The organism is Vibrio sp. 10N.222.51.C5 (genome assembly GCF_041474575.1).
In the GTDB taxonomy this organism is placed as follows: Bacteria; Pseudomonadota; Gammaproteobacteria; order Enterobacterales; family Vibrionaceae; genus Vibrio; species Vibrio crassostreae_C.
The window spans coordinates 1-57671 of the sequence record NZ_JBFRUJ010000036.1; the positions used below are offsets into that span (position 1 = coordinate 1).

Sequence of the window (57671 nt, forward strand, 5' to 3'; positions counted from 1 at the left end):
TGTTCATGACACGCTTACGATCAGCCTCTATCGATTTATTCCATTAAAGGTAACGACTTCTCAAATGATCTTTGAAGTATTGCGCATTCAAGGTTTCACCTGTTGCACCTTTCACCAAATCATCAGTAGTAAGCAGGCTGCCTTTGCTCCAAATGTTCGATTCTAACCAATTGAAGATAGGGGATAGGTCACCGCTTTCAATCACTGAGTTCACATCCACTGTTTTCTTCATTGAAGCCATGAACTGAGCCGCGTACATCGCACCTAATTTGTAAGGTGGGAAGTAACCGAATGCGCCGTCCGTCCAGTGGAGAATGTGACCTGCATTTTAAGGTAGTTGCGGCTGTCCAAATTCTTGCTAACGGGGCGACTTAACTCACAAAGTACGAAAAGTGGGGGCAGAGTACAGTTCTTGACTCAAACGAATTCGCTAGTTTTTGCTCTGTAAATCGCACTGAAAGAGTCACACACATACAAGGTAGTATGAGCATAGCCTTGAACAAGCCCAAAATCCTCGCTGAGAGCGTTTGAGGAGGTCTGAGGGTTGTTTTTGGTAGCTAATTTACCCATTTACCATAATAAGAATGATGAACTCCGACTTTAATTGCATGAAACGAGAGCTATCTATTTAGTTTCACTGCTGCGACAATCTTAATTTCTTACTAAACTGGAATTAGTATTGAACTAATAAAAAAGGAATAGTTATGCGAATTGTTTTTTTTGTTTTTGCTCTTTTTTTTTCTTCCCTTTCATTTGGAGGTTTTAAACCAATTCACGATAAAGCCTTAGAAGAAAAAGCACTCGATGCATTAGAAGTTCACTTAGTAGCTGAAGGTTTGATAAGAGATGATGCTGAGCTAGCTCTCGCGTATGAGGAGGGAGGGAAGAGTATTTTTTTCTTTCGAGTAAGAGTGCATGAAGGTGGGGATGAGTTATATAGGGTTTTTTGCTCAAAGGCTAGGTGCCGTTTTAGTTATAACTGACAATTGAAGTTGTAGTGGTCTAATGATCCCTGACAATCACGTAAGCGACTTTTTCTATCCTTTTAATTCATGCTTTGCTTAATTGGCAATCTTGCTAAAACGGAAATGTCCAGAGGCTTCATAAGCCTGAAGCTTTACTCGTGGCGCTTTTCTTGCAAAGTGCCTGCTAGCTCAGATCTGCCCCAAAATCACAACAAACTGTATGATATCTTTTATATTATTTAAAGGTACAGGGAAAGTGACATGACTGAAGAGATAGTCAGCTTGATACCTCACACTCCTATATAAAGGGTGTAATCCATCAAAACTCGAACTTAAAGTTAACTGAAACGAAAACAAGGCTCTAATTGAACCTTGTTAAAAAATTGGATGAGTCTATGAGTTAACGACGGAGACCGTCTTCAAATCGCTTGCGATAATTGTTTATCACGGTGATTAACGACTTTTTAATATCAACAATTTGTTTGGAATGTGGACACCAAAGCGCGAAGCCAAACTTGAAGCCCTCTAGCATCTCATCGGCTTCAACTGGCTCAATGGCATGATTGGCAAACTCAGTATTAGCGAAGGTTTTAGGCAGTAACGCCCAACCCAACCCCGCTTCGACCATCTTTATCACTAGGGCAAGTTGATCGATTGCTTCATTGTCTGAGCTGTAAATAATCTTCTCTGACATACCTTCTTCAATAAAAGATCGTAAGACAAATTGTTTGCTGTTTTTCAGAGCTACCAAGACTGCACTTTTCTCCAACCTAGATAGATCTCCACCTTTTTGAACAAAAGGGAGAAATTCGAAATGCCCAAGGAAAGTCGCATCAAAGCTATACATCGCCTGACGGTCATGCACATTGACGATACCAAAATGGTATTCGCCACTATCTATGCCTCTTTTGATGTCCTGTTTATTCCTAACAAAAAAGTTCACGCGCATTAGCGGAAAATCGCGAAGAAATTGCTGGCGGATTTCAACCAAAGCGCGATGAGGAATCACACTAGAATAAGCGATGTTGACGCTTTCTAATCCACCATAAGAGAGGCTTAGCGCCAATTTATCGAAAGTACGCGCTTGCTCGATGGTTAATTTAGCATTGTGATAAAGAAGGTGACCATCTTCAGTTGGCTCTACCGAACGCCCCACTCGTTCAAACAAACTGACCGCTAGTTGGTCTTCAAGGTTGGTAATCACCTGCCCTATCGTAGTTCGGTGCTTATTGAGTTTGACCGCGGCTTTGCTAAACGAGAGTTGTTCATAAACGGTCACGAACGCGAGAAGTTGTTCAAAACTAAAATTCATAGGTTTCGCTTCCTTTCTAGAGTGATTTACTTAAAATATGATAACTGATCTGCACCAGTGATACTGGACATTCGACTAAGCGACTTGCCCTACTTCTGTTAATTCATGACTTACTAAATTAGATAAAACGCAACTCGGAAATGTCCAGAACCTTCACAGATGGCACTTCGTAACTCAGAAGTGCCCCTTTTCTAGTTAGAACCAAAGCTACCCTTCAGCCATAATTGTGACTTTTGACTTACAATACTTGTACTATGCTTTTTTCAGCTTGGTTCTACTTACACAGCAAGCTCTGCAAGTAGAAACCTTCAATGTAGTTGGGCGTTTTATCTACAGATAACGACTTCTCAAATGGTCTTTGAAGTATTGCGCATTCAAGGTTTCGCCCGTTGCACCTTTCACCAAGTCATCAGTGGTCAGCAGGCTGCCTTTGCTCCAAATGTTTGATTCTAACCAAGTGAAGATAGGGGATAGGTCACCGCTTTCAATCACAGAGTTTATATCTACCGTTTTCTTCATTGAAGCCATGAACTGCGCCGCGTACATCGCACCTAATGTGTACGATGGGAAGTAACCAAATGCGCCGTCTGTCCAGTGGATGTCTTGCATACAGCCGTTAGTGAAGTTGCCTTGAGTGCTTAAACCAAGGTAAGACTGCATCTTGGTATTCCATAACTCTGGCACGTCAGTGTGTTTGATCTTGCCGTTGATCAAGTCACGCTCAATCTCGTAACGCAGGATAACGTGTGCAGGGTAGGTGAGTTCATCAGCATCGACACGGATGAAGTCTTTCTTCACGCGCGTGTAGATCTTCTGGAAGTTTTCTTTCTCAAATTCTGAGCCTGAGAATTGCTGACCAGCCAAGTTCGCTAAGTGTCCAATGAACGGGTCGCTGCGGCCGACTTGCATCTCGAAGAATAAAGATTGAGATTCATGAATGCCCATAGAACGAGCTTCCCCCGCTGGTTGTCCTGCTAGGTGTTTTGGTAAGCCTTGTTCGTAACGTGCGTGGCCTGTTTCATGCACAATACCCATTAAGCTTTGAACGAATTCCGCTTCGTCATAGCGTGTTGTGATACGCACGTCTGAAGGCACGCCGCCACAGAATGGGTGAACACTTTCATCCAATCGGCCGTGTTCAAAATCGAACTGAAGCAGCTTCATGACTTCTAAACCCAGTGCTTTCTGTTTCTCGGTCGAATAGATACCTGATGGTGCGTTAAATTGCTCGCTCGATTGTTTTTCGATCACTTCATCAATTAAACCTGGAAGCCAAGTTTTAACGTCTGCAAATAGGGTATCAAGTGAAGTAGAGCTGGTGCCCGGTTCATAAATATCCAGCATCGCATCATAAGGCGTTAGATTGGCTGCGTCTGCGCGAATCTGCGCTTCTTCACGAGAAAGCTCAACCACTTCACGCCAGTTCTTTTCGAATCCAACCCAGTCGTTGTTACCGCGTTGGCTACGCCACGCATGTTCACATTTTGAACCCGATAGAGATTTCGCTTCAACCAGTTTTTCTGGAAGTAGGTTTGCTTGTTGCCACTGGCGTTTTATTTCACGAAGTGACGATTGTTGCTCAGTGTTCAGCGCTTCATTTTCAGCGTCTGCAATCCAATCGCCAAGCTGTGGTTGAGTCATTAAGCCGTGAATATGAACAGAAAGCTCGGCCATCGCTTCACTACGAGCTTGGTTACCACCTGCTGGCATCATTGAAGCTTGGTCCCAACCACAAATAGAAGCTAGGTGTTGAAAGCGTGAACATTTTTGAGAGTGTTCGACTAGTTTTTTGAATGCGCTCATTTGACTACTCTTAATTTGGTTTCTTTAAATGATCCTTAGGGCTGCGTCAGCGTTAAGGTTCATCTCGTGTACTTTGATTATGGCTTTGCTTTTTAATGACGCCGACCTTCGCAGTCGAAGATATAGCGAGAAAAGCATGAGGCGGTACGATGCCTTGAATTTACTATTTCTTAACAAATCAAACTGTTCTATTGTGCACAAAATCAGTGAGTTGTATAGCTGGTGGCAATTGTTGCTTGCGAATTGTTCAGATACACGGTATTGATGATAGATCGCTGAACAAAAATGACAATGATATGGATATTTTGAACTTTGAGGCATTTCTAATTGCCATCACTATTTTAACGCTAACGCCGGGCTTAGATACGGCTTTGGTGATTCGCAATACTAGCCGCTCTGGCTTAGCTGACGGTTGTATGACGAGCTTTGGTATTTGTAGCGGCTTGTATGTACACGCGTTTTTCTCTGCTGTGGGTATATCTGCAATCCTCGCCCAATCCGCTGAACTCTTTCAAGCCGTTAAGATGGTAGGTGCGGTTTACCTCATCTGGCTTGGCTTAAGCAGTTTGCGAGCGTTGATGAAAAACGGTGGCGGTTTGAAGGTCGGAGAACAAGCTCAGCAGGCTTACAGTGCAAAGCGTTCTTTGCGTGAAGGCTTTCTGTCTAACGTTCTTAACCCAAAAACAGCAGTTTTCTATCTGGCCTTTTTACCTCAATTTGTAAACCCTGAAGGTTCGCCTTTATTGCAATCTATGTTGATGGCTTCGGTACACTTTATGATTGCGATGGTATGGCAATGTGGTTTGGCTGGCGCTCTTAATTCCGCTAAAAACTTGCTCAAAAACGCGAGTTTTATGAAGTGGATGGAAGGCGTGACGGGCATGGTGTTGGTTGGGCTGGGTGTTAAGCTTCTGATGGAAGAGCCTGTGTAGTTCACCGTTTCCAGTTGAACATGAATATATGAAAGCCCACGACGTGGGCTTTGTGCTTTATTACTGGTAGATCTTTGTACCGATCTTATTCAACAGCGCAGTTATTCAACGACGCTAATGTTCATCTCTGCACCTTCGAAACCTAAGTCACTCAACTCATCAGCATTGAAGTTGGTGGTAACTTCGATGTCGCCAATGCGTTCACTGGTTTCATTAGCCGAATCAACGCTTCTTTTGCTGCGTAGATTGTTAGTAATTGGTGTTGCTTGTCCAATTTCGATAGTACCTGCAAATTGAGATTCAGCGTAGAAATCTCCAGACACGTAAGAGTGGAAGGGGCGTAAGCTTCCGCCAGTCGCGTATTGCATGCTTGATAAGCCAGCTTCTTTAATCGCCCAGCCCCAATCCCACCATTTAGTTTCACCAGGGATGTAACGGTGATCCCATTGGTAGCGAATGTCGGCAGATTCACTGCTGCCACGGCCCATAGTGAAGGTATGAGCCTTGTATGGACGGTTATCTGGATGGGTATGCCATGCGTTGCCACCCCAACGAAGGAAGCCGTTGAATTCAACATCGTAGCTAATATCGGCGTTGAATCGGTACGGGTAAGAGATGCTTGAACGATACAGCTCAACTCGAATCGGTAGCTCCGAATTCGCAGGAACCATAGGACGAGCTTGAAGTGTTACTTGTTCGCTAGTGGAGTTGCCATTTGTTTCAGCGAAGCTTTGGTTAGCCTCGAACTTAACGGTGAGCTTAGTTTCGCCAACCAAAGGCCACTTGAAGGTGTTCTCTGTTTGAACGCTCTGTGAGAATCCGTAGCTGTTCGTTTTCGACCAGTTTGTTGATTCGTCTACTTTTAGGTCTACCACCACTTGTTGCGCGATGTTGCTGTTGTTTCTTGCCGTCGCGTAAACCGTTTTCACTAGTTCACGATCCGACTCGACAACATCACCATGCCAAAAGTTGTCGTCGTTAACGGTGTAGGCAAAATTGTCGACGGTGATTTTGGTTTTTTCATCACAGCGATAGCCGCTACAAGAGCCATTGTTATTTCCTTGTATTACCCAACTGTTGCCAGAGCGCTTTATCGTCATGTCTTCGCCCACGTACTGACTGTTATTACCGCCAACCCAAGCGTAACCTAGGTTGTGGGCTAAGTAGCTTAATGGGCGTACAAAGTCGTTACGGTTGTTCACTAATTCATACTGAACATCGATTTCGCTGCCTTCCTGAACCGATTTGGCGGAATAGTTAGGGATTTCAGATTGGTCGTTGTTTGGGTAACAGAACGTTGACCCACTGCTTGATTGCTTAATTTCGCCATGATAACCCGGCCCCATGATTACCCAGTTTCCTTTTAACCCGGTGATCTGCCAAGTGCCCATGCGAGCGACCAAAGTACTCTTCTGCTCTTCTGCTTCATAACGGTCTATAGGACGATAACCAGAGCGACAGACATCTTCACCAAGTTGGTCAAACACTATTTGGTCTGGGTAAATCTTCGCATTTACACCGGTTGATAGAACAGACAACACTGCGGTTGCTAAGAGACTTCTGTTTACTGTGATCATTAACAATTCCCTCATTTGTAATTTTTCTATTTTGATAATGTTTTGTGTGCCGTGCAGTTAACAAGACAAGTTCACTTTTTCATGTTGATAAATAGATAGATACTGAAAAGGGTTGAATTAAATTACCCAGTTAATTCAATAGCTTGTATTGTCATTAGTGTTTTTACGGTGAAAGAGTATGCAACTGAACGTAAATTGTTTGATGGGGCTCAAACCGTTTTTAGAAAAATGAAGGCCCATTATTCGGGCTTAGACGTCAAAATTATTTGACGTTATTTTTGGCGTTTGTATGAATGGTTAATTAGAAGAACAGGTATAACCATTCACAATACTCGTAGTTTTAAGGTGGGCAGGTAGTGAGTGACAAAGAGTAAAAATCTAACTTGAATATTTTGCTTTGCTATCGGTTTTAAAATGCAAACACTTAAAGTAAGGAAGACTGTAATAATTGTATTACTGATAAAATTATAAAAATAACCATCCGTTTTTTATGTGTAATATCGGAAAAGCTTGCTACTTGATAATAGGGCACTTGTTGCTAGTGGTTAAACTATCTCTAATTATCGTTTGGCCAGAAGTTGCGTTCGGCCTGTATTACACGTTTTAATGATGGCAAATAAATCATTCGAACTTAAGATATCAATCTTTACCGTTAATGGGTCATTGTTGATTAACAGGTAAGGCGCCAATCGGCTGTCATTCATTGTTTTATTTATTTTTTGCACAGAGACTAAGTCAATGGTGCCAGAAATAGAAAAGAAAAGTGATTGAGAAGGACGGGCTGTTCCTCTGAATCGCAGAACAAGTGGGTCGGGCATGTTGTCGTCTTGAACGGACATCAGGTGCAGCACCTTGTTGTTACTTATTTTCGTTAATCCGTCGGTACGTAATACATTGTCATTCACTATCAGGTCCACCACGCTATGTTGGTAGCGATGCTCTTCTTTTGGTTGGGGCGAAGGGATACTCCATATGCCAACCAATAAAACGAATGCAGAAATGAGCGCAACGATTGGCATCATAATTGACCTCTTTCTAGGAATAGGGCCAGTTCGGTACTGGCTTGATCTAGTTGGGTTGGCGTGTAAAAGATGTTGACGGACTGGCGTGTGGTTTTGTTCAGAATAGAGAGCTCAGAATATTCCGCTTCTTCGCTAATGTACGCCACGCAATCACATTGATACTGATAGAGAATGCTTTCTAGCTCTGGCGTCATCGCCATTTCAGGGGCTTGGAAAACTTGTATTTGACCTATCCATTGCTCGCTGAGCCGGTTAACGGGGTTGATATCGCTGAGGTTTCTCTCATTAACCTTAGCAAAAGCCAATAACGCTGATGCCAACAGTAAGCAGCCAGTGGTGAAGTAGCACAACTTGTTTCGGTTTTCAGCAGTGGGAAAGTAAGCCGACGAACTTTGTTTAGGGTTAGGCTTAGGTTCGACTGCAACAGCTGCACCGATAGCAATACCGTTATTGCCGACGGGTATCAGGTTGCTCGCATCAGCAAGGGGAGTTGTGGCTGCATTATTGATGGGGGAGTCGATTACCACGCACTCATCGATAAGGCGATAGCCCACCTTAGGAACGGTGACGATTGGGGTTTCTTTGATGCCTAATCTAACGAACCCTTGGCGCAGTAAACTTATACTTTTCGCTAGTGACGTATCCCCTATGAACTCGTTTCCCCAAGCGAAGCTAATAATATCTTGTTTGTTAACAATATCGGGTGAGTTTTTATGTAATAACTCCAGGACCCGAGTTTCACGGTATCCTACTTTAATAGAACGTTCATCGTTATAAATACGGTTTTTAATCGGGTCGAATCTGATCATATAGCCAACGTTTTATTTTTATTATAATTCTCTCTACAATGTAGATGACTATAAACTGACTAATATGTGAATTAAAGTCACATGTTTTATTCTTCTGGTTTTTTGTGTCGTTGAAACGAAAAGAAATTTAATATGTTTGTTACAAAACGCCTGACACCTACGCACAATCTGTTAAATATAAGTAATATCTAATTAAGTGTTGGTTTTATTAGTGTTCTTTTTAGTAGTATTCTATTTTCTTTATTAAATCGCATAGTGGTCGATTTAATATTCTTGTTATTTATAAGGGCATATGTGCTGCATAATAATTTAAGACGTTTCGCTATGTGATGAAAATAAAAAAGCCCGCAGTTGAATGCGGGCTTGGTATTCAATCACTTCAGTTTACGCTTTAACTGCTTCACAATCTTTTGAAGAAGTTAACGGTTTGAAGAATAGCTTGGTTTCTTCGATAACAACGTGGCGCAGCAAGATAAGCCCGATTAGGTTCGGAATTGCCATTAGGCCGTTCACGATATCGGCTATTATCCAGATCATGTCGAGCTTCAAGAATGCACCAGAAGCCACCAAGGCGATGAAGATGATCTTGTAAGGCAAGACTGCTTTGGTGCCTAGCAAGAACACAACACAGCGCTCACCGTAGTAGTTCCAACCTAAAATTGTTGTAAACGCAAAGAAGATTAAGCCAACAGAAACCAACATAGGGCCAAGGGTGTCTGCATTCAAACCAACAGCGAACGCATGAGTGGTCATCGCAGCGCCTGAAAGGTCCGTCTGCCACGCACCCGTTAAGATAAGCGCCAAGCCTGTCATCGTACAGATGATGATGGTATCGAAGAAGGTACCTGTCATAGAGACAAGTCCTTGTTTCACACATGAGTCTGTTTTAGCCGCTGCTGCAGCCATTGGTGCGCTACCTAGGCCAGATTCGTTCGAGAACACACCACGAGCGATACCTGATTGGATAGCAAGCATGATGCTCGCGCCAAAGAAACCACCGGTTGCTGCTGTGTTGGTAAACGCAGAAGTAACAACAAGGGTAATAGCATTCAGTAGTTGGTCTGCATTTGAAATTAGAACGCTTAAACACGCGACGACGTACATAACCGCCATAGTAGGAACAACTTTCCCTGCCACTTTGGCTATAGATTGGATACCACCAAGGGTTACCACCGCCACCAATATCGTAAGAACGACAGCAGAGATCTCACGAGAAGCGCCAAATGAGATTTGAGTTGCGTCTAAGATAGCGTTGACTTGTGGGAAGGTACCGATACCGAAGCAAGCAACACCGAGCGCGAAGACAGCGAACATGACCGCCAAGATTCGTGAGCCGACACCGTATTGCAGGTAGTACATTGGGCCGCCAACCATTTCGCCATTGCTATCGGTTCTGCGGTATTTAACGGCAAGTAGACATTCTGCGTATTTGGTCGCCATACCAAATACTGCGGCAAGCCACATCCAGAATAGCGCACCAGGGCCACCAATCTTGATTGCGGTCGCTACACCAACGATGTTACCTGTACCAATGGTTGCTGAAAGTGCAGTACACAAAGCTGCGAAACTCGATACGTCACCCGTACCAGATTTGTCTTTGCTGAATACCATTTTCAGTGCAGTTGGGAGGTGTCTAAACTGGAGTAAGCCTAAGCGAAAAGTAAAGTAGATACCTGTACCCACTAGCAGAATAAGCAGTGGTGGTCCCCAAACGAATTGGTTGATGGTTTGTAGTGTAGCTTGTAGGTGGTTCATAGATTCCCCTTAATAAATTAAAAATTTAAGGAGAAGAGGGAAGGCAGTGCAGATCTCAGGGATCGGGAGCACTACTTAATACATACGGATTTCTAGATAGAATTCTTTTGTTAATTAAGGCTGTTGCTTTCCACTCCTCTGTCCTTTTGCCTGAGAGTTTCACTTAGCGAATCACTTATAGATAAGTAACGGGCACTAAGCTTGCTCCTTCGGCGACCGATCTAACGGTTCTCTCCAGAGGTTCCTCCAACGACAGTCCTCACTTTTCTGGATTTCTCCAGCATAAAGCACCTGAAAGATTTACTTCTTCGGCGGGTCAATCTAACTAAATGTTAATGTTTAGTTAAAAAACCACTCTCCTGCAGTCTTCATCGGAACAATTACCTAAGTAATTAGGTAATCTGTAGGCGTATCCTAGATCATATAAAATGTGATGTCAGCTACAAAATATCTGTTTGCACAAATGTTGTTCAACTAAATGATCAAACAACGAGTCTCTGACGTAACTTGCTTATTTAAATGGTATAAAATAGAGAAACAAGGAGGAGTTATGACTCGACTAATAGCGATTGTTTTTTTATTGGCTTTGGCATTTGTACTATTTCGTTACCGGACAAACGAAAAACTGCAAAAATGGGTAGTGATAGTTATCGTTAGCAGTTTCCTTTTGTATACTGCCAGCTTGATGATTTCGGAGTTAACTCGTTAAGCCTGCCTGTAAACAGGTGGGATGAATGTGTTAGTAAAGCTTAAGTGCTTCTGGCTTGAGCGATAGGTTTAACTGAGCCTTCACAATCAGTATTGGCATTCGTGTCAGTGACCGCGTAACGTTAAATAAATTTTTGGGAGTACCCGCTAGTGAACCAGCAATCTGGACAAAGCGAACAAGATGAAGTGGTTGTTATAGAAGAACGCGATAAGCGCAGTCAGCTCTATATCGGCATTGCTGCGGTTATAGGTTTAGCACTGGGTGGCTTAATTGGTTCTACAGTTACGGCTTCTAAGTGGGAGTCCACTTACCAGGTACTCGAAACTCGTTATCAAGAACTGCATGACAGCAGAGCACAGTTGATGACATCCGTTGAAACTAAAGTGGCAAAAGTTGATACCGAAATCGATGCGAAAGTAGAAGCCGCTCTAGTGAAACAAACGGAAGAGCATCACAAAGAGCTCCAGGAATTAGCGAAGCAGTCTTCGGTTTTAGAGAAGGCGAACTACTCGTTAGAGCAACAGCTAAATGAACAGAAGCAAACGTTAGAGCAAACTCAGCAAGACAACCAGAAACTTAATCGTCAGGCTGACATGCAATCGACTTTGTTTGAGCGTGCGCGTGAAGTTTTCCGAAAAGAATTACAGATTTCTCAAGAACTTGAAAAACTTGAGAAAGAAAGAGATCAACTCGAGCAGAATCTTGGTTCTCTTAAGAAAGCGTGTGATGTTTACTTAGATGGCACATCATGGGATGCGAAATCTGACGCGTGTGAGAAGCAAGATAACGCTAACTCTCGACTGAGTGATATAAGACAAATGATTGAAGTCCACACCATGGACCTCAAACAGATCAAAACTCTCACTGAAGAGATGGGTCTATAAGCCGAAGGCTTTACCAACCTAACGTTAGTTTTTCACTAAATATTGAAACGCCCACATCACACACGTGATGTGGGCGTTTTGCGTTTGTCGAGAGCATAGATCCGGTGCTTTCTCATTATTGATTATTTGCGTGTTTTCATTGTTTGCTTAGATATTTGTGAATAGTTACGTATATCCACAATGATATGTTACTTGTTGTCTATTAAATGACTTTGCATACATATTTTCAGCTCAGAGTCGCTGCATAATAGTGTTGTTCAGGATGAACACGCAGTCGATTGCTAGCTCGCATTTGGCTGCTTTGACGACAAGGGATGGAGTGATGCCAGAGTATCTTTGTGAGAACTGCACCATAGCTTATTGTTTCGATGATTGTCGCTCGCCATTAGCGCAAAAAGAGATGATCAAAGTAGAAGAGTTGGTTCGTCGTGTCGATGTTGAACACGATGATGAACAGAGTGAAAAGGGTGAAAAGAGTGAGCAGGGCATTGAAGGTAGTTATTCGCCTAATCGTTCAGACATAAAAAATCCCCACAAGCCAAGCTGGTAGGGATTTTGGATAAGTTGCAGTCCTGTTCTCGCTTTCTCAAGCAAAGGGTCTTACAAAAATTTTTAGAACAGTTTCGTTTTTAGAGCTGTGTCGTTTCTTAGAATGCAGTTAGCTACTAGAGCAAAACCTCATTCCACTAAACGTTATTTCTCATACGTTTTGATTTCGCCTGATTTCACACGAGCAACAAACGATTGCAGTTCTTTCTTCACAACTGGCATCAAGAAGTACAGACCAAGAATGTTGAAGATAGACATCGCAAAGATAGCCGCATCAGAGAAGTCGATTACCGCACCAAATTGAATCGTGGCACCAATAACAACAAACACACAGAACATCACTTTGAAAATCAGCTCCGTTGTTTTGCCTTCACCAAATAGGTAAGTCCAAGCTTTAAGACCGTAGTACGACCAAGAGATCATGGTAGAAAACGCAAACATGATTACTGCGAGAGCGAGTGTGTATTTGAATACTTCTGCCGTTTCAGTAAACGATGCAGCAGTCAGCGTTACACCCGTTAAACCAGAGCCATCGAATGGACCTACGTTTAAACCAGCGATAGTGATAACCAATGCGGTCATTGTACAAATGATTACCGTATCAACGAACGGTTCTAATAGTGATACTAGACCTTCGGTGATTGGTTCTTTTGTTTTAACCGCTGAGTGAGCGATAGCTGCTGAACCTACACCTGCTTCGTTCGAGAATGTTGCACGTTTCAAGCCTTGAATTAGCGCACCAATAAATCCACCAACAACACCTTCACCAGTAAATGCACCTGTAAAGATTGCGCTGAACGCAGGGCCAACTTGATCAAGGTTAGAACCGATAACAATCAGAGCCATACCGATATACAGAGCAGCCATCCAAGGAACAACTTTTTCTGTTACCGATGCGATAGAAGGCATACCACCAACAATCACAGAGAAAACTAAAGAGGCAAGTACAAGGCCAGTGATCACACCGTATTCACTTGGTACATCAAATGCGTAAGTTAACATGGCGTGTGCTTGGTTAGCTTGGAACATGTTACCGCCGCCTAATGCGCCCAAAATACACATTAATGCGAAACCAATAGCGAGCACTTTACCTAGTCCGCCTAAACCTCTTTCACCCAGACCTTGGCTTAGGTAGTACATTGGACCGCCCGAAACAACACCTGAAGGTAGGATAGTTCGGTATTTCACACCTAAAGTACACTCACAGAACTTAGAAGCCATACCCAGAAGGCCACACAAGATCATCCAGAATGTCGCGCCAGGACCACCAATCGCAAGTGCAGCACCTACACCGGCAATGTTACCAAGCCCGACAGTACCAGAAAGCGCCGTTGTTAACGCTTGAAAGTGAGAAACCTCGCCGTCCTCTTTAGAGTTAGGATCGGTATACTTACCTTTGATAATGTCTATCGCCATGCCGACACGTTTAAATTGAACAAAGCCAAAATAAACAGTGAAGATGATCGCAGCGAGCAACAGCCAGCCAACAATCACGGGGAAGTTAGCTTCACCAATCGGTACACTTTTAAATATCAGCCCAACGAACCAACCTGTGTATTCGTTGAAAAACCCATCAACACTTTGACTTAAGTTGCTGATAGCTTGGTTAAATGATCCTTCTTCTGCAAATGCACTGGAACTAAACAATAATATAAACCCAAAAAATAATTCACGTATGTTTTTCATGGTTTTCCCTGTCTTTTTAATAAATTATGTTTGTTGCTGTTGTGTTTGTTTTCTATTTGATTTGTATATCTCAGCGGTATATCTACTTCATTCGACTGCAACATAAACGGCTGTAGCTAGGTCGAAAAACGAAATAAATATAAGTACTGATCTTGCTTTGTATGGATATCCTTTTGGTATGTGCACCAATAAGACTACGGTATTCGGGATATCAAGCCCTACTGATAATCCTATACATAAAAATAATGCCAACAAAGAGATTTTTACAATAAATTTACAATTGTTCGGGTTTTGTCATCATTTGGGAATAAGTCGATGCTTTTTAGGCAGAGAAAAGTATATGCAGTAGTTGTTTTAGGGGCGGGTGAAGGATAATTCAGAGTGATGGGCTGTCGGGACATAGAGGGGGACATAGAGCGAACGTAGGAGAGTTCGAGTATTCGATATGTTTTGGCGGTGTTTAAACATTCGAAGGCTGAAGGTGTCTTTGGATCTGAGGATATTAAAAAAGCCCTTTATCAGAGCTTTTATGTTCTAGCGGAAAGCATGAGTACTTTCCGCTAGAACATAAAACTAAACGGCCCGATGACTATTGCTATTGCCAACTGTGCCTTTACTGGATTTGTGGTAGAGCTTAAGTGCCAATAATGAACCCCACAGCAAAACTTGTCCCCATAGCAATGTCCATTGAGACGCCACTTCTTGCCAAGATGCACCCATCTGATCAAGTGCTAAGAAACCTTGGATAGCCGGTGTGCTTGGGAACAGCTGTGATAATAGAACTAACCATTCGGGCATCATTTCAACTGGCCAGATAAAACCTGAAGAGAAGATCAGTGGCATTGAACTGATTAACACTACTACCGTGACGAGTTCTCTTCGTGGCACTAACTCACCAATAAAAATCCCGATCAAACAACTGGCCAGTAAGAAGGGCAGAAGTAAGGTTAAGATCTGTGTTGTTGAGGCGAGCTGGTTTATCCCATACATCGAAAAGCTAGCGCCGAAATAGTACATCGACAACAGGTAATAAATGCCGACTAAGGTACAACAGCGGGCAAGCATCAATTTCGCTGGAGAGGTCTTACTCCAGTAGCCAAATGTCGATTGAGCATTTTGGGTTGCACCCACTAAACCAGAAGCCATGGCTAAGGTTTGTTGCAGGATCAACACAAAGACGGCTGGAACTACGTAATCGATGTATCCCATGCGACTATTAAACGTTGGTTTCAGGTTCAAGCTGAATGCACTGTAGCCTTTGGCTGCCGATTCTAAAGGCACACCTTCGACTAACAAATGGCTGACCTTAACTTGCGCAGCTAACGTACCACCGGCCTTGGCAAGCCCTTCAACAATGGTTCCGTAGACCAAAAAGTAAGAAGCATCACCAGCGTAAGAAAGTGTCGGGCTCTTACCGAGCAACAAGTCTTTATAGAAATCTTCTGGAATGACAAGGAATCCGCCAATCTCTTGGTTAAGCACGGCTTGTTTCGCATCGGCGATGGTGGAGTCTCGACGGACCAATTCGATCTGAGAGGTGGCATCCACCATACGCTCTAATTGATAGCTGCTTTGACTCTTATCCAAGTTCACAACCGAAGCTTTCAGTTGTTGAGGAACTTGGTTCGCGTAAGGCAATGGATACAAGAAGGAATAGAAGACCACACCACCAAATACCGTAAGAAGCACGACAGGGTTGCGCAATACCGCTAAGAGTTCTTGCTTGAGCAGTTGAGTAAAGCTCATCGTTTTACTCCTTGTTGTGCTGATGCTTCTGGCTGTGTTGACGGCGTTGTTTTTGCAGATAAAACTGCTTTTGCTGATAGACCTGCTTGTGTAGATGGATCTGCTTGTGCAGTTAGATCTGATTGCGCCAAGTGTTTCTTAATTAGCAACATTACCACGAAAGCAGGAACTGCGTACCATAACATAGAAGAGAGGCTGATCAAAGACTGTGCTTCGCTCACACCATAACTAGACTGCGCCGTTTGTACTTCGATGTAATGACTCACGGGCAATAAGCTTCTCCAAATTTGAGCAGCCGTGTTCATGTCTGTCACTGGAAAGGTAATGCCCATGAACGCGAAACTCGGTGCAGTAAAGGCACCTGCGAAACTCATCGCCCTTGCAGGATCAAGTGTTAAGAAGAAAAACAAACAACCCATGATGATACAACTGATCACTGTCAGTATTTGGGCAATGGTCAATGCTACAAAGCTGCCATTAAATGGCCAGTCTAAGAGAGCATAGAACCAAAAGCTAAACGCGATACCAAACATTAAAAATAAGACAGCATAAGGTATTAATGTTGAGGTTAGCGACTTCATAGGTGCGTTGGATAACCAAGCTTGAAGGCCACGTGCTCTAACGTTCGCCGTTAAAACTAATATCGTGCCGACCACAACCATGATCTGCCACAGTGCAGGAATAACTGCAGACACCAAGAACTGAGCATAACTGCTGTTCTTGTTAAACAGTGGCGTGATCTGGCTTTGCACTGTTACTGCTTGGCCTAATGCTGATTGGACTGTGGTATCACCGAGTGACAGTTGTTTAACCACTTCAAGTTGAGCGTTAAACGTACCTTGAGCTTGTAGCAGAGCCGAGTTCACTAATTTGCCGATCAAGATAAATTGGCTGTTGTAGAACACGGATACCTGCGGGTTTAAACCTAGGTAAATATCTCGGTCAAAGTGTTTAGGTATTACAACATAGCCGTAGATATCACGTTCGATCATCGCTTTTGCCGCTTCACTCGCTGAGCTGTATTTCTGAGTGACTTGCAGTGTTGGTGAAGCATCAACAAGGCGTGTGAACTGTTGCGAGGTTTGACTGTGCTCAAGGTCGACAACTGCGACCGGTAAGTCACGAGCGATCCCTTGTGAAAAAATCAGCCAGATACTGGCAGCAAGCAGCAAAGGAATCCAAGTTAGGCAAGACAACAACCATTTGTCTTTGCGGACAATCGCCCACTGCCGAAGCAAGGTATTCTTCGCTCTATGATGCTCAGTTGATTGCGAGCCTCTAGATTGCGATCCAGTATATTGAGAGTTAGCAGACATAAGTCACCTAAAGCTCAACCACTAGGCTCATGCCCATACGCAGTGTTTCGCTCGTATCGACAGGGTGCGCTTCTACTTCAAAAGTACGTAAATCGAAGCCTTGTGCTGCGTCTGTTGAGCGCCAAGTTGCGAAATCACCCATTACGGCGATGTGAGTTACTTGGAAAGTTAATGATTTATCCAGAGCCGGTAGGTACGCCTCAAACTGGCTGCCTTTCTCGAAATGCTTAAGCATGTCTTCACGAACATTGAGCACAGCCCAAGCATCCTTGGTGTCGATAACAGTCACAACAGGGAAGCCTTGTGGTGCAAGTTCTCCACTGCTCAATAGAACCTGAGAGACTTCGCCATTAAACCAGCTGTGGATCTGTGTGTCTTTTGCGTAAGCTTCAACTTCCGCTACCGCACCCGCTGCCATTAACGCTTTTTGAGCGGCGGCCACTTTGGTTTCGTCACGCGCACCTTCTTGCGCTAATTGATACATTTGGAATGCAGCGCTTTCGGTGTACTTCGCCGCTTGCCACTGTGTTTTGGCTTCATCACGCTTCTGCTCGGCAACCACACCATCGTTGTAAAGGTTGTTTACACGTTGGTAGGTTTTGTCCATCAGATCGGCAGCTGCTTTGGCTTTCAACCATTGGTCTTTAGCCGCTTGGATCTGTTGAGTACGCGCGCCATTCTCTGCTTCTTGTGCTAATGCACCAGCGGCTTTCTGACCAGCTTTTGCTTGCTCTAGCTTCGCATCAATCTCAGGGCTTAGTAGAGAGAAGATCAATTCGCCTTTTTCAACCGAATCGCCTTTGCGCACGAATATTTCATCAATTCTGCCAGGTACTTTCGATGAGATGCTGTATTGCTGCACATCGATTTGACCTTGAAGCTTAACCGGCTGAGGTTGATAAGCTTGATAGAAACTGTATCCGACCCAGCCAATAACGCCGATACCAACTAAAGATAGAAGAAGGGGCTTAATAGGTTTCATGAATTATCCTTTTGACTGGCTAACGGTGTCTGTTTTTGAGTCGAAATCAGACGGAACAGAGGAGGTTAAGTAACTGGAGTAAGCATTCATTTCGCTGGTTAGCGCTAACAGCTTGTTGAGAGAGATTAGGTATTTGAAGCGAGCAGCAGATTGCTGGGTTTTAATGCTCGCAAGATAAAGCTCGGCATCAACCACTTCTAATGAGTTAGATAACCCTTGTGTGAAGGCTTTTTTACGAAGTAATAGGTTTTCCTGAGCTAAAGACAAGCTCGAGTTTAGGCCTTGAACCTCTTCAATGGCTTGGTTTGCTTCAAGGTAAGTCTTTTGTACCAACACGGTTAAGTCTTGCTTAGCTTGTGACTTAAGGAATTGAACCTGTGATACGGCACTGTGAGCCGCAGCGACTTTGTCGGAACGGCCAGAGGTATCAAGCAGTGGCACATTCACACCAATGCCAACCAACCAATCGGGTTTCATTTCACTGGCTAGAGAGTCATCTTCATACAGGCTGTAATCACCATAAAGGTAAACCTCTGGGTAGTATTTACCTTTCTCGGCTTTAATTAAGCTGCTTGCTTGTTTCTCTTTTGCATCAAGAATCTTAAGGCCGGGGTAGGTCATGAGTGTCTGGTCAATGAACACGTCCATATGAGGCAGGTTCTTATTGATAAACAGTTGTTCAGAGGGTTCTACACTTTCACTTTGACCAAGGATCTGAGTCAGCGCCAATTGCGCAATTTTAAGATCGTTCTGAGCTTTCGTGCGCTCTACAATCGCTTTATCTAAAGAAGCATCGGCTTGTAGGCGTTCTACTCGGGCGATTTGTCCTTGCTGTTCAAGCTTGATGGCGAAATCACGATGCTGAGTTAAGCCTGCTTCAACGGCTTGACGCGTTCTCACCACGTCTTCCGCTAAGATCACCGAGAAGTAATACTTACTTAAGTCTTCGTAGCGAGCTTGTTTCTCCATCAACAGTTGGCTTTGCGCTTCTTCGCTTTTACCTTCAGCCGCATTTTGCGCAGCGGTTATTCGACCACCAGTGAAGATAGGCCACACAGCACGAATGGAAGAGCTAAAGATGTCTTGTTCGGTAATCGTTGAGGTAACGCCACCAACTAGAGGGCGCAAAATCGCGGATATAGCAGGGTTTACTCCACTCAAGCTATCTGAAAACTGTTCACCATTAATCGTCACATCACTATCAAGGTGCGTGTAGTTAGCCCCTAAGGTAATAGAAGGAAGATTGAGGCTACTTGTTGAGTTCTGAAGGTGTTGATAACGTTCAACGTTGGCTTGTTGAGCCGCAAGAGAGTTGTTGTTCTCTTGGAGAATTTGCCACGCTTCAGAAAAAGTGAGCGGAGCTGCATAGCCTGGCGAAGCCATAGTGCCGAGAAGCATACTGGCGATCGCAAGGTATCGGAATTTTGGTTTGGTCATCTGCATTAAATACCAATTAGAGTATTAACTCTAATGTTAACAGGGCGATAGTCATTTGTCTTGAATAGATTGTCTCATATGAATAGAAATTTTCATAACTCGTTAATCAAGTGTAAATAAGATTGAGTGACGTGAATATCAAAGATAAATGAAACTTAAAAAGCACGCATAAGCGTGCTCTTTAAGTTCAGTATAGAAGTGTTTTTACAAAATGAAGTGGCTTATTTAAAGCTAGGACAATGGTGATCGGCGCGCCATACCAATTGTCTTGAACCTTGCATTGTTTGTAATAAATCTCTCCCTGACATTTGCGGGAATGCTAACAATACCTTGAGATCGAGTGGGGAGGTGCCATCTTTCTCATAGGCTCTTACGTGAGTAAAAGTCGATTGTAAGTGTTTGAACAGCATAGTCTTAGTAAGACAAATTCCAAAGTTATCGCGTTTCATTGCCTTGTTTCCTTTTCAACAATGTTTATACGTTATGTTTGTTATCCTGTTTCTATTGGACGTTGCCACTGGCCACTGATCGATACTTCCTGCTCATCAATGTTTTATTATTGGGTGATGCTTTTATCAGTCACCTCTTCGTTGTCTGGCTAGCCGAGTTTGAAATAGCGATGGATGAATAGGGGAGAATACTTAATCCGTTTGTTCATCATTCGTAACGGCGAGCGTGCAACTTTTAGTTATAGATACGTCCAGCGAGCGAAGGGTTGTTGCTATTTTGTTAATCGAAGTTTCGATTCAAAGCGCGGTCTGAAAATCATGACCTATGGCTTAGCAACAATAAACTTCTTCATATGCAACCATTATAATTGTATTTATTTTAAACAACCTAAAAAACACCTAAAAGCTTAGTGATCTAGCTCAATATTTATTCGTTTATTTTGGTTTTTAAGCTAATCAGTCCTAAAAATGAACGATTAATCGAGATGAACAACGTAAAGGATTATCAATTAACAATCTGCTCAATTATTTAGTTGAGTAGCAGTCACAAATTCACGTCCCTAGAAAGGTCATGCGATTAACTTGGTGTTAACATTGATCGTCTAACACTAGGGACGGTGGAATATGAAATGGAGCAGTATCAGTTTCCGTAAAAGGTTACTGATTATCATGACGGTCACTGGCCTCGTTGAACTTTTGATTCTTGCAGCTGCTGGTTTTTACTACATCAAACAATCTCAAGAACAAGAGATGGGTTTGAAAGCGTTAGGTGTTGCTGAATTTCTATCTGAATCGCCGCTTGTCACCAGCATTATTCAAGAAAATGGAACGTTGGACCCTAATGGCGTTCCCTACGTTTTGTCTGAAGAAACCCAAGTTAAATTTCGTAACCTTACTCAGCTCATTGGCGCGGCGTTTATCGTTGTTGGAGATGATAAAGGTATCCGCCTGATTCACCCTTATGATGACAGGCTCGGTAAACCCATGCGTGGTGGCGATAACCAAAAAGCATTGGTATTGGGCGAGTCTTATGTGTCGACAGCCAAAGGATCGCTGGGTTTTTCAGTTCGTGGTAAATCCGCGGTAAAAGACACCCAAGGTACCGTTATTGGTGTGGTGTCAGTTGGTTACTTATTGGATTCGTTGCAAGATCGAATCGAACCTTACTTAGCCTTTTTGATTGTGATGGCGTTGCTGGTGGTTGCGGTCAACGCTTTGATTTCGAGTTATGTATCTCGCCGTTTTCAACGCGCTATTTTGGGCTTTGAGCCTGAAGAGATAGGCCGGTTGTATGTTGAGCTAGATGTAACCATGAGTACCGTGAAAGAGGGCATTCTGAGCATCGATAAGCACGGCATTTTACGTTCAATTAATAAGAGTGCCTGCGATATTTTATCGATAGACAGGGATAAAGCACTCAATCAACAGCGCCTTTCTGATGTATTGCCAGGCAGTGATTTAGAACAACTGCTATCAACCGGCGACACCGACCACGATGTTGAATTGTATTTGAACAATAAGCGAATTATTGCCAACCGCAGCCCGATTATAGTGGCTGGTGAGGTGGTCGGGGCGGTATCGAGTTTCCGATTACGCGATGAAATCAACGATTTAACAGACCAGCTCTCACAAACCAAAGAATATGCAGATCTACTGCGTTCACAAACCCATGAGCATCAAAACAAGCTCAACACCATTAGCGGCTTGATCCAGATGGGCGAGTTGGATTCAGTACAGCAACTGATTGGCCAAGAAACCGCGCACTATCAAAGCTTGATCGAGTTCTTGCGTGAAACCGTTAAAGACCCGCTCATTGCAGGTATGCTCCTTGGGAAGACGGAGCGCGCGCGAGAAATTGGTTTAGAGCTTAAAGTTGAAGAAGGCTCAAGGCTTGAAGCTCTGCCTAGCTGGTTAAACGCGGATGACGTTGTCACAATTCTTGGCAACCTGATTGATAACGCCTTTGACGCCACCATGACGGCGATTAAGCAAGAGGGTCAAATTGCGCCAGCGCGTCGGGTTATTGAAGTTTCAATCAGTGATTTTGGTAATGAAATTATCGTAGAAGTAGAAGACAAAGGGTGTGGTTTGCCGAAAGAGTTGGCAACCAAAGCACTTACCGAAAAAGGCGTATCGAGCAAAGCGAAGCAAAATCGTGGTGTGGGTTTGTATCTGATAAAGCAGTTGGCAGACCGATATCAAGGGCAGCTTGAAATGGTCGACAACCACGATTTTGGCACGCGAATGACGGTTTATCTGCCAAAAGAAGAACAATAATAATTAAGCACGAAGCGATCTTGTGAAGATCATCGTGACGGAAAAAGCATGGTTAAAGGAAGAACATAAATGAACGCAATCACGAGAGTCATGGTCATTGAGGATGATATTGCGATTGCAGAGCTACACCATCGTTATTTAGAACAGATGGGTGGCTTTGACGTGGTCGGCATTGCCACTACACAGTCTGAAGCGCTCATGCAACTGGACATCTTAAAACCGAATTTGGTGTTATTGGATGTGTATCTGCCGGACGGGTGTGGGCTCGATATTCTTAATCACGTAAGAGGGAGCAATCAAGGCTGCGACGTTATCTTGATTACTGCTGCTCGGGATGTCGATACGCTGCAGCAAGCAATGCGTGGTGGGGTGGTCGATTATCTATTGAAACCAGTAATGTTCCCTCGTTTGGAAGCGGCGCTGAAAAAGTATCAATCTCAACAGCAAGAGTTTGAAAGTGTGTCGGATTTGAATCAAGGTTTGGTTGATAAGATGCTGCAAGCCAATGCCAAAGCGGACTCTGGAAAAGTATCCACCTTACCCAAAGGCATTGATGGCGTAACGTTGGATAAGATCAGAGCCATTTTTCAACAAGCTGATGCCGTTAATATTACCGCCGATGAAGCCGGAGAACGAATTGGTGCTAGCCGAACCACCGCTAGACGCTATTTAGAATTTTTGATTACCACTGGTGAGTTAGTCGCAGACTTAAATTACGGTACCGTGGGGCGTCCGGAGCGCTGCTACAACAAAGCGCAAAGATAAACACGACACCATCAAAATAAATATAAAGCCAGTTGAATAAGCTGGTTTTACCTTTTTCTCCCTTTCCTATTGCTCACTCCACCGACCAGATACCGTTCTTTCTTGACTACACTGTTTGAGAATGCCGATTTGCTTCTCCCTCGGGTCAAATGAACGGAACTATCGATTAGAATTTGTTCGAAATGAGTCAATATTTAATCGATTGCTTTCACAGTGGTTGATGTAAATCAAATAGTCATAGACAATACTGTCCCGAATAGAGGTGATAGCTTTCACCCTCGTTTACCAAACGCATTCTCAAATTTAATAGGCGCTTACTATTGATGTAATAGTTAAGACCTATTATCTATTTTCGTATGTCGCTGATACCTTTGGCGAATACTAAAAACCTTGTTTTTATAGGAAAGATGATGGTAATACCTGAAAACAGCAGCATCGTTATTTTTGGTGCGTCGGGAGATCTAACTTACCGCAAGTTAATTCCTGCTCTATACCACCTGTATGCTAGCAATCAACTACCAGAATCCTTTGCGATTCTTGGAGTGAGCCGTACTGAGTACAGCGATGAGTCTTACCGTGAGAAGCTGAAGAAGTCTCTTCAGGAAATGGAAAAAACTGAACCAGAGACGCTGAATGCATTTATTGAACATCTGCATTACCAAGCGATCAATACTTCAGATGTAGACGACTATGCTCGTTTAGCACAACGTCTAGACAAGCTTGAGCAAGACTACCAATTCGAAAACCATAACACATTGTTCTACTTGGCAACCCCGCCAAGCCTATACGGTGTGATTCCAGCAAACCTTGCTGCGCATGGCCTTAACGATGAATCGAACGGCTGGCGTCGTCTGATCATCGAAAAACCATTTGGTTACGACTTAGCATCAGCTCAAGCGTTGGATGAAGAGATCCATCATCACTTCCAAGAACACCAGATCTACCGTATCGACCATTACCTTGGTAAAGAGACGGTTCAAAACCTTCTAGTGCTTCGTTTCTCAAACGCGATGTTTGAACCACTGTGGAACCGTAACTTCATTGAATACGTTGAAATCACAGGTGCTGAGTTCCTTGGCGTTGAAGAGCGTGGCGGATACTACGACGGTTCTGGCGCAGTTCGCGACATGTTCCAAAACCACCTGCTGCAAGTGCTAGCGATGGTAGGTATGGAGCCGCCTGCACAAATTAACGCTGATTCTATTCGTGATGAAGTGGTTAAAGTGCTTCAGTGTCTGAAACCATTAGAAGAAGATGATCTGCGTAAAGACTTAGTATTAGGTCAGTACACAGCATCAGATGTTCGTGGTCAGCACCTACTAGGTTACCGTGAAGAGCATGGTGTAGCGGATGATTCTCGTACCGAGACTTACATCGGCTTGAAAGCTCACATCAATAACTGGCGTTGGAATGGTGTTCCTTTCTACGTACGTACAGGTAAACGCTTACCAACACGTGTGACTGAAATCGTGATTCACTTTAAGAACACGCCACACCCAGTATTTGGTCAAGATGCACCAGAGAACAAGCTGATTATCCGCATCCAACCGGATGAAGGAATTCAGATGAGCTTTGGTTTGAAAGAGCCGGGCGCAGGCTTCAAAGCAAAAGAAGTGAAAATGAACTTCTCTTACTCTGACTTGCCTGAAACTCAGATGCTGACGGCTTATGAGCGTCTTCTTCTTGATGCACTGAACGGTGATGCGACTCTGTTTGCACGTACCGATGCGGTAGAAGCATGTTGGAAGTACGTTCAACCAATCTTAGACTTCAAGCAAGATCCTCAAGCACTGTTTGGCTATGCTTGTGGTACTTGGGGCCCACAGGAAGCAGATGAACTTCTGCAACGTGATGGCCGCGCATGGCGTTTCCCATGCAAAAACTTAACAGACACGGATTACTGCGAACTATGATCAATCACAAGATCTTTGCAACGCCTGAACTGGTTGTTGAAAACCTAGCAAATGAAATGAAAGCATACAGCGAGCAGGGCAAACCTGTTCACATTTCACTGTCTGGTGGCAGCACGCCAAAAATGCTTTTCAAACTTTTAGCACAGGCGCCATACGCGGAAGGTATTCAATGGAATAACCTTCACTTCTGGTGGGGCGACGAACGTTGCGTTGTACCAGACGACGCTGAAAGCAATTTCGGTGAAGCAAACGCGCTCTTATTTTCAAAACTAAAAGAGTTTACTCAAGTAAACCTTCCTGCTGAAAACATCCACCGCATCCGAGGTGAAGATGAACCAAAAGCAGAAGCAGAGCGTTTCGCAAAAGAGATGGCAGACGTAATCCCAACAGAAAACGGCACGCCTGTATTCGATTGGATTCTGCTTGGTGTTGGCGCAGACGGCCACACAGCTTCACTATTCCCAGGTGCAACCAACTACCAAGATGAGAACCTATCTGTATTAGCTTCTCACCCTGAGTCTGGTCAAATCCGTGTTTCTAAAACAGCGAAAGTTTTAGAAGCAGCAAAACGAATCAGCTACCTAGTACTGGGTGCAGGTAAAGTTGAGATCGTTAAAGAAATTCATACAACTCCTGCTTCAGAACTGCCTTACCCGGCAGCGAAAATCCAGTCTAAAACTGGCGAAACAGAGTGGTTCCTAGATTCAAATGCAGCAAGTGCTATCGCATAAGTGCGAATAGCCGCAAGGAGATAAAATAATGAAAGGTGATATCGGTGTAATTGGCCTAGCAGTAATGGGTCAGAACCTTATCCTAAACATGAACGACCACGGCTTCAAAGTTGTGGCTCATAACCGTACTGCTGCTAAAGTAGACGAGTTCCTAGAAGGCCCAGCTAAAGGTACTAACATTGTTGGTGCTTACTCTCTAGAAGAGCTAGTTGAGAAGCTAGAAGCGCCACGTAAAGTGATGCTTATGGTTCGTGCTGGTGACGTTGTAGACACGTTCATCGAAAACCTAATCCCACTTCTAGACGAAGGCGACATCATCATTGATGGTGGTAACACTAACTACCCAGACACTAACCGTCGTGTAGTGCATTGTCGTGAGAAAGGCATCCACTTCATCGGTACTGGTGTATCTGGTGGTGAAGAAGGTGCTCGTTTCGGTCCCTCAATCATGCCAGGCGGCGCGGCTGAAGCTTGGGAAGCGGTTAAGCCAATCTTCCAAGGTATCTCTGCAAAAACTGACGCTGGTGAGCCTTGTTGTGACTGGGTTGGTAACGACGGTGCTGGTCACTTCGTTAAGATGGTACACAACGGCATCGAATACGGTGACATGCAGCTTATCACTGAAGCATACCAGTTCATGAAAGATGGCCTAGGTATGTCTGCTGACGAGATGCAAGCAGTATTCGCTGACTGGAACAAGACTGAGCTAGACAGCTACCTAGTTGAAATCACTGCTGACATCCTTGGCTACAAAGATGAAGACGGTGAAGCGCTAGTTGAGAAGATCCTAGACACTGCAGGCCAAAAAGGTACGGGTAAGTGGACGGGTATCAACGCACTAGACCTAGGTATCCCACTGACTCTAATCTCTGAGTCTGTTTTCTCTCGTTGCCTGTCTGCTCTTAAAGACCAACGTGTTGAAGCTGAAGCTTTGTTTGAGAAGACAATCACTCCAGTTGAAGGCGACAAGCAAGAGTGGGTTGATGCACTACGTCAAGCTCTACTGGCTTCTAAGATCATCTCTTACGCTCAAGGTTTCATGCTAATGCGTGAAGCGTCGAACGAAAACGGCTGGGACCTAAACTACGGTAACGTAGCGCTAATGTGGCGTGGTGGTTGTATCATCCGTTCTGCATTCCTAGGCAACATACGTGATGCGTACGAAGCAAACCCAGACATCGCGTTCCTAGGTTCTGACGAGTACTTCAAAAACATCCTACAAGGCAGCCTAGTGGCATGGCGTAAAGTAGCAGCGAAATCTCTAGAGTCTGGTATCCCAATGCCATGTACGATTTCTGCGCTATCTTTCCTAGACGGTTACACAACTGCACGTCTACCAGCGAACCTGCTTCAAGCTCAACGTGACTACTTCGGTGCTCACACTTACGAGCGTACTGACCGTCCACGTGGTGAATTCTTCCACACAAACTGGACTGGTACAGGCGGCGATACTGCTTCTACAACTTACGACGTATAATCGTTAGTTAGAATCAGTTAAGAACCTTGTTGTTCTTATTAGCTGTAAACTAGAAAACAAAAGGATGCCAACTGGCATCCTTTTTTGTTGGTTCTGCAAGAGAGTCACAGACAGCAAATTTAATACAACCCGTTAAGCGAGTGCAGCTTGTGGACTTTGCATATCACTGTATTGCTCTCGTATCGACATGAAGTAATCAAGGTTTTGCTTCAGCGCAGAGACGCACTCTGGATCAAACATCAACCCTGTATGCGCTTCAATGTAGTCCATTACCTTAGATGCTGACCATGCGTGTTTATAAGCTCGTTTACTCAGTAAAGCATCGAACACATCCGCTAGCGTTACAATTCTTGCCTCCAGTGGAATCGCTTCTCCAACGAGCGCATCTGGCAACCCTGAGCCATCAAACCGTTCATGATGGTGACGTACAATATTCTTGATGAACTGAACTTCTTCGCTACACATTGAGCTGTGGTGGGAAAGGGCAACCACGTCATCAATCATCTCTTCGCCATATATCGTGTGATTGTTCATGATGTTTCTTTCTTCTTCCGAAAAACGCTCAGTACTGAAGAGCACTTTGTCTGGGATTCGGTACTTCCCTATGTCGTGAAACGGGGCATACAAGCGAATGCGGTGAACGAATTGGTGGGTAATCTCATTGTTACTGTGCGAAAGCGTACGTGCGAGCTGTTCGCTGTATTTTCCCATGCGAATCAGATGCTCTTTGGTTTCAGGATCGCGTGCGTGCCCCATGTTTAGGGCGATGGCTAATGAGGACTGAAAATGTCTCTGGCGTTCGAAGAGTTGCACAAACAGGTTCGAAATCGCTTGGGTGAGGTAGGCGATGTCGCTTTGTATTGTCTGCTTAGCAAAAAAGTCAGTGCATGAGGCGTTGATGAAAACGAACCCAAGGTTACTCTCTTGGTAGTGGATTGGAGTGGTATAGCTACTTTGGTGACCAAGCTCGAGTAGATGAGAGATTTGTTTAGTCGGATTCATCAAAGAGAGGTCATCAACAATTCTTGTTTCCAATGATTCAGCCAGACGACTCAACGCAGAGTTGGGTTTGATCTCCTGTTCGATGTAATGATGCTTGGCGTTTTGGCACAGTGAATCCGATACAAAATAATTCGATGCTTTATTTTCACTGCACAGCACCACGGATAGCCGAGATAATATGGGGTAGTGTTCACGAGCTAGCTAGAAGAGATCATCGACTATGGCGACGATGTCTTTGTCTTGGGCCGCTGCTCTACTGAAATGGGAGTAGTCAAACATGTGGCAAGCCAACCTTTAATTATAATTATGCTACTGTTTAATCGGGTTTTTTACCGTTTCGATATTCAATAAAACCATAGCACTGTGTTATTAAAATGTAATACTGCGTACTGAAAAACTTTAATGTCATCACTAAATATATGGCTTTTGCATACGGTTACCGTAGGTTTTGTTAAGTTAAACCAGTCTCATAATCTTTAAGGGGAAATTTTGTTCACAGAATGTCTTAGTCTGTATAGCGAGCTAAGGTAGGGTATTAAGTGACCAATTCGAAATTAATTTCAAAGATAAATAGGATAACGAGTATGCTTTATGCCATCATAAAGGCATAAATAAGGGCAATGGATGTAATGCCCAAGTGATTGAGCTAGAAATGGTCAGTGATGACGGTGTTCTAGAGTAAATTCAAGGCCTTTAGTTGCCTTGAAAAAGGTAATGTTATGACTGAAGAAGAAAGAATCGAACTGCAACAAAATAACCCGCTACACGGCTTAAAGCTTGAAACCATGATCACTGAATTAGTGGATCATTATGGTTGGGAAATTTTAGATGCGGCAATGCGTATGAACTGCTTTAACACTAAGCCTACAGTGGCAAGCGCAGTTAAATACCTGAAGAAAACCGAATGGGCTCGTGAGAAGGTTGAAAACTTCTACCTTTACCGTTTCAAGCGCATGCCTAAAGCATCGGACATCGAATACCAGATGCCTCCGCGTTCACGTACATTCCGCCATGGGCTAGAGCCTCGTGAGCCGATGGAACTAACGGTTGAGTCTATCCATGCCTCTCAAGCTAAAGCTGCGTCTGCATTTAAAGAGCGCCGTGGCGGTAACGGTCGTAATTTCCGTCGTTAACAAGAAGACGTCGCTAGAAAGAACCGTCGCTAAATAAGGCGTCGGCGATTAGCACGGCTAATTAGATAAGCGAAAAACACAAAAGGAGCCTATGAGCTCCTTTTTTAATTCGTTCGATTTAAACCGTAAATGGCTAAGCTTCGCGGTTCTTTCTTTGATTCTTCCAAAGATCGGTGACATAAACGATTGCTCTGATAAGTAAGAATAGCGCTGACACAGAAAACAGAGCGGGCATTTTTAGGATCCACGCGAATGTGGCAGCAAGAAAAGCGACAAAGCAAATGAGTCGACTTGATGACATGACATGACCGAGTTTAATGTTCATAACGCCTCCTAATGAAGTCTCACTTTCGACAGGAGAAGTATCCCACCCTTGGAAAAATAAAGGCTAAAAAACAGTCTAAATTGTTATCAAATTTACTAATTAAAGGACTCGTCTCACACATATCGACACGGTTATTTTATAAGTAATAAAATAGCGAGATAGGTAATGCGAGAGTCAGCTTTCCCGCTGTGTTTTCCAGTTAGAATTAGATTCAGTTTCGGGTTTAATTAGTGTCAAACCGACTTAGCATAAAACCTAGTTATTATAGAAAAAGTAAGCGGTGATTAAGAAACTCGCGATGATCACTGTATTACGAACATATTGTTGTGGGATGCGGCGAGAGACTTTTGCTGAATAATAACCACCAACCAATGTACCCAATAATACAGCCATGCCAGACGGCCAATTAATCGAACCATTTACGATAAAAAACACGATCGCTGCGAGGGAAGCACACGCGGACACGAGCAGTTTGATGCCATTCATCACGTTGATGTTGGTGTAACCAGCCAGCGCCAAATAGCTCAATGTCACAATGCCCAAACCTGCATTAAAATACCCACCGTAGATACAGACAATCAAAAGTAATAAAGCGGAAAAGAATGCGCCTGCGCTAGTGGCGTGCTTATGTTTTGCTGTAGCTTGTTTAAGCCATTTATTGAGCGTGCCGCCAAACGTGAAAAGCAGAGCAGCATACAGCAACAGCCAAGGGACAGATTGAGTGAACAGAGCTTCTGGTGTGTGCAGCAGTAAAAATGCCCCGATACCACCGCCAATCACACATAAAGCTATAGTCAGTTTTAGCTGCTTAGTACCAGATTGAATTTCGTGGCGCAGAGCGTAGGCTCCGCTAATGTATCCTGCACACGAAGCAAAGGTATTGGTCGCGTTGGCTGCTATTGGTGGAACGCCAGCAAATAACAAAGCAGGGAAAGTGATGAAGCTGCCGCCACCCGCAATGGAGTTAAGCACACCGCCAACCACCCCTGATAAGAATAGAATCAACCAATCCATAGTTTTAGAATCCAATACGTTAACTAACTGGTTACCTTACTTGAATTTGTTATGAATATCAGCGCCATGTGTGTTGTAAAGATAGGTTTGTGAGTTTGCTACCATCTTTAACCGCTGGTTTTAATTGAGGCTTTAAATGAAAAAAGGAGCCAATGGCTCCTTTCGTTGAGGTTTAGTTGATTCGATAAAGCTTTACACTTCTACTGGCTTCGCTCTAAAACTCTTAAATAGTTTCACTAGAATCGGGCTAGACAGCACCAATACCGCCAGAATAGTGAAGGTCATCGTAATAGGGCGTTCCCATAAGAAGTTCAACTCACCATCGCTGATCATCAATGCTCGTCTTAAGTTCTCTTCCATCAAGCCGCCCAATATGAAGCCTAACAGTAATGGTGCCAATGGGAAGTTGGCTAGCCTTAATGCTATCGCAGCCATCGCTACCAGTAGCATCACAAATACGTCCATCGTGTTGAATGACACCAAGTACACGCCAGTGATTGAGAAGAAGATAATCATTGGCAGTAGAACCGTTCTAGGTACCGCTAGCAGTTTAGAAATATAAGGGATTAAAGGCAGGTTCAAGATAACCAGTACGATGTTGCCAAAGTACATAGAGATGATGACTGACCAAAATACATCTGGGTGTTCAACGAACAAGCGAGGACCAGGCTGAATACCGTAGGCAATCAATGCACCAAGCATAATCGCAGTTGTACCAGAGCCCGGAATACCCAGCGTTAGTAGCGGAACGAATGAACCACTTGAAGCGGCGTTGTTTGCTGATTCAGGAGCAACAAGACCACGGATACTGCCTTTACCGAACTCTTTCTGCTTGTCTTTTGGCGCGAGGCTACGCTCCATACCGTAACTTAGGAATGCCGCAATAGTGGCACCTGCGCCCGGTAGAACACCGGTAAAGAAACCGAGAATAGAAGATCGAATTGAAACTGGTGCCACTTCTTTGAACTCTTCTTTGGTGACCTTCATGCTACCAATATCCGACATCTTTTGGCTTTCTTCCGCGCTGGTGTCTTGCTCTGGTTTTAGAATACCCATTAAAGTCTCACCTAAAGCGAAGGTTGCCATAGCAAGAAGTAGGAAACTAAAGCCATCCATCAGGTCTGTTAGACCAAACGTGAAACGCTCAACACCAACGCCTTTGTCGATGCCAACAGTAGACAGCATCAAACCAAGAATGGTCATCATCCATGCCTTGATTACCTGACCTGGGCCCGCAAACGCCGCTACTGCCGATAAACCTAACAACATCAATGCGAAGTAGTCTGAAGACTGGAAGCTCAATGACACGCTGGCTAAAGCCGGAGCCGCAATCAAAAGCATGATTGCCGAAAGTGTGCCACCAGTGAAAGAAGAGTAAGCCGCGAGTGCAAGTGCTTTACCCGCTTGGCCTTTTTGTGCCATCGGGTAGCCATCAAATGCGGTTACTACCGTTGAAGAACAACCTGGAGCGTTGATTAATATTGATGACGTCGAGCCACCAAATACAGCGCCATAGTACACACCAGCCATCAAGATTAGGCCAGAAGAAGGGTCTAGGCCGTATGTAATCGGGATCATCAACGCGATTGCTGAAATTGGACCGAGTCCCGGTAGCATCCCAATAAAGGTACCAACAAAACAGCCAACAATTACCATCATGATGTTCATTGGCATCACGGCGGTCGAAAGTCCTTGTAAAATTCCGTCTAACATAATGTTATCCCTACCAAAGAGTGAAGATTAACCCCGGCTCTAGGTAGATATCTAAGCCTTGAGTTAATAAAAGAAAGAACGCGATAACGAAAGGAAACGACGCGCCAAATAAGACAGCTTTGCGGCGCTCACCCAGTAGGTAAAAGCCTGCAAGTAAGAAGAAGCTGGTTGCTAAAACAAAGCCAAGATAAGTCAGTCCAACACCGTACAGTGCCATTAACACCAAGAAGCCAATCAGCAGTTTCCAGTTTAGCGGTGTTGTGTCACATGTGACTTTCTTATCCGGTTGTCCTGTTATTAGCAGGATCAACGAAAGGCCAATGCCGATAAACGTCAACAGGGTAGGTAAGGTTCTTGCTGTGAAGGGTTCGTACTCGTCACCGGGGAACAGAGGAATCAGCGTGGTTTGATAGCCGTAGCACAAGCTCGCTAGCATAAAGATCATGGCTCCGATGCGATCCTTCGAAAGCAAAGATTCCTTACTCAGAAATTTGGTTGGTAAGTCCGACATATCCAACTCCATTTGGGGTGGTATAAAAAGTAAAAAAGCCGCACATGAGCGAGTTAATGAAGAATGTCTGGGATCACTAACCAAAGGTGAGCGAATTACATGACTTGGTTAAGCCACTTGCCTCTACAACGAATCAGCAAGCTTTAGCAATACACTACGAATAAACAAAGGAGTTTTAGTTAACTCATGTACGGCGAAACAGGAAAGAGTAAGAGGGCACATAAGCCCTCTATGGTTGTTGGTTACTTCAAGAAACCAAGCTCACGCATTAGATCGCCCATCTGTTTTTCTTGGTCTTCTAGGAAGGCGTAAAAATCTTTGTCAGCTTTGTAGTTGTCGATCCAACCGTTACGGTCACGAACCACTTGCCACTCATCGGTTTTGTACATTTTGCCAAGAGCTTCGTTCCACTCGTCGATTTTTGCTTGGCTTGTACCCGGTGCCGCAAAGAAACCACGCCAGTTAGCAAATACTGTCTCGTTGCCGTATTCAGTCAGTGTTGGGATGTTAGGCGCAGCGTCAAGACGCTTTGGAGCCGTCACAGCAAGCACTTTTACTTGGCCAGATTTAGACATCTCTAGTACTTCACCAAGGCCCGTTGAAAGCAGCTGTGTTTCGCCAGAAAGCAGTGCCGCCATCGCTTTACCGCCAGCATCGTAGGCAATGTAACGTACTTTCTTCGCATCAAAACCTTCGCCTTTGAACGCTGCCGCTACTACAAGGTGGTCCATGCTGCCACGAGCTGAACCGCCAGCAATCTTCACTTTACGTGGGTTGGTTTCGAACTCTTTAACGACGTCTTCCCAAGTGTCGTACTTAGAATCCGCAGGAGCGACGATTGCGCCGTAATCGGCAATGGTTGCTGCTACCGGAGTTAGGTCACGGAAAGATTGAGGGAAGATACCTGTTAGTGAACGAACAACGATAGGCGTTGAGTTCACCATTAGCGTGTCTTCTTGGCGTTGTGCTGTTTCGATTAGGTGAGCAATCGCTTTACCGCCGCCGCCACCAGAAAGGTTTTGGAAAGAGACATTTTCTACGATGTCTGATTTCACCAATACATCACCCGTACCACGAGCCGTCATATCCCAACCGCCACCAGCGCCGCCAGGGATTAGGAAGTGGATTTTTTCTACGTCAGCAGCAAAAGTGTTGAAAGAAAAGGTTGCTGCGATAATAGAAGCCGCAAGAGTAGGTTTCAGTGCCTTGAACATGGTTCACGTTCCTTATGTAGGGGATCTCTTCAATGGAGAGAAACTTATGTTTTATTTCCAGCTACTAAACAGATGAGTAGGATATTGCTTAGTAGATGACGTTAAAGTTAACGGTGTGTTAACGAAATGTCTGTAATGCGGTGATATTGAGAATAAAGAACATTGGATTAATATTGTTCATAAAGTTCGCGGGGAGGTGGCTGTAGGATTCTTCTAGCAATAATAACTAGGTTTTTCTTGAGTTTATGTGAACAATTCTTTTGACTGTTGGTCGCTTATACTGCTGTGTATCATTAAAGAGGGTACTTATTGCGACACAAAGAGTGATATGGAGAGGCGCTCTTTAATATATAGAATAATATGTTGCTAGGTGTGCAGTGCTACTGTAATAATATGATTATAGCTGGCACGTTACATTTCTGAGCTAGTGGTTATTCAAGGATCGAATAATGACAGACAAAAAAATTTCGTTACGATTTACTGTTGGAGGAATGTTTTTACTCGCGACATTTCTTACCGCTGTTGTTGCGGTTTCACTGCAATATTACTTCAGTAAAAAAATGGCGACTGAGAATACCCTATCAAAGTTGACGATGGTGTCCCAAGAGCTGAGTAACTATATCGGCGCGGTTGATTCTGACGCAGCCAATACGGCGCGTTTACTTTCTTCAGTGAAACGTTCTATAAGTAACAAAATATCGAAAGAAGAGTCGCGTACTATTCTTTCAGAAGCAATTAAAGATAACCCTCTCTTTTATAGTATTTACATTGGCTCGTCTAATGAAAACTTCTTCCAAATTATTAATCTAGAATCTGCCCCTGTCGTTAGAGAAAAAATCGGTGCACAACAAACGGACCGTTGGGTTGTGGTTGAGATTCATAATATAGGGGAGGAGCGCGTCCGTACGACGAAATATTTTGACCAAGAGTTTGCGCTAAGAAACTCAACTACGGAGCAGAGCAACTACCTTCCAACTACTAGGCCTTGGTATGTTTCTGCCAATGTTCAGTCGGTCGAAAAAACTCAGCCATATCTTTTCCAGCATTTACAAATTACCGGGCAAACTTATTCTTTAGCGTTTGATTCGAAAATCGAATCTGAAGTTCAACATGTGATTGGTATTGATATTGTGTTGTCTTCTTTAGCTAGCAAACTATCAGGTACGGCGCTTGGCTTAGCAGAAGACAGTAAGGTTGAGTCTTTCTTATATTCGAAATCGGGTAATATTATTGCGTCTAACCTCAAGGTTAACAATCAGGAATCGGAGTTTGATGTATCAACATTGATGCTATCGTCTGAGCAGCAAGCCTTGATTAACGATACCCCTCCGCTGTTAGTGTCTAATCAAAATGATTGGGGGCCGATGGACTTTTCAGTGGCGGGAAAACCAAACGGCTATGCGATAGACCTTCTTAAAATGATTGGTGAGATGACAGGGATCAGGTTTGAATTTGTTAATGGTTTCTCTTGGGGCGAGCTTGTCAGTAAGTTTCAAGAAGGAAGTATTGATGGCCTGCAATCGGTTCAACATTATAAAAATAATGGCATAGATGGCCTATACACGACTCCAATTTATGAATTGCCACTTTCTATCGTGACAAGGGTCGGCGCGAAGGTTGTCACTAATTATGCCGAGCTTGAGGGTAAAAAAGTTGCCATTTTATCTGGGTGGTCAATTATTCCTAAGTTGAGAGAGGATTTTCCGAACATTGATTTAGTTGAATTTGAAAACCTAGAGTCTGCATTTAATTCAATTGAAAGCGAAGAGAACTTTGCTTTCTTAGAAGCAGAACCCGTACTCTCGTTTGCATTAGATAGGTTTTTCCAGCCAGGCCTTGTTGTCAATGGGACTCTAGAAGATCTAAAACAGAACTACTCAAACCAATTCCATTTGGTGCTGCAGAGCAAGCATAAACAATTGCTCCCAATCATTGATCAAGCTATCAGTAAGTTAAGTGGTGAACAACTTGATGCCTTAGCGAAAAAGTGGCTGCATGATACCGGCTTTAATACGAATACGACGGTTCCTTATACTGAACTTTATGATTTGACTAAGGAAGCAACGGTTGAAGGCAGTATGGTAAGGGTAGAGTTGAATGGCGAGATCAAGCATCTCTATTTAAAGAAAATAGACACGGGCGAACACTACTCTGAGTATTTTGCGGTATTGATTCCCGAATCTGAAGTCTTCAGTACAGTCAATAAACGTCTAGCAACCTCTGTTGGTGTAACGGTGTTACTGATGAGTTTGACGTTGCCTATTGCTTGGGTTTTTGGTGCGCCGATAGTGCATCCAATTCGCCAATTAGAGGAAGAGACTCATAAGGTTAAGCTGCGTGATTATGACAACGTGACAATTCTTGATACTCGAATCAAAGAAGTGTGGGAATTATCTGTTGCTGTAAAAGATATGGCTATGGAGATTAAACGACATGAACAGATGCAAGAGGCGTTTGTTGAGTCGTTTATCAAGCTCATCGCTCAAGCGATCGATGATAAGTCCGCTTATACGGCAGGGCATTGTAATCGTGTACCAGAACTCGGCTTGATGCTGGCTGACGCGGCGGAACAATCGCAGTCTGAGCACTTCAAAGACTTTGAGTTTAAAAATGATGACGAACGCCGTGAGTTTAGAATTGCGGCTTGGCTTCATGATTGTGGCAAGATCACGACACCGGAACACATCGTCGATAAAGGTACGAAGTTAGAAGCGAACTACAACCGAATCCACGAGGTGAGAACTCGATTTGAAGTACTTTGGCGTGATGCGGAAATCACCGCTTTGAGAAAACAACTTGATGGTTCGCTATCAACGCAACTGATAGCCGATGAACTTACGGCAACGAAGCAGCAGCTACAAGATGACTTTGCCTTTATCGCTACGTCGAACGTTGGTGGTGAGTTCATGAGTGATGACAAAGTCACTCGTATTCGCTCGATAGCTGAGACGACCTGGACGCGTCACTTTGATGATCAACTTGGTCTATCACCGATAGAGGCAATGAATCGAGAGCCGAGTTCAAGTTTACCAGCCACAGAACCACTTTTGAGTGATAAGCCAGAGCACATAGTGAAAAGAGATAGGCCGTTAGAATTTGACCCGAAACATCAAATTAAAATGGATGTGCCTGAGCACTTATACAACCTAGGCGAAGTCTACAATCTGAGTATTGCACGCGGCACGTTGACTGCTGAAGATAGATTTAAGATAAACGAGCACATGCTTGGCACGATTAAGATGCTTGAGAACCTGCCATTCCCGAAAGAGCTAAGTCGTGTTCCTCGTTACGCTTCAACTCACCATGAAACACTTAAAGGTACAGGGTATCCAAGGAAGCTGACTGGTGATGACCTCTCAATCCCAGAACGTATTCTGGTGATCTCTGATATTTTTGAGGCATTAACCGCTGCAGATAGGCCTTATAAGAAGGCTAAGCCAATCAGTGTTGCTGTCGACATCATGTATAAAATGGCATTGGACGAGCATCTCGATATCGAACTGTTTAGATTGTTCTTAACCAGCGGCACTCACCTGCGTTATGCAGAAGAGTATCTGAAGCCGGAACAAATTGATTTCGTTGATATCAGCAAATACCTAGATGTTACTCGTCAGATTGCTTGAGTAAAGGTGGCTTGTTAGAACGGGGTCTATGAATGAAAGGCGCACATGAGTGCGCCTTTTTTATATCTGTTTATCGGTGAACAGGTAGATCGACACAAAGTGCTCTGCGTTTGTCAAGTCTGTCTATAAGTTGTCGACACATTGGTTTCGAGTGATTTCAGGGTAGGGAAGGGTTTAGCGGCTCTTTCTTTGCTTAAATCGATAAATAACAAGTGGTTGAATTGTTTTTAGTGTCCTTTTAAGTAAGTTTTTATCGCCTATAGAAAGTACTACCTTAGTCTAAACTGTCGACAATTGGCTTGATTGTCGACAATTTGTTCGTGTATTTTATGTTCATGTTATGGAATTGTTGACAATTAAGGTTCAGCAATCAGAAGTGAGCAGCGTGAATATGAATACTGCGATAAAAGATCTCAGCTTAAGTGCAAACACGAAAACACGTGTCAGCGATAAAGAGAACACTAAATCAGAAAACCTCACTGAGTATCTCGTCGAGGCGATTGTTAGCGGCGAATTAGTTCCTGGCAATAAGATTTCGGAGCCTGAACTGGCTAAACGCTTTGAGGTAAGCCGAGGCCCATTACGTGAAGCTATAATGCGTGTTGAAGGGCTTGGCTTGATTGAACGCATTCCTCATGTAGGGGCTCGAGTTATTACTTTTTCGGCAGACAAACTACTCGAGTTGTACGCGGTGCGAGAGGCACTGGAAGGCATGGCGGCTCGCTTAGCAGCGCGACATATCACACAAGAAGAGCTTATCGGGCTTGAAGGATTATTGTCGACACATTCCCAACATATCGATGAAGTCGAGGGTTCTTCCTACTTTCATCAACACGGCGATTTCGACTTCCATTATCGAATCATTAAAGCCAGCCGTAACAGCAAACTCATTTCGCTGCTGTGTGATGAGCTTTATCACCTATTACGCATGTACCGCTATCAATCGCCTAGGGCTCAGTCTCGGCCCAAAGAGGCGCTCGATGAACACAAATACATCCTACAAGCGATTCGCAACCGTGATGAAGAGCTAGCAGAAATGCTAATGCGAAGACACATCTCGGGAAGCCGATTACTTATAGAGCAACAAATTCAATCCAAAGATCTTGATTAATTGGCGACTGGTATTTGCTAGCGGTTCTTCGCTGGCGAGAGCTAAACATCAGTAGTCATAAAGATTAGAAATTAACAATTAACAGGGAGCGTCATTATGAAGTTATCAGCAGGAGCTAAGTTCCGACAAGCTGTGCAAGACAACGACCCATTGCAGATCGTCGGTACGGTGAATCCGTATTGCGCGATGATGGCAAAGAACTTGGGGCATCAGGCGATCTATTTGTCTGGCGGAGGTATCGCCAATGCGTCTTACGGTTTGCCTGACTTGGGCATTACTACATTGAACGATGTGTTAGTGGATGTGGAACGTATTACCAATGCGTGTGATCTGCCTTTGCTGGTGGACATCGATACGGGATTTGGTGGCGCATTCAATATTGCACGTACGATTCGCGCTATGGAGAAGGCAGGCGCAGCAGCAATCCATATGGAAGACCAAGTGGCCCAGAAACGCTGTGGTCATCGACCAAATAAAGCGATTGTAAGCCAGCAAGAGATGGTTGATCGAGTCAAAGCGGCAACAGATGCTAGAACCGATGAAAGCTTTGTGATTATGGCACGTACCGATGCATTGGCGGTTGAAGGCATTGATAGCGCGATTGAACGAGCGATTGCGTGTGTTGAAGCGGGCGCAGACATGATTTTCCCTGAGGCGATGAATCAACTCGACCAATATGTGAAGTTCTCGGCAGCTTTGAAATCAGCAACAGGTAAACATGTGCCTATTCTTGCGAACATCACTGAATTTGGCCAAACCCCCCTCTACAACTGCAAAGAACTGGCGCAATCTCATGTCGACATGGTGCTTTATCCACTCAGTGCATTCCGTGCGATGAACAAAGCCGCGGAGAATGTTTACAAACACTTGTTAGTTGAAGGCAACCAAGAAGCTCTGTTGGACTCAATGCAAACCCGTAAAGAGCTTTACGAACACCTGAGTTACCACGACTACGAGAACAAGCTTGATCAGTTGTTTTCAAGCGAAGGGTAAACCAGTTTCAATTAATCAAAAATCAACTTAATCCAATAACGTGAAATGGTTAGTCGCCAAATCCAGTACCGATGATAAAGATCATCGGGCATATAAATAGGCAGCACCAAAGAGTGCAGGCGGCTAACACAGAAAAGGAGTTCACCATGTCTGTATCTTTGAGTGATAAAGCAGCTGTCGAAAAGGCTTCAACAGAAAACCAACAACAAAGCGAAAAACCCGAAATCAAACCAGCTAGCGCACCTGCAATCGGTGGTGCTGGTCTACGTGGGCAGAGTGCGGGAACCACGGCGCTATGTACGGTAGGCCAGTCAGGAACGGGTTTGACCTACCGTGGCTATGACATAACCGACCTTGCTAATCATGCTCAGTTCGAAGAAGTGGCGCATCTGTTACTAAGAGGTCATTTGCCCAGTGAAAAAGAGTTAGACGATTACAAAACGTTGTTGATTGGTTTGCGCGGCTTGCCTCAACCTTTGAAAGCAGCACTAGAGCTTATCCCTGTAGACGCTCATCCAATGGATGTGATGAGAACGGGTTGTTCAATGCTAGGTAATCTAGAGCAAGAGTCAGATTTTTCTGAGCAACTGTCTGCGACTGAGCGAATGCTTGCGCTTTTCCCTGCGATTATTTGTTACTGGTACCGCTTTAGTCATGATGGCGTGCGCATTGACACTGAAGATCAAAGCGAAGCATGTCTGGGTGGCTACTTCTTGAAAATGCTAACAGACAAAACTCCAAGTGAACTTCATAAGAAGGTGATGCATTGCTCGCTCACCCTATACGCGGAACACGAGTTTAATGCTTCAACCTTTGCAGCTCGTGTGTGTGCATCAACCCTGTCTGATATTCATTCGTGCGTTACAGCAGCAATTGGCACACTAAGAGGTCCTTTACATGGCGGTGCGAATGAAGCGGCAATGGAAATGATCCAAGATTGGAAATCCGCTGATGAAGCAGAAACTAACATCATGCAGATGCTTGCTAACAAAGACAAAATCATGGGCTTCGGTCATGCCATTTATCGTGAAAGCGACCCACGAAATGCTCTAATCAAGCGTTGGTCAAAAGAGCTAGCTCAAGAGGTCGGTGATAAACAGCTTTACGCCGTTTCAGAACGTGTTGAAGCGGTTATGAAGCGCGAGAAAGGCTTGTTCTGTAATGCTGACTTCTTCCATGCATCGGCATATCACTTCATGGACATCCCAACCAAATTGTTTACTCCGATCTTTGTGATGAGCCGCCTTACAGGTTGGACGGCGCATGTGTTCGAACAAAGAGAAAACAATCGCATCATTCGTCCAAGTGCAGACTACACCGGGCCAGAGCATCAAGACTGGTTACCTATTCATCTACGTTAGCCCTCTATAACGAGCCGACTTATGTCTTGAGGTGACTTCCGTCTTCATACGACAAGGCCTCAAGAACCAACGAATAGAATTTAACAGATAATGGTGGATGTATGTCTGATGTGAAACTTGAACAAGCTCAGTACCTTGATAAAAATCAGTACCGAAAACTTTTACCCGGAACTCATTTAGAATATTACGATGCTTGCGAAGCGGTAGAAGCGATATCTCCGGGCAGTTATAAAACCTTGCCTTATACGTCGAGAGTATTGGCAGAGCAATTAGTAAGACGCTGTGATCCTGAAACCCTTGAAGACAGCTTAAAACAGATCATTGAACGCAAGAGTGACCTTGATTTCCCTTGGTATCCTGCGCGTGTGGTGTGTCATGACATTCTTGGTCAAACAGCCCTAGTAGATTTGGCTGGATTAAGAGACGCGATTGCCGACCAAGGCGGAGACCCTGCCAAGGTGAACCCCGTTGTCGAAACCCAACTGATTGTTGATCACTCTTTAGCTGTGGAACATGCAGGCTTTGATAGTGAAGCCTTTGATAAAAACCGTGCGATTGAAGAACGCAGAAACGAAGATCGTTTTCATTTTATTGACTGGTGTAAAATCGCGTTTAAAAACGTGAGTGTGATTCCTGCGGGTAATGGAATTATGCACCAGATTAACTTGGAGAAAATGTCTCCAGTGATTCAATCTAAAGAAGGAATCGCGTTTCCTGATACCTGTGTCGGCACCGACAGTCATACTCCTCATGTTGACGCTCTGGGTGTTATTGCAATAGGTGTAGGTGGTTTGGAAGCTGAGACTGTGATGCTCGGTCGTCCGTCTATGATGCGATTGCCTGATATTGTAGGCGTTAAACTGACGGGTCAACGACAAGAAGGGATAACCGCAACGGATATTGTGCTTGCGATTACAGAGTTTCTTCGCAATCAGAGAGTGGTTTCCAGTTATCTAGAGTTCTTTGGTGAAGGGGCTCGTGCACTGACCATTGGCGACCGCGCCACTATATCGAATATGACACCAGAATACGGCGCGACAGCAGGTATGTTCTATATCGATGAACAGACCATACAATACCTAAAGCTGACAGGACGCGAGCCTGAACAGGTTGAGTTAGTTGAGCTATACGCTAAGCAAACTGGCTTATGGGCCGATGATTTAGATTCCGCTCAATACGAACGTGTGCTTGAGTTTGATTTGTCTAAAGTTGAGCGCAACCTTGCAGGGCCATCCAATCCACATCGTCGTTTACCAACCAGTGAACTTGCCAAACAAGGCATCAGCCAAGCTTCTTGGAAAGAGCAACACGCTGAACAATATTCTGATGAACAAATGCCAGATGGTGCCGTGATCATTGCGGCGATTACTTCTTGTACCAATACCAGTAACCCAAGAAATGTCGTCGCCGCAGCATTGGTTGCGAAGAAGGCCAATCAGCTTGGATTAGTTCGTAAGCCATGGGTAAAAACGTCATTCGCGCCAGGCTCAAAAGTTGCCAAGCTTTATCTTGAGTCCGCCGGTTTGTTGCCTGAACTGGAAAAACTAGGCTTCGGTATCGTCGGTTATGCGTGCACAACCTGTAATGGAATGAGTGGTGCGTTGGATCCTAAAATTCAACAAGAGATCATCGACCGTGACCTATATTCAACCGCTGTGCTATCGGGGAATCGAAACTTCGATGGTCGAATTCACCCTTATGCCAAACAAGCGTTTTTAGCATCACCGCCATTGGTCGTCGCTTATGCCTTAGCTGGTACGATTCGCTTTGATATCGAAAAAGACAGCTTAGGCACCGACAACAATGGTAAGCCAATCTACTTAAGTGATTTATGGCCGAGTGATGCCGAGATCGATGCTGTTGTCGGTGAGCACGTTAAGCCTCAGCAATTCCAACAGATCTACGTAAAAATGTTCCAGCCAGACGAGGAGCAGGTGACGACTGAACCGCTTTATGACTGGCGACCTCAAAGTACTTATATCCGAAGACCACCTTATTGGGAAGGTGCTCTTGCGGGAGAACGAAGCCTATCTGGTATGAGACCTTTAGCGATTCTGGGTGACAATATCACTACAGATCACTTATCCCCTTCAAATGCGATTCTCGCTTCGAGCGCAGCGGGGGAATATCTCACAAAAATGGAAGTGCCGGAAGAGGACTTTAACTCTTACGCGACCCATCGAGGCGATCACTTAACCGCGCAACGAGCAACATTCGCCAACCCTAAGCTGTATAACGAAATGGTTAAGGACGCTGGAGAAGTTGTGCAAGGTTCACTAGCAAGAGTTGAACCAGAAGGTCAAGTTACGCGAATGTGGGAAGCGATAGAAACCTACATGAACCGTAAACAGCCTTTGATTGTCGTGGCGGGTGCCGATTATGGACAAGGTTCATCACGTGACTGGGCAGCCAAAGGGGTGCGCTTGGCGGGTGTTGAAGTGATTGTTGCCGAAGGCTTTGAACGAATCCACAGAACCAACTTAGTTGGAATGGGTGTGTTGCCTTTGCAGTTTAAAGCGGGAACCAATCGCAATACCTTAGAACTGGACGGCACCGAGCTTTACGACGTGTACGGCGACATTGAAGCAGGGTCTGATTTGGCTCTAGTCATCACTCGTAAAAACGGTGACAAGCTGGATGTTCCTGTGACCTGCCGACTAGACACGGCAGACGAAGTGAATGTGTACAGCGCTGGTGGCGTATTGCAACGTTTCGCTAAAGACTTTCTCGCACAGTAGGAGCTTATGATGACAAATAAACAGATAAAAGTACCTGCTACCTACATGCGGGGCGGAACAAGCAAAGGCGTTTTCTTCAACTTAAGTGACTTACCTGAGGCTGCGCAAGTTGCCGGAGAAGCTCGAGACGCATTACTTCTGCGCGTGATTGGTAGTCCAGATCCTTATGGCAAACAAACCGATGGCATGGGTGGTGCAACATCCAGTACCAGTAAAACCGTTATTGTTTCGAAAAGTAGTAAAGCCGATCACGATGTTGATTACCTATTCGGCCAAGTAGCAATAGACAAGCCGTTCGTTGATTGGAGCGGTAACTGCGGCAATCTGTCTGCTGCAGTGGGCCCATTTGCTATTCATAGTGGCCTAGTCGACTCGAATCGTATTCCAGAAAACGGTGTGGTCGAGGTGCGAGTATGGCAAGTCAATATCGAGAAAACCATTATTGTTCATGTGCCTATCGTGGACGGTGAAGTTCAAGAGTTGGGGGATTTTGAACTTGATGGTGTCACTTTCCCCGCCGCAGAAATTCAGGTCGATTTTCTAGATCCAGCTGACGCGAGTGGGTCGATGTTTCCGACAGGGAATGTTGTCGATTTTTTAGATGTTCCGGAGTTAGGTTGCATTAAAGCGACTTATATTAATGCAGGAATTCCAACCATTTTTGTTGATGCTGAATCGGTCGGATATCTAGGAACAGAGCTTCAATCCGATATCAACAGCGATCCAAAAGCCTTGGCACTGTTCGAGTCTATACGAGCACATGGCGCAGTTGCGATGGGGCTTATTGAGTCGTTAGAACAAGCTGAATCACGCCAACACACTCCCAAGGTTGCGTTTGTTGCTAAGCCTCAAGACTATCAAGCTTCAAGTGGCAAGTCAGTTACTGTGGATGAGACAGACCTGCTGGTACGCGCTCTGTCTATGGGGCAATTGCATCACGCCATGATGGGCACAGCTGCGGTTGCGATTGCTTCAGCGTCAAGTGTCCCGGGGACGTTAGTGAATTTAGCGGCGGGAGGAGGTTCTCGTGACTTTGTGACTTTTGGGCACCCATCAGGAACATTGAAGGTAGGTGCTAAAGCGCTAGAGACAGAAAGTGGATGGAAAATTGAGAGGGCGATTATGAGTCGTAGTGCCCGAGTGATCATGGAAGGTGCCATTCGTGTGCCTTTTCCCAAGTAAAGCGATTGTTGTGTTCGGTTAAATGTTCCGAATACAACGCTGAGAAAAGAGTGCAATCAAGTGCTACTGCCAAAGGGCAGGCGCTTGGAAAATGGATGAATCATGGAGGTGGCACTATGTCTGCTACAAATCGAACGACTAGAGAAACGGATTACATCACCGAGTATCAATGGGCGAGGGAAGACCCCAATTCGTTCTGGGAAACACAATCACAAGCCATTGATTGGTTTGAGTCTCCAAGAACAATATTACAAACGGACGATAACGGTATTGAACGTTGGTTTCCTGATGGGGTGATGAATACTTGTTGGCTGGCTTTGGATTATCATTGTGAAAATGGGCGAGGTGACAATACCGCGCTGATTTACGACTCTCCGGTTACCGGCTCTCAATCCTCGTATACTTATCACCAATTGCGTGATCAAGTAGCGAAAGTGGCTGGGATGTTAGCCACGCAAGGCGTTACCAAAGGTGATCGTGTGGTGATCTACATGCCAATGATTCCTGAAGCGGCAATGGCAATGTTGGCTTGCGCTCGACTAGGAGCGGTTCACTCGGTTGTGTTTGGCGGATTCGCTCCTCATGAGCTTGCCGTTCGAATTGAGGATGCCGAGCCGAAGGTGTTGATTACTGCATCTTGTGGTGTTGAGATTAACAAGGTGCTGCCATATAAACCGATGGTCGATCGCGCAATCATGGACAGCCGCTGGAAGCCTGAAAAAGTGGTAGTATTCCAAAGAGAGCAGTCACTAGCCGAATTGAACAACGAACGCGATGTACTTTGGCAACAAGCCGTTGAGGATGCCTTGCCACATGTGTGTGTGCCTGTTCTAGCAACAGACCCACTATATATCCTGTATACCTCTGGAACGACAGGCAAACCAAAAGGGGTTGTACGTGATAATGGTGGTCATGCGGTTGCGTTGAAATACTCGATGAGCACTATCTACGATATGCCGCAAGACGGTGTGTTTTGGGCAGCTTCTGATGTCGGTTGGGTCGTTGGGCATTCCTATATTGTGTATGCGCCATTGATTCATGGTTGTACGACCATTTTGTTTGAAGGTAAGCCAGTACGAACGCCAGATCCCGGTGCATTTTGGCGAGTGTGTGAAGAATACAAAGTCGAAGTATTGTTTTCTGCGCCAACCGCATTTCGAGCGATTAAGAAAGAAGATCCTGCAGGCGAGTTACTTAACAAGTATGACTTATCATCACTCAAGTCGATTTTCATGGCAGGAGAGCGTTTAGACCCACCAACGTTGGACTGGGTTGAATCTCAGACGAATAAACCAGTTATCGACCATTGGTGGCAAACTGAGACTGGTTGGGCTATCTCAGCTAATCCTACAGGACTTGAGTCTTTACCTGTGAAAGCGGGTTCTTCAACCAAGCCAGTGCCGGGTTATCAAGTGGAGATCCTCAATGAGTTGGGTGAGCTTGCACAAGCTAATCAACAAGGTTTTGTCGCACTTAAACGACCACTTCCACCTGGTTGCTTACCGACGGTATGGCGCAACCACGATAGGTTTGAATCGGGTTATTTAAGCCAATTCCCAGGCTATTACGTCTCGGGGGATGGCGGTTACCTTGATGAAGACGGCTATCTATTTATCATGGGCCGTATCGACGATGTGATAAATGTGGCGGGGCACCGTTTGTCTACGGGTGAAATGGAAGAAATTGTTGGCGGTCACCCAGCCATTGCTGAATGTGCTGTGGTTGGGATTCACGATGAGCTTAAAGGTCAGCTACCGCTCGGGCTAGTTGTGTTAAAAGACGGTGTGAAGGTGGATGGCGATGACCTTCAAGCGGAGCTCGTCGGTAAGGTTCGAAATGAGATTGGTGCGGTTGCATGTTTCAAGCAAGCTTTAGTAGTCGAGCGATTGCCTAAGACGCGTTCTGGTAAGATCTTGCGAAGAACCATACGTCAAATTGCAGAAGGTGAACAATACGTAGTACCTTCGACGATTGATGATCCAACAAGCTTAACTGAGATCGCACAAAAGCTCGGAAAATAGACGTCGCAGTTTAGGTAATCTCACCTTCGGCTTGTTGATTTATACATAATCCGGCGTGATGGTTTACCTAAACTCTACTTTATTCATCCGCTTATCCATTGCGTTTACTATGACCTCATTATGAATCCCACATATTGAGGTCTTTTTATGCGAGCTTACTTTTTGTTGATTGCTTTATTGGTCAGTGGTGCTGCTAGTGCCAGTATTTCAAAGGATGAAGCGAGTAGAGCGTTGTTAGAACCTTTGAGTCATCCCAAGGTATTTAAATGTGTATCAAAGACTGGCGTCGATCTCTATCAAGCGGTTTTTGATATTGGTGTGGGATATGAAGCCGACCCTATTAACTCGAAGATGATCGTTAATTCAAGGAAAGGCCGCTACGAATATCAAATCTTAGGCGCAGTAAGGTCTGAAAGAGCTGGTGAAATTGTCGTGTTAACTCGCCATGTGGGAGACGGTGTTAAAGTTGCGGCTATGATTGATGACGAAAATGGCAAGATACTGGGGATCGGCGATAAAAATCATTATCGAGATTGTGGTGTTAGGCCACCACCTAGCGTAGCAAACATGCAAAACTTTTGGTCTAAAGGCTAAGAGATATGTGAAAGGCAAGAATTATAGAGAAAGCTCGATTGAGGCGACCTTATTGGTCGCCTTTTTTGTTTGTCAGGCTAAAGCGAGCTCAAAGATATATATCAATAAGCACTTATGCGATGGTTGAATGATACATAACTGAACATGATGTATCGTCTAAACGTGGCTTTATTTATCTCATTAACGGTTCTGCTTAAGATGGCTCTACTCCAAACGAAGAACTAAGCGAGACTCCTATGAAATTCACTAAACCTTTTCTTTTAGCGACACTGATTGTGACTCTTTCTGGTTGCGCATCACCAGCAATGGATAACGAAAATGAGAATGCTGCACGTAATCGTGGTGCTGTGGGCGGTGCTTTATTAGGAGCGACAGCTGGCGCTCTAACTGGAGATGCGAGCTTAGCCGCGAAGGGGGCTGCATTGGGTGGTGTGACTGGTGGTGTTGCTGGTTCAATGAAAGATACGGATGATGCAAGAAACGCACAACGAACCCAAGTTACTGCTGATGGTCTAGCGCAAGACAATCGCACTGATGCAGAAAAGCGAGTTGCGGAAGTAGAGGCGGAAATTAAGCTTATTGAACTGGAACAACAGCTTGCTGATCTCAAAGAAGAGAAAGAAGATAACGGTGCATAAAGCTGAAGCTACAGCAAAAGCCACAGCAAAAAACATAGCTTCGATATTCGTTTAATTCAAAATCATTCAAACAGAATGGCCACGTAATGTGGCCGTTTTTGTATCTAAAATACACACTTCAAACAATGAATTAATTCAATAACTTGTATAGATACTCACGCCAAGTACACTAGACTCAGTTTAGATATTAATTTGGTTTGAGAAGCGCAATAGTCATGAATGTCACCTTAAGGGCCGCAAAGCACGCGGATTTAGAACAACTTAACGAGTTAATGTTCGATCTCCACCATCACCACCACCTTGCTAGCCCAGAGCACTTTAAAACGGCAGAAGAGATTGAGCAGGAAAAAAGCATTGCACGATACTTGGATGACCCTGAATGTTTGGTTTATGTGGCATTAAAAGGAGAGCTCATTGTTGGCTTTATCTCTGGGCATTTTTGTGAGCTTATCTCAACGGTCAGCAAACCAGTACCGATGGGAAGTGTCGATGAACTGTTTGTCTTGCCTGATTATCGAAAAGAATCGATTGCTGAAAAGTTGTTTAACAAAGTTGAAAGTACTTTTGATGATTATGGGGTTGAACAAGTCTTTGTAGAAGTTTGGGACTTTAACTCGCCTGCCAAGGACTTCTATCAAAAAATGGGGTTCACACCTCACATTCAATGGATGAGGAAGGCTTTGCACAAAACGTAGACAGCGATTTTGTGTGGCTTTGATTACAATAGTTCAACTGCAACAGCAGTCTTCAATATTCTTCTATTATTTTTTAGGTAAACTCGTTGGTTATTCGATATTTATTAGTTTTCATACTGTCTCTTTTGAGTACTACTTCCGCTTGGGCAAACGACACTTTGCCCGATCATATCGCGGGCGCCTTGTGTGTAGTACGTGCTGATAACCAAATCGTGTTGGTTGATGAGTTGATCACCGGTCAATTGTCTCTACCGGGAGGCACTGTTGTTTCAGGTGAGCCGCCAGCCGTCGCGGCGCAACGTGAAACGTGGGAAGAGGCTGGTTTGTCGGTAACGGTCGGTGATGTGCTAGGTTATACCGACAGTGCCGTCGTGTTTGATTGTATTTCTGACTCTGAAGTGATCAGTTACAAGGCTCGAAATGAGTTAGGTGGCTTTGAGCTGCCGATTTGGTTTGCTCCTCATTATGGCGTGGAAGTCAGCCGAGCGATGTTACTTCCTCCTACTGAATTGCAAGATCACCAATACCGCTACCCAGAACAGTGGTCTGAGATTAACGAGCTGTTTTTATCTGCGACAGATCAACCGGTGACGTATGTGACTGAGCTGGTGGGCGCGGCACCCAAAGTCCATCAAGTTGAATTAAATTGGATTGTGTCACTTCAAAACACGTTCGATAAGATGCCAAGCGTATTTGCGAATACTGTGCTTTTGACTGACTTGTTGGCCAAGCCATGGGTCTTCATTGTGATATTGCCGTTAATTGCTTGGTACTTTGGCCGTAACTTCGCGTTGAAGTTTGGCTTCACTTTGATCTCGGTGACACTACTTACTTTAATCGCGCACCAAGGTTTTGGTTTTCCACGTCCACACGCTTACATGCCAACATTGAAACTGGTGATGAGCAGTGGGTATAGTTTTCCAAGTCTGTTGGCTGCCTTGTGGGTCAGTTTAACCTTGTTAGTCTTTTGGAAACTAAAGCGCCTCTTGGAGCAAAAAGCCATTCTGGTAGTGCTCGCTGGCCTGCTGTGGATCATGCTATTTAAGTCTTATTCAGGTAGTGCGTTTTTTAGTGATGTATTAATGGGTGGCGTATTAGGCGCTTTAACGACGTGGCATATCGTGAGATTAGACGCGAAACCGGATGTTGATATTAGCGCCTTATTGAGTTCTAAAGGTGTTTGGTGGGCATTGTGCTTACTGTCGATTGTTCTGACGGTGATATGGCCACTGCCAACATTCTCATTCTGGGTGGCGATTTTGATGACGATTGCATGCCTAGTGACGTTAACAGACTCGAAACCTTTGGTTGGTCAGTTCTCATTCAAGATCGTTCTTGGAGTGATGGCGATGTTGTTAGCGGGAAATCTGCTGATTAGCTGGGCTGGAAGCTTTGTCTCTTTCAGCGGTATTGCTTCATTTATTGTTGAAACGTTACGTTTCCCAATCTTGATTCTGTTTGGTGTGGTGGCATTTCGTCTGCCATGGAAAAGAGAGTAAGCGACTCGACTAACACAAAATCAAAAAGGCTGTGCAGTGCACAGCCTTTGTCATTTCTGAAACAAGCAAAAAGTAATTCTTATTAGAACCTGTTGAGCGTTTATGAGTTGAAGATAAACTTCTCAATCGCGACCGCTACACCATGGTCGTCGTTGCTAGCTGTGATGTGATCCGCCAGTTTCTTGGTTTCTTCCATTGCGTTTTCCATTGCAATGCCAAGGCCTGCGTATTCAAGCATATGGTGATCGTTTTCAGCATCACCCATGCAGATGACTTCTTCCGCTTTAATGCCTAAGTGTTTCGCTATCGCTTCAATACCGACACCCTTGTTTGATTTCGGGTTTAGGAACTCTAAGAAGAATGGTGCACTTTGTACGATAGTAAACTGAGTCTTAAGCTCTTGTGGCAACTTACCGATGATTTCAGTCAGCTTGCTTGGTTCAGCGACAATCATAGTTTTGATGATTTCGTGGTCATCTTCTAGTTGAGAAAAGTCGAACTCGGTTATATCTAAGCAATTAATACGCGCTTCAATACCAGTGTACTCATTGTTCTCAGGTGTGATTAAGCCGTGGATCTTGCTGAAAGCATGGACATAACCACCAAGCTGTTCAGCGAGGGCAGCAATCTCTTTTGCGGCTTTACCGTTGCTGATCTCACTGTGAATGATCTCTTTTGTCGATACGTTCTGAACCATAGAGCCGTTGTAGAAGAGTACAAAGTCATCTTCGCCGTCAATCGAAAGCTCATCTAATTTGCTTTGCATGCCTTCTAAAGGGCGACCAGAAGCGAGAACTACTTTCACACCTGCAGCTCGTGCTTTGGCGATTGCGTCTTTGTTCTCTTGAGAAATCACTTTTTCACTGTTGAGTAGTGTGCCATCCATATCAAGAGCAATCAGTTTGTACATGTTGTTCCTTACTAAAAAATTAAAAGCTAACGAAATCTATGGGCGAAAGGATAAGGGAACTTGAAAGTTCAGGCTAGGGCTTTGATCAACTCATTTATCAGTACTCATTTGTTTGACCAAAAGGGGGAAGTGCTTTAAGGTCTGCGGTTGATTAATTTCATCAAATGATTGAGCTGAGGGAAAGTTGTACAAGATTAATGAAATGTTTGAAACCATTCAGGGTGAGGGCGTGTTTACTGGCGTTCCCGCTGTTTTTGTTCGTCTGCAAATTTGCCCAGTGGGCTGTTCTTGGTGTGATACCAAGCAGACCTGGGAAGCGTTGCCAGAAGAGGAAACCAGCCTTGGCGATATTATGGTTAAGACAGAAGATTCACCTACTTGGTCAGCAATCGATGCTCAAGGAATCGTGAATGAATATATCAAGCAAGGTTACACTGCTAAGCACATTGTGATTACTGGTGGTGAGCCATGCATTTATGATCTTGTTCCTCTTACTGAAGCGTTTGAGCAGCACGGTTGTCGCTGTCAGATTGAGACTAGCGGAACATCAGAAGTTAAAGCCACACCGGACACTTGGGTTACGGTGTCACCGAAAGTGGCGATGAAAGCGAAACTGGAAATCTTAGATAGCGCCTTGCAACGTGCTAACGAAATTAAGCATCCAGTAGGTACAAGCAAAGACATCGAACAACTTGACGGTTTATTGGAGCGAGCAGCAGTTCCTAACGACACTGTTATCGCTCTGCAACCAATCAGCCAAAAAGACCGCGCTACTCAGCTTTGTATTGATACCTGCATTGAGCGCAATTGGCGCTTATCAATACAAACTCACAAATATTTGAGCATCGCATAGGTTGTATTTTTACTGGGCAAGATAAGTCGCTAGTAGAAGGTTCTCGTAAGGATTTAAGATGAAAAAAGCAGTGGTAGTATTCAGTGGTGGTCAAGACTCAACAACGTGTCTTGTTCAAGCATTAAAAGAGTATGATGAAGTTCATGCGATTACGTTTGATTATGGTCAGCGCCATAGACTCGAGATTGAAGTTGCTGAGTCATTGTCGAAAGAGCTTGGTGTGAAAGCGCACAAAGTGATGGATGTGACTCTGTTGAATGAACTGGCTATCAGCTCTTTGACTCGTGACGATATTCCTGTGTCTCATGAGCTGCAAGAGAATGGGCTGCCGAATTCATTCGTTCCTGGTCGTAATATTCTATTTCTGACTCTAGCGGGTATTTACGCTTACCAAATCGGTGCTGAAACCGTGATTACAGGTGTGTGTGAAACAGACTTTTCTGGTTACCCTGATTGTCGTAATGACTTTGTGAAGGCGATGAACTCTGCGCTTGTACAAGGTATGGACAAGCCGCTTGATATTAAAACACCGTTAATGTGGCTCAACAAAGCTGAAACATGGGCGTTGGCCGACCAGTACTCAGCACTTGAGCTTGTTCGAAATAAAACACTGACTTGTTACAATGGCATTGTCGGGGATGGTTGTGGCGATTGCCCAGCGTGTGAACTGCGTAAAGTTGGCCTTAACGATTACCTAGGTGATCGTGAAGGTATTATGGCTGAGTTGGTTCGCAAACAGACTGAGAATAAATAACCTCAGGTCAATCAATTGGTTCGTTGTAAGCATCAATGATGCAGTTTCGGCCGTTGCTTTTGGCTTGATAGAGTGCTTGGTCGAGCACTGAATACAAGTCATCAAAGTCACTTAATGCGTTTGAGGTTGCTAGATAAGCAAAACTCGCGGTCACATTAAGTGACTTTTTGCTTTCTGATAAAAAGACAGTGCTTGAAATGGCGTAGTGCAACTCTTCAACGCGTTCTCGTACCTCTGCTGGTGGGGTATCGGTTAATATGATGACAAATTCTTCACCCCCTAAGCGACCAAACAATTCACCATTCACTAAGTGTTTTCTAATTTGATCACTAATATGGACCAGTGCCCGATCACCAGTAGGGTGCCCATGCTCATCATTAATCTTCTTAAACTTATCTAGATCGAGCAGCACGAGCACATGCTGTTTGTCCGTCCCTTTACAGCGTTTCACTCTTTTGATTCTTCGAATTATCTCAGTTCGGCTATATGCTTTCGTTAAGCCATCAATTGCTGCTTTTGCGCGAACCGTTTTGTTTATCAATACCGTGAAGCTTGCAGCGCAAAGCAACAGAATAACAACGATGTTGTACATCCATCTTTGATGTTCCATTTTTTCAATTTGAACGCGGTCGAGTTTCGTCTGATGTGTCAGGAAAGAGCTTTCTAGTTCTTGTTCATATTTGGCGTGCGTCAGGCCGAGCGCTTCGAGTGCGAGTCGATTGTCGATATCTCTAGCTTCCATTTGTATTGACGAGTATCGCTGGTAGAAATAGAAAGCTTGTTGGTAATCGCTGAGTGATTGATGAATATCAGAAAGCTGAAGAAGTGACTGCGCGATGTATTTATGCCTTGTGACTTGTTCAGCTAATTCTAGCGCTTGTTGAGCATAGTTGAGTGCTTCCGTTGGCAGTTTCTGTTCTTCGAACATATCGCTGATCGCCAAGTAAGCATTGATGCGAATGACATCATTGCTCAGTTCGCTCGAAGCTGAAAGAGACTCAATTAGGTAGGTTCTCGCCACATCATAGTTTTTCGTTTGAGTGTACGCTTTTCCTAAGCCAAGACTTGTGAGTGCAATACCGTAGCTATGCGACGTTGAGCTCAGCAGTGTTCTTGCTGTCTGAAAGTGGTGAATTGCTAGTTCACTTTGCTCTTGGTTAAGGTAGAGATCCGCAAGGCTGTGATGCACTTGTGCTTTCATTAAATCTGAAGCGTTTACTCTGAGAATGAGAGCTTGCTCTAGATACTCCGCCGATTTTTCATATTGCTTTAATTCTTTGAGCAAGTTACCCACATCGTTGTAAACCCCTGAAATATCATGCCCTTGTGGAAACACGTTTATTAGTGATAGGTAGGTGTCTAGTGCAGCTTGATAGTCACTGCGGAAATGATGATTGTTCGCGATGACTCGATAAGTCCCGAATTTTGGTAATACAGGGTCAGCGATGTCATGTAAATCTGACTGAAGGGCAGAGCAGTAATAGTTCGCTTGATGGTATTTAGCTTGCTCGTTAAGCGATCGGCATAGCTGGTACTTTAGTAAGGCTTTACCAGTTAAATCACTGCGAGATTGCATTTTCGCCAAAAGTGTTAGAAAGCCTTGTTGTGCTTGTTCATATTGGCCTTTGCCGTCTTTCCTCAGAGCAGAAATAAACGCTGTTTCTATCGCTTGGTAGTCATTGTCGTTTGAAGCGATTCCGTAGAACGGCTGATCTCGGTGGCTCATGTATTGATACAGAAGAGACGCAAGGTAAAGCTTATCTCCATAAACCGTTGAGCCGATGTAGCGTGTTTGCAGCATGTTTAATGCGCGCTCAGGAGAGTGGTTTAAAGTAGAGAGATAAAGCGCGTTCCAATCAGCATTTGGAGTAGAGCTTAGATTGGAGGTATAGACTGGTGAATTGTGGTCACGATCTGATGTTGATACTTGGCTATAAGAACAAAAGCTAATGAATAGTAGAAAGGTAACAAAAACGAAGTGATTCACAAGAGACGATCAATCAGATAAAGAACGATATTCTATTATTAGTTTGATGTTGCTTCAAATTTTGAATGGTGCGACTACGTGGTTATGCGAGGTAGGTCTCTAATTTATTGATACTAATCAGAGGTATATCGGTCGCGCGAATCGTGCGACCGATATCGGAAATTAGATGTATAATTTCGCTAGGTCAGAAGGCTCAAGTTCTTTGCCTTCTAATGTTGCATTCCAGTTAGTACCAACAAGAACGCCGTCTTCAGCAAGAGTCAGTAACCAATCTTCTACAAAGATATCTAGTGGAATTTCTAATACTTCGAAGTCAGCCCACTCTTCAACGTTGTGAGTTTGAGCATCTTCTTTTGAAGACCAGAATGGCATCACTTCGCTGTTTTCGAATTCACTTGAGTCACATGCTAGCCAACCTTCTTCGTTGCGAAGGCCCCATACCAGTTTAGTTTCTTGTGTTTCAGAAACGAAAAGTTCTAGATTTGCTTGAGTATCAGCTGTTAGTTTGCTCATGGATTAATTCTCTATGTTGATAACGTGGCAAGATTAACATTATAGACGGCTTAGGTATATGCTATTCAAGGAATTATCACCATACTGAAACGTTAACTTAAGATAACGTTTCAGTATGGTAAAAGCTGGGTACGCCTACTTTTTAATTTTGGTGAAGATGTGCCATTCTTCTTTGATATTACCCTTAAATCCAACAACGGAAGCAACAACTTTTCGATGTAGTGCGTGATTGATTTGGGTGTCATCACTGCTGAATTCAGAATCACCATGACCTACGATGCTGACTCTAGATGGCTGAATACCGTTGCTAATTAGCGCTCGTCTTACATGTGATGCACGTTCTTTCGAAAGCTTTAGGTTATGTTCCGCGTTACCTACTTTGCTGGCATAACCTTGCAATTCAATGCTGGTACTTTCGTAGCGCTTTAAAAATGCCGCCATTTGGCGTATGTGCCCTAGAAAGACAGGGTTTATTTCCGTTGAATTATTAGCGAAGAGTATATGCAGCTCTTTCTTTTCCGATGACTCGAAATATGATCCACAACCGTCGTTATCGATCTCGGCACCAATTTGTGTATCGGGACATAAATCTCGCGCGTTTATTACACCGTCATTGTCATCATCTTGAAGATCGTAAATTTGAGTGACCGGCGGTAGAGCGCGATATTCGAATTCATCTTCGTTGTTTTCAGCTAAAGCATTGGCAGATACAACCATGAAGCAAAGCGATAATACTGTGTTGGTAAGCTTCATTAATATTCCACCTTTTCATTCCATTCTTCTGGGATCTCAACTCGTAAACCGATGAGTAGGTTACCAGTTGCGTTCATTACGCGATATTTTGCGTATTGCTCGTCATACTTAGCATCTAAATAGCCTTTACGAGCTTCGAATAATTCATTCTCAGTGTTAAGTAAGTCGAGAAGGGTACGTTTACCGATACGGTATTGTTTCTCATATGATATTACCGTGTCTGATGCCGAGTCTACGTGGTCAGATAGGAACTCTTTTTGCTGAACCGTTAAATCAAGTGCGCTCCATGATAGACGTAGACTCTCTTCTACATTGCGGTAAGTACTTTCGCGAAGGTCCTTGGCTTTGTTGAGTTGGTAGGCTGCACTTTCTGTGCGGTCTTGATCCGAACCACCATTGTAAAGGTTGTATCTTAAACGAACCATGGCAGAAAACTCATCGCTGCTGCCTTCTGTACCACCGGCGTCATCACGCCAAGTTTGAGCGGCTTCAAAAGAAACAGTCGGGTAGTTGGTACTCTTAGATTGTTTGTATTGGAACTTCGCTGAGTCAACATCGGCTTGTGCAATCTTAATGACTGGATGCTGGTTAAACGCTTTTGCCAACGCACCATCAACGGTATAAGGAATTGCACCCGCATCTGCGCGAGGGAAAGTTAACCCTAAAGGAGATTGACCAACAAGTCTTTTAAACTGAGTATGCGTATCAAAAAGGTTGTTTTGAGCAGCAAGCAAATTCCCGTGCGCTTTCGCAATACGAGCTTCAACTTGTGACATATCTGCGGTTGAACCAATACCTGATTCCACGCGCTTACGAATATCGTTATATATCTCTTTGTGCGTCGCTAAGTTACTTTCCGAAAGAGAAAGCACTTCATAGGCTTTCACTGCATCAAGATAAACCTTTGTTACTTCTAAAGCGATGTCTTGCGCGTTAGATAGTAGTTGATAGCGCACGGACTCTGCATCAGCCGCAGTACGGTCAATATCATTGGATGTATTAGCGCCATCCCATATTAACTGGGTCAAGGTGATCGTTGCTTCTTTTCTAGTCAGATCGGTAGTGTCTTGGTTGGTTGCTAGATCAGTATGTTCATAACCAATCCCACCATCTAAGTCTATACTTGGTCGATAAGCACCACCAGAAGCGTCGTTAAGATAACGCTTACTGATATATTCGTTATAAGCACTTTTGATTTCAGGGTTGCTTTCTAATGTAAACGCAACGGCTTGCTCTAAGGTTTGTGCTGTTGTCGGCAAACTTAGCGCTATAGCTAACCCTAATGTTGTCGTTTGAATGTAATTCAATTTCCATCTCTCCAAATTGGACTGCATCTAAACCTACGCTTTTTAATGTGCTAGATACGAAATTTAGATGAACCGCCAAAAAAATAACGTTCGCTCGAGAAGCTACCGTAAATGGTTGTAAAGTTGTTAAC

At 44.2% G+C, this 57671-nt stretch carries 45 protein-coding genes, 2 pseudogenes and 1 riboswitch; of the genes and pseudogenes, 23 read left to right on the forward strand and 24 right to left on the reverse strand.

Going from position 1 to position 57671, the window contains the following annotated elements; genetic code table 11:
* Window positions 1–43: 43 nt before the first annotated feature.
* Window positions 44–313, reverse strand: a pseudogene (locus AB4558_RS11975) (carboxypeptidase M32); the annotation flags it as partial.
* 391 nt (window positions 314–704) lie between these two features.
* On the opposite strand from AB4558_RS11975, the gene AB4558_RS11980 reads away from it, so the two are divergent.
* Complete coding sequence (locus tag AB4558_RS11980) at window positions 705–983, forward strand: hypothetical protein (RefSeq protein ID WP_102321458.1); 279 nt, start codon at window positions 705–707, stop codon at window positions 981–983.
* A gap of 382 nt (window positions 984–1365) precedes the next feature.
* On the opposite strand, the gene AB4558_RS11985 is transcribed toward AB4558_RS11980, so the two are convergent.
* Window positions 1366–2277 carry a LysR family transcriptional regulator gene (locus AB4558_RS11985; RefSeq protein ID WP_017069525.1) on the reverse strand — a complete coding sequence of 304 codons (912 nt, stop codon included), beginning with the start codon at window positions 2275–2277 and terminating at the stop codon, window positions 1366–1368.
* 330 nt (window positions 2278–2607) lie between these two features.
* Complete coding sequence (locus AB4558_RS11990; protein WP_017066275.1) at window positions 2608–4080, reverse strand: carboxypeptidase M32; 1473 nt, start codon at window positions 4078–4080, stop codon at window positions 2608–2610.
* 296 nt (window positions 4081–4376) lie between these two features.
* Between AB4558_RS11990 and AB4558_RS11995 the strand changes: the two genes are divergently transcribed.
* Window positions 4377–5012: a LysE family translocator gene (locus tag AB4558_RS11995; RefSeq protein ID WP_017058961.1), complete on the forward strand. Its 636-nt coding sequence runs from the start codon at window positions 4377–4379 to the stop codon at window positions 5010–5012.
* Window positions 5013–5113: 101 nt separating this feature from the next.
* On the opposite strand, the gene AB4558_RS12000 is transcribed toward AB4558_RS11995, so the two are convergent.
* From AB4558_RS12000 to AB4558_RS12015, 4 genes are all read right to left on the reverse strand, one after another.
* Window positions 5114–6589 (reverse strand): aerolysin family beta-barrel pore-forming toxin, encoded by a 1476-nt coding sequence (locus tag AB4558_RS12000; protein WP_372073966.1) that lies wholly within the window; start codon window positions 6587–6589, stop codon window positions 5114–5116.
* A gap of 560 nt (window positions 6590–7149) precedes the next feature.
* Window positions 7150–7611, reverse strand: coding sequence for a hypothetical protein (locus tag AB4558_RS12005; protein WP_017059728.1), 462 nt, complete (start codon window positions 7609–7611; stop codon window positions 7150–7152).
* Window positions 7608–8420, reverse strand: coding sequence for a transcriptional regulator (locus AB4558_RS12010; RefSeq protein ID WP_372073964.1), 813 nt, complete (start codon window positions 8418–8420; stop codon window positions 7608–7610). Before AB4558_RS12010 ends, AB4558_RS12005 begins: the two co-directional genes overlap by 4 nt.
* Before the next feature lie 384 nt (window positions 8421–8804).
* Window positions 8805–10175, reverse strand: coding sequence for an alanine/glycine:cation symporter family protein (locus tag AB4558_RS12015; protein WP_372073962.1), 1371 nt, complete (start codon window positions 10173–10175; stop codon window positions 8805–8807).
* A 128-nt stretch (window positions 10176–10303) separates the two neighbouring features.
* Window positions 10304–10423: riboswitch (glycine riboswitch) on the reverse strand.
* Window positions 10424–11033: 610 nt separating this feature from the next.
* Here AB4558_RS12015 and AB4558_RS12020 point away from each other — a divergent pair.
* Both AB4558_RS12020 and AB4558_RS12025 read left to right on the forward strand, forming a co-directional pair.
* Window positions 11034–11768, forward strand: coding sequence for a chromosome partitioning protein ParA (locus AB4558_RS12020; RefSeq protein WP_372073960.1), 735 nt, complete (start codon window positions 11034–11036; stop codon window positions 11766–11768).
* 322 nt (window positions 11769–12090) lie between these two features.
* Window positions 12091–12318 carry a hypothetical protein gene (locus AB4558_RS12025; protein WP_065584878.1) on the forward strand — a complete coding sequence of 76 codons (228 nt, stop codon included), beginning with the start codon at window positions 12091–12093 and terminating at the stop codon, window positions 12316–12318.
* A gap of 143 nt (window positions 12319–12461) precedes the next feature.
* Here AB4558_RS12025 and AB4558_RS12030 read toward each other — a convergent pair whose 3' ends face one another.
* The 6 genes from AB4558_RS12030 to AB4558_RS12055 all read right to left on the reverse strand — a co-directional run bounded on the left by AB4558_RS12030 (window position 12462) and on the right by AB4558_RS12055 (window position 19933).
* Complete coding sequence (locus AB4558_RS12030; protein WP_017059723.1) at window positions 12462–14003, reverse strand: sodium:alanine symporter family protein; 1542 nt, start codon at window positions 14001–14003, stop codon at window positions 12462–12464.
* A 573-nt stretch (window positions 14004–14576) separates the two neighbouring features.
* Window positions 14577–15749, reverse strand: a complete 1173-nt coding sequence (locus AB4558_RS12035; RefSeq protein WP_372051453.1) for an ABC transporter permease — start codon at window positions 15747–15749, stop codon at window positions 14577–14579.
* Window positions 15746–17065, reverse strand: a complete 1320-nt coding sequence (locus tag AB4558_RS12040; protein ID WP_372158833.1) for an ABC transporter permease — start codon at window positions 17063–17065, stop codon at window positions 15746–15748. Before AB4558_RS12040 ends, AB4558_RS12035 begins: the two co-directional genes overlap by 4 nt.
* 7 nt (window positions 17066–17072) lie before the next feature.
* On the reverse strand, window positions 17073–18047 hold the full coding sequence (locus tag AB4558_RS12045) for an HlyD family secretion protein (protein ID WP_017070946.1): 975 nt from the start codon (window positions 18045–18047) through the stop codon (window positions 17073–17075).
* Window positions 18048–18050: 3 nt separating this feature from the next.
* Entirely contained in the window at window positions 18051–19490 is a 1440-nt protein-coding gene (locus AB4558_RS12050) for a TolC family protein (RefSeq protein ID WP_372158834.1), read from the reverse strand.
* Between the two features lie 215 nt (window positions 19491–19705).
* Window positions 19706–19933 carry a hypothetical protein gene (locus AB4558_RS12055; protein ID WP_009846577.1) on the reverse strand — a complete coding sequence of 76 codons (228 nt, stop codon included), beginning with the start codon at window positions 19931–19933 and terminating at the stop codon, window positions 19706–19708.
* 624 nt (window positions 19934–20557) lie between these two features.
* On the opposite strand from AB4558_RS12055, the gene AB4558_RS12060 reads away from it, so the two are divergent.
* The 5 genes from AB4558_RS12060 (at window position 20558) to gnd (ending at window position 27096) form a co-directional block, all read left to right on the forward strand.
* On the forward strand, window positions 20558–22210 hold the full coding sequence (locus AB4558_RS12060; RefSeq protein WP_032545674.1) for a sensor histidine kinase: 1653 nt from the start codon (window positions 20558–20560) through the stop codon (window positions 22208–22210).
* 69 nt (window positions 22211–22279) lie between these two features.
* Window positions 22280–22975: a response regulator gene (locus AB4558_RS12065; protein WP_017069356.1), complete on the forward strand. Its 696-nt coding sequence runs from the start codon at window positions 22280–22282 to the stop codon at window positions 22973–22975.
* A 410-nt stretch (window positions 22976–23385) separates the two neighbouring features.
* Entirely contained in the window at window positions 23386–24888 is a 1503-nt protein-coding gene (gene zwf, locus AB4558_RS12070; RefSeq protein WP_017059714.1) for a glucose-6-phosphate dehydrogenase, read from the forward strand.
* Entirely contained in the window at window positions 24885–25619 is a 735-nt protein-coding gene (gene pgl / locus AB4558_RS12075) for a 6-phosphogluconolactonase (protein WP_017066266.1), read from the forward strand. Before zwf ends, pgl begins: the two co-directional genes overlap by 4 nt.
* Window positions 25620–25647: 28 nt before the next feature.
* Window positions 25648–27096 carry a decarboxylating NADP(+)-dependent phosphogluconate dehydrogenase gene (gene gnd / locus AB4558_RS12080; RefSeq protein WP_017066265.1) on the forward strand — a complete coding sequence of 483 codons (1449 nt, stop codon included), beginning with the start codon at window positions 25648–25650 and terminating at the stop codon, window positions 27094–27096.
* Between the two features lie 132 nt (window positions 27097–27228).
* Here gnd and AB4558_RS12085 read toward each other — a convergent pair.
* Window positions 27229–28389, reverse strand: a pseudogene (locus tag AB4558_RS12085) (HD-GYP domain-containing protein).
* 428 nt (window positions 28390–28817) lie between these two features.
* Here AB4558_RS12085 and AB4558_RS12090 point away from each other — a divergent pair.
* Window positions 28818–29231 (forward strand): VF530 family DNA-binding protein, encoded by a 414-nt coding sequence (locus AB4558_RS12090; RefSeq protein WP_010438513.1) that lies wholly within the window; start codon window positions 28818–28820, stop codon window positions 29229–29231.
* Between the two features lie 133 nt (window positions 29232–29364).
* Here AB4558_RS12090 and AB4558_RS12095 read toward each other — a convergent pair whose 3' ends face one another.
* The 5 genes from AB4558_RS12095 to AB4558_RS12115 form a co-directional block, all read right to left on the reverse strand.
* Window positions 29365–29556, reverse strand: coding sequence for a hypothetical protein (locus tag AB4558_RS12095; protein WP_372158835.1), 192 nt, complete (start codon window positions 29554–29556; stop codon window positions 29365–29367).
* A 255-nt stretch (window positions 29557–29811) separates the two neighbouring features.
* A complete protein-coding gene (locus tag AB4558_RS12100; RefSeq protein ID WP_017062287.1) occupies window positions 29812–30570 on the reverse strand; it encodes a sulfite exporter TauE/SafE family protein in 759 nt (252 codons plus the stop codon).
* Between the two features lie 192 nt (window positions 30571–30762).
* Entirely contained in the window at window positions 30763–32283 is a 1521-nt protein-coding gene (locus tag AB4558_RS12105; RefSeq protein ID WP_012603793.1) for a tripartite tricarboxylate transporter permease, read from the reverse strand.
* 10 nt (window positions 32284–32293) lie between these two features.
* A complete protein-coding gene (locus AB4558_RS12110; RefSeq protein WP_136982896.1) occupies window positions 32294–32794 on the reverse strand; it encodes a tripartite tricarboxylate transporter TctB family protein in 501 nt (166 codons plus the stop codon).
* A gap of 242 nt (window positions 32795–33036) precedes the next feature.
* Window positions 33037–34008, reverse strand: coding sequence for a tripartite tricarboxylate transporter substrate binding protein (locus AB4558_RS12115; protein WP_136974310.1), 972 nt, complete (start codon window positions 34006–34008; stop codon window positions 33037–33039).
* Between the two features lie 449 nt (window positions 34009–34457).
* Here AB4558_RS12115 and AB4558_RS12120 point away from each other — a divergent pair, with 449 nt between their 5' ends.
* The 11 genes from AB4558_RS12120 to AB4558_RS12170 all read left to right on the forward strand — a co-directional run bounded on the left by AB4558_RS12120 (window position 34458) and on the right by AB4558_RS12170 (window position 50463).
* Entirely contained in the window at window positions 34458–37631 is a 3174-nt protein-coding gene (locus tag AB4558_RS12120; protein ID WP_372073948.1) for an HD domain-containing phosphohydrolase, read from the forward strand.
* Window positions 37632–38022: 391 nt separating this feature from the next.
* On the forward strand, window positions 38023–38742 hold the full coding sequence (locus AB4558_RS12125) for a GntR family transcriptional regulator (RefSeq protein WP_372073971.1): 720 nt from the start codon (window positions 38023–38025) through the stop codon (window positions 38740–38742).
* A 96-nt stretch (window positions 38743–38838) separates the two neighbouring features.
* Window positions 38839–39735, forward strand: a complete 897-nt coding sequence (gene prpB, locus AB4558_RS12130; RefSeq protein WP_372073946.1) for a methylisocitrate lyase — start codon at window positions 38839–38841, stop codon at window positions 39733–39735.
* 146 nt (window positions 39736–39881) lie between these two features.
* Window positions 39882–41096, forward strand: a complete 1215-nt coding sequence (gene prpC, locus AB4558_RS12135) for a 2-methylcitrate synthase (protein WP_102321433.1) — start codon at window positions 39882–39884, stop codon at window positions 41094–41096.
* Between the two features lie 101 nt (window positions 41097–41197).
* Window positions 41198–43834 (forward strand): Fe/S-dependent 2-methylisocitrate dehydratase AcnD, encoded by a 2637-nt coding sequence (gene acnD, locus AB4558_RS12140; protein WP_372073944.1) that lies wholly within the window; start codon window positions 41198–41200, stop codon window positions 43832–43834.
* 9 nt (window positions 43835–43843) lie between these two features.
* On the forward strand, window positions 43844–45016 hold the full coding sequence (gene prpF, locus AB4558_RS12145; protein ID WP_372073970.1) for a 2-methylaconitate cis-trans isomerase PrpF: 1173 nt from the start codon (window positions 43844–43846) through the stop codon (window positions 45014–45016).
* Between the two features lie 116 nt (window positions 45017–45132).
* On the forward strand, window positions 45133–47037 hold the full coding sequence (locus tag AB4558_RS12150; protein WP_372158836.1) for a propionyl-CoA synthetase: 1905 nt from the start codon (window positions 45133–45135) through the stop codon (window positions 47035–47037).
* Window positions 47038–47184: 147 nt separating this feature from the next.
* Window positions 47185–47631, forward strand: a complete 447-nt coding sequence (locus AB4558_RS12155) for a hypothetical protein (RefSeq protein ID WP_050648228.1) — start codon at window positions 47185–47187, stop codon at window positions 47629–47631.
* A gap of 236 nt (window positions 47632–47867) precedes the next feature.
* Entirely contained in the window at window positions 47868–48269 is a 402-nt protein-coding gene (locus AB4558_RS12160) for a glycine zipper domain-containing protein (RefSeq protein WP_004733606.1), read from the forward strand.
* 215 nt (window positions 48270–48484) lie between these two features.
* Window positions 48485–48964, forward strand: coding sequence for a GNAT family N-acetyltransferase (locus AB4558_RS12165; RefSeq protein WP_009846623.1), 480 nt, complete (start codon window positions 48485–48487; stop codon window positions 48962–48964).
* 86 nt (window positions 48965–49050) lie between these two features.
* Window positions 49051–50463: an NUDIX domain-containing protein gene (locus tag AB4558_RS12170; protein ID WP_029235369.1), complete on the forward strand. Its 1413-nt coding sequence runs from the start codon at window positions 49051–49053 to the stop codon at window positions 50461–50463.
* Window positions 50464–50563: 100 nt separating this feature from the next.
* On the opposite strand, the gene AB4558_RS12175 is transcribed toward AB4558_RS12170, so the two are convergent.
* Window positions 50564–51373, reverse strand: a complete 810-nt coding sequence (locus AB4558_RS12175; RefSeq protein ID WP_017062301.1) for a Cof-type HAD-IIB family hydrolase — start codon at window positions 51371–51373, stop codon at window positions 50564–50566.
* A gap of 184 nt (window positions 51374–51557) precedes the next feature.
* On the opposite strand from AB4558_RS12175, the gene queE reads away from it, so the two are divergent.
* Window positions 51558–52226 (forward strand): 7-carboxy-7-deazaguanine synthase QueE, encoded by a 669-nt coding sequence (gene queE / locus AB4558_RS12180; RefSeq protein ID WP_346762947.1) that lies wholly within the window; start codon window positions 51558–51560, stop codon window positions 52224–52226.
* Window positions 52227–52284: 58 nt separating this feature from the next.
* A complete protein-coding gene (gene queC / locus AB4558_RS12185; RefSeq protein WP_243583528.1) occupies window positions 52285–52980 on the forward strand; it encodes a 7-cyano-7-deazaguanine synthase QueC in 696 nt (231 codons plus the stop codon).
* A 7-nt stretch (window positions 52981–52987) separates the two neighbouring features.
* Here queC and AB4558_RS12190 read toward each other — a convergent pair whose 3' ends face one another.
* From AB4558_RS12190 to AB4558_RS12205, 4 genes are all read right to left on the reverse strand, one after another.
* On the reverse strand, window positions 52988–54967 hold the full coding sequence (locus tag AB4558_RS12190; protein ID WP_136974303.1) for a diguanylate cyclase: 1980 nt from the start codon (window positions 54965–54967) through the stop codon (window positions 52988–52990).
* Between the two features lie 162 nt (window positions 54968–55129).
* On the reverse strand, window positions 55130–55480 hold the full coding sequence (locus AB4558_RS12195) for a DUF2750 domain-containing protein (protein ID WP_017062305.1): 351 nt from the start codon (window positions 55478–55480) through the stop codon (window positions 55130–55132).
* Between the two features lie 135 nt (window positions 55481–55615).
* Entirely contained in the window at window positions 55616–56233 is a 618-nt protein-coding gene (locus AB4558_RS12200; RefSeq protein ID WP_372158837.1) for an OmpA family protein, read from the reverse strand.
* A complete protein-coding gene (locus tag AB4558_RS12205; protein WP_017062307.1) occupies window positions 56233–57540 on the reverse strand; it encodes a TolC family outer membrane protein in 1308 nt (435 codons plus the stop codon). The genes AB4558_RS12200 and AB4558_RS12205 overlap by 1 nt, the downstream gene beginning before the upstream one ends.
* Window positions 57541–57671 lie beyond the last annotated feature (131 nt).

What these genes read in the sequence shown, in the direction of transcription:
- AB4558_RS11980 (WP_102321458.1), top strand. Translation starts at nt 705, where the DNA reads ATGCGAATTGTTTTTTTTGTTTTTGCTCTTTTTTTTTCTTCCCTTTCA.
- AB4558_RS11985 (WP_017069525.1), bottom strand. Translation starts at nt 2,277, where the DNA reads ATGAATTTTAGTTTTGAACAACTTCTCGCGTTCGTGACCGTTTATGAA.
- AB4558_RS11990 (WP_017066275.1), bottom strand. Translation starts at nt 4,080, where the DNA reads ATGAGCGCATTCAAAAAACTAGTCGAACACTCTCAAAAATGTTCACGC.
- AB4558_RS11995 (WP_017058961.1), top strand. Translation starts at nt 4,377, where the DNA reads ATGGATATTTTGAACTTTGAGGCATTTCTAATTGCCATCACTATTTTA.
- AB4558_RS12000 (WP_372073966.1), bottom strand. Translation starts at nt 6,589, where the DNA reads ATGATCACAGTAAACAGAAGTCTCTTAGCAACCGCAGTGTTGTCTGTT.
- AB4558_RS12005 (WP_017059728.1), bottom strand. Translation starts at nt 7,611, where the DNA reads ATGATGCCAATCGTTGCGCTCATTTCTGCATTCGTTTTATTGGTTGGC.
- AB4558_RS12010 (WP_372073964.1), bottom strand. Translation starts at nt 8,420, where the DNA reads ATGATCAGATTCGACCCGATTAAAAACCGTATTTATAACGATGAACGT.
- AB4558_RS12015 (WP_372073962.1), bottom strand. Translation starts at nt 10,175, where the DNA reads ATGAACCACCTACAAGCTACACTACAAACCATCAACCAATTCGTTTGG.
- AB4558_RS12025 (WP_065584878.1), top strand. Translation starts at nt 12,091, where the DNA reads ATGCCAGAGTATCTTTGTGAGAACTGCACCATAGCTTATTGTTTCGAT.
- AB4558_RS12030 (WP_017059723.1), bottom strand. Translation starts at nt 14,003, where the DNA reads ATGAAAAACATACGTGAATTATTTTTTGGGTTTATATTATTGTTTAGT.
- AB4558_RS12035 (WP_372051453.1), bottom strand. Translation starts at nt 15,749, where the DNA reads ATGAGCTTTACTCAACTGCTCAAGCAAGAACTCTTAGCGGTATTGCGC.
- AB4558_RS12040 (WP_372158833.1), bottom strand. Translation starts at nt 17,065, where the DNA reads ATGTCTGCTAACTCTCAATATACTGGATCGCAATCTAGAGGCTCGCAA.
- AB4558_RS12045 (WP_017070946.1), bottom strand. Translation starts at nt 18,047, where the DNA reads ATGAAACCTATTAAGCCCCTTCTTCTATCTTTAGTTGGTATCGGCGTT.
- AB4558_RS12050 (WP_372158834.1), bottom strand. Translation starts at nt 19,490, where the DNA reads ATGCAGATGACCAAACCAAAATTCCGATACCTTGCGATCGCCAGTATG.
- AB4558_RS12055 (WP_009846577.1), bottom strand. Translation starts at nt 19,933, where the DNA reads ATGAAACGCGATAACTTTGGAATTTGTCTTACTAAGACTATGCTGTTC.
- AB4558_RS12060 (WP_032545674.1), top strand. Translation starts at nt 20,558, where the DNA reads ATGAAATGGAGCAGTATCAGTTTCCGTAAAAGGTTACTGATTATCATG.
- AB4558_RS12065 (WP_017069356.1), top strand. Translation starts at nt 22,280, where the DNA reads ATGAACGCAATCACGAGAGTCATGGTCATTGAGGATGATATTGCGATT.
- zwf (WP_017059714.1), top strand. Translation starts at nt 23,386, where the DNA reads ATGGTAATACCTGAAAACAGCAGCATCGTTATTTTTGGTGCGTCGGGA.
- pgl (WP_017066266.1), top strand. Translation starts at nt 24,885, where the DNA reads ATGATCAATCACAAGATCTTTGCAACGCCTGAACTGGTTGTTGAAAAC.
- gnd (WP_017066265.1), top strand. Translation starts at nt 25,648, where the DNA reads ATGAAAGGTGATATCGGTGTAATTGGCCTAGCAGTAATGGGTCAGAAC.
- AB4558_RS12090 (WP_010438513.1), top strand. Translation starts at nt 28,818, where the DNA reads ATGACTGAAGAAGAAAGAATCGAACTGCAACAAAATAACCCGCTACAC.
- AB4558_RS12095 (WP_372158835.1), bottom strand. Translation starts at nt 29,556, where the DNA reads ATGAACATTAAACTCGGTCATGTCATGTCATCAAGTCGACTCATTTGC.
- AB4558_RS12100 (WP_017062287.1), bottom strand. Translation starts at nt 30,570, where the DNA reads ATGGATTGGTTGATTCTATTCTTATCAGGGGTGGTTGGCGGTGTGCTT.
- AB4558_RS12105 (WP_012603793.1), bottom strand. Translation starts at nt 32,283, where the DNA reads ATGTTAGACGGAATTTTACAAGGACTTTCGACCGCCGTGATGCCAATG.
- AB4558_RS12110 (WP_136982896.1), bottom strand. Translation starts at nt 32,794, where the DNA reads ATGTCGGACTTACCAACCAAATTTCTGAGTAAGGAATCTTTGCTTTCG.
- AB4558_RS12115 (WP_136974310.1), bottom strand. Translation starts at nt 34,008, where the DNA reads ATGTTCAAGGCACTGAAACCTACTCTTGCGGCTTCTATTATCGCAGCA.
- AB4558_RS12120 (WP_372073948.1), top strand. Translation starts at nt 34,458, where the DNA reads ATGACAGACAAAAAAATTTCGTTACGATTTACTGTTGGAGGAATGTTT.
- AB4558_RS12125 (WP_372073971.1), top strand. Translation starts at nt 38,023, where the DNA reads ATGAATACTGCGATAAAAGATCTCAGCTTAAGTGCAAACACGAAAACA.
- prpB (WP_372073946.1), top strand. Translation starts at nt 38,839, where the DNA reads ATGAAGTTATCAGCAGGAGCTAAGTTCCGACAAGCTGTGCAAGACAAC.
- prpC (WP_102321433.1), top strand. Translation starts at nt 39,882, where the DNA reads ATGTCTGTATCTTTGAGTGATAAAGCAGCTGTCGAAAAGGCTTCAACA.
- acnD (WP_372073944.1), top strand. Translation starts at nt 41,198, where the DNA reads ATGTCTGATGTGAAACTTGAACAAGCTCAGTACCTTGATAAAAATCAG.
- prpF (WP_372073970.1), top strand. Translation starts at nt 43,844, where the DNA reads ATGACAAATAAACAGATAAAAGTACCTGCTACCTACATGCGGGGCGGA.
- AB4558_RS12150 (WP_372158836.1), top strand. Translation starts at nt 45,133, where the DNA reads ATGTCTGCTACAAATCGAACGACTAGAGAAACGGATTACATCACCGAG.
- AB4558_RS12155 (WP_050648228.1), top strand. Translation starts at nt 47,185, where the DNA reads ATGCGAGCTTACTTTTTGTTGATTGCTTTATTGGTCAGTGGTGCTGCT.
- AB4558_RS12160 (WP_004733606.1), top strand. Translation starts at nt 47,868, where the DNA reads ATGAAATTCACTAAACCTTTTCTTTTAGCGACACTGATTGTGACTCTT.
- AB4558_RS12165 (WP_009846623.1), top strand. Translation starts at nt 48,485, where the DNA reads ATGAATGTCACCTTAAGGGCCGCAAAGCACGCGGATTTAGAACAACTT.
- AB4558_RS12175 (WP_017062301.1), bottom strand. Translation starts at nt 51,373, where the DNA reads ATGTACAAACTGATTGCTCTTGATATGGATGGCACACTACTCAACAGT.
- queC (WP_243583528.1), top strand. Translation starts at nt 52,285, where the DNA reads ATGAAAAAAGCAGTGGTAGTATTCAGTGGTGGTCAAGACTCAACAACG.
- AB4558_RS12195 (WP_017062305.1), bottom strand. Translation starts at nt 55,480, where the DNA reads ATGAGCAAACTAACAGCTGATACTCAAGCAAATCTAGAACTTTTCGTT.
- AB4558_RS12200 (WP_372158837.1), bottom strand. Translation starts at nt 56,233, where the DNA reads ATGAAGCTTACCAACACAGTATTATCGCTTTGCTTCATGGTTGTATCT.